Source organism: Bacillus sp. NPDC094077, assembly GCF_050279465.1.
Lineage (GTDB): Bacteria > Bacillota > Bacilli > Bacillales > Bacillaceae_G > Bacillus_A.
In genome coordinates, this window is record NZ_JBNNUF010000003.1 from 61,571 (window position 1) to 119,241 (window position 57,671).

Here is a 57,671-nt window from a genome sequence, read left to right on the forward strand (position 1 = left end):
TTTAGAGAGAGGTAATGTTCATATTGCAGATGCTGGTTTAAGTACAGCGCTTGGCGGGCTAAAAAATGGCGTTTCAACATTGGACCTTGTGAAAATGTATCGTGCATTTTTAGCAAATGGTAATATTATTGAGCCGCACGTTATTGATAAAGTGTTAAATAGACACGGCGCAGTCATGGGGGAATCGCCAAAAGTAGAAACGAATATTTTCTCAAAACAAACGGCATGGTATATGACGAAAATGTTAGAAGGAGTTGTGAAGGAAGGAACGGCGAAAGCGGGTGTGTACAATGGAGCACTAGCCGGAAAAACGGGTACCACTTCAATTCCTAATGATGAGAACGGTGCAAGAGATATGTGGTTCGTCGGGTATACACCGAATTTAGTAGGTGCTGTTTGGATTGGTTATGACCGCACAGATAAAGAACATCAGTTACAAGGAGAAAGTGCGTCTGCGACGAAATTATTTAAGAAAATTTTAACGAAGGCAAATGTAGAACATAAAGAGAAGTTTCTGAAGCCAGAAGGTGTGGAAACAATCGGTGCTCCAATTCGGCTGCGCAAGATTGAAGATGTAAAAATGAAACTATCGTTTAGTCCTTTCGGTTTATTTAAAGCAAAATTAAGCTGGACACCATTGCCAGATGAAAGAATTATGTATCGAATCTATAGAGTGGAGAACGGGATTCATACGCATGTAGGCACTGTAACAGGTGCTGGAGAATATGAGGAAAAGTTTATTAACATATTTTCAAAACCGAGCTTTTACGTTGTGCCATATAACACACAAACGAATCGTGAAGGAGAAAAGTCAAAAGTAGCTAAACCATAGTTTTTCTCTGTGCTATAATAAGAATGTTGCGAAAATGGTAAGCGGTTTTACAAATCTTTGTGTCAATTTCATGAACAACGTACATAATATTATGCATTTTGTTTTTACAAGCTGTATAGTAAAAAAAGATAAATATCGAACGTATTCGAAGCATTGGTAAGGAAGGGAGCAAGGGTCTTGGTAAGAAATATAAATGAGACATTTTTAAAAGCATGTAGGGGGGAACGTACAGAGTATGTACCAGCATGGTATATGCGTCAAGCAGGTCGTTCGCAGCCGGAATATAGAAAGATAAAAGAAAAGTATTCTTTATTTGAAATTACACACAATCCAGAGTTATGTGCTTACGTTACAAAGTTGCCAGTTGATCAATATAACGTAGACGCAGCAATTCTTTATAAAGATATTATGTCACCACTACCTGCAATTGGTGTGGATGTAGAAATTAAATCAGGCATTGGCCCAGTTATTGATAATCCAATCCGTTCTTTACAAGACGTAGAAAAACTAGGGGAAATCAATCCAGAAGATGACGTACCGTACATACTAGATACGATTCGTTTATTAACGACAGAAATGTTAGATGTACCGTTAATCGGTTTTTCAGGAGCTCCATTTACGTTAGCGAGCTATATGATTGAAGGCGGTCCATCTCGCAACTACCATAATACGAAAGCATTCATGTACGCAGAGCCGAAAGCTTGGTTCGCTTTAATGGATAAGCTAGCAGATATGGTTATTACATATTTAAAAGCGCAAATTAACGCAGGAGCAAAAGCAGTTCAAATTTTCGATTCTTGGGTTGGAACAGTAAATGTAGCAGATTATCGCGTATTTATTAAACCAGCGATGGAGCGTATTTTCGCAGAAGTTCGCACGATGGGTGTGCCGATGATTATGCATGGTGTAGGTGCAGGACACTTAGTGAATGAATGGCATGACTTACCTCTTGATGTTGTAGGTTTAGACTGGCGTTTACCGATCGAAGAAGCGCGTGCACGCGGTGTTCATAAGGCGGTACAAGGAAATATGGACCCTTCGTTCTTATTAGCGCCTTGGTCTGTAATTGAAGAACATGTAAAAGGTATTTTAGATCAAGGGATGAAACAACCAGGTTACGTATTTAACTTAGGTCACGGTGTATTCCCAGAAGTAAATCCAGATACATTAAAACAATTAACTACATTTATTCATGAATACTCTAAAGGGCAGTTAGCGAAGTAAAGGAGAATTGCTGTATGAAAAAGAAAATTGGTTTGCTTGTAATGGCATACGGAACGCCATATAAAGAAGAAGATATTGAACGTTACTATACACATATTCGCAGAGGAAGAAAGCCAAGTCCTGAAATGCTAGAAGATTTAACAGAGCGTTACCGTGCAATTGGTGGTATTTCTCCTTTAGCTACTATTACATTAGAGCAAGCTAAGAAGTTAGAGACGCGTTTAAATGAAGTGCAAGATGAAATAGAGTACCATATGTATCTTGGTTTAAAACATATTGAGCCGTTTATTGAAGATGCAGTGAAAGATATGCATAACGACGGAATACAAGATGCAATTGCACTTGTTCTTGCGCCTCATTATTCCACATTTAGCGTGAAGTCGTATGTAGGACGAGCACAAGAAGAAGCTGAGAAACTTGGAAACTTAACAATTCATGGCATCGATAGCTGGTATAAAGAACCGAAATTCATTCAGTACTGGGTCGATGCAGTGAAAGGTATATATAACGGTATGTCAGAAGCTGAACGTGAAAAAGCAGTATTAATCGTATCTGCTCACAGTTTACCTGAGAAAATTATCGCACTGGGCGATCCATATCCAGAACAATTAAATGAAACAGCTGATTATATTGCACGAGGTGCGGAAGTAGCAAACTATGCAGTTGGTTGGCAAAGTGCTGGAAACACGCCAGACCCTTGGATTGGGCCGGACGTACAAGATTTAACGAGAGAATTAAATGAAAAGTACGGCTATACTTCATTCGTATATGCACCAGTTGGATTTGTTGCTGAACATTTAGAGGTTTTATATGACAACGACTTTGAGTGTAAAGTTGTAACGGATGAAATTGGCGCGAAATATTATCGTCCAGAAATGCCAAACGCGTCTGACGCATTTATTGATTGCTTAACCGATGTTGTATTAAAGAAAAAAGAATCTGTATTGTAAGAAGAAAGGGGGAGCCTATTTGAGGAAAAAAGTTGTGATCGTCGGCGGTGGCATCACTGGATTAACAGCAATGTATAACTTGCAAAAAGAAATTCATGAAAAGAACTTGCCGATAGATACATTACTTATAGAAGCGTCGGGTAAACTTGGCGGGAAAATTCAAACCGTTCGAAAAGATGGATTTACAATTGAACGCGGACCGGATTCTTTCTTAGCAAGAAAAGAAAGCGCATCTAGATTAGTGAGAGAATTAGGCCTTGGCGATGAAATTGTAGAGAATACGACCGGTCAATCATTCGTCCTTGTAAATAATCGGTTACATAAAATGCCGAGCGGATCAATGATGGGAATTCCAACGCAGATTACTCCGTTTCTATTTTCCGGATTGTTCTCCCCAATTGGTAAATTAAGAGCTGGTTTTGACCTGTTAATGCCTAGATCAAAGCCAGTATCTGACCAATCACTCGGGCAGTTTTTCAGACATCGCCTTGGAAACGAAGTGGTTGAAAATTTAATAGAACCATTATTATCTGGTATTTATGCTGGTGATATTGATGAAATGAGCTTAATGTCTACATTTCCGCAAATATATCAAATTGAGCAAAAGCATCGTAGTATCTCGCTTGGCATGCGTACGCTCGCTCCGAAAGAAGAGAAGGCTGAACCGAAAAAGGGAATCTTCCAAACAGTGAAAACAGGTTTAGAATCTATAGTAGAATCTCTCGAAGTGAAGATGCATGAAGGTACGATAATGAAGGGAACCCGCATTGAAAAAGTTGTAAAATGTGATGATGGCTATGTGATTACTCTTAGTAACGGAAAAGAAATAGAAGCAGATGCAATCGTAGTGGCAACCTCGCATAAAGCGTTGCCATCTATGTTTGCTCAGTACAAGCAATTTCGTTTCTTCCGTAACATTCCGTCCACATCAGTTGCGAATGTGGCACTTGCTTTCCCGAAATCGGCCATTCAGCGCGATATTGATGGTACAGGATTTGTCGTATCAAGAAATAGCGATTACACGATTACAGCCTGTACGTGGACACATAAAAAATGGCCACATACAACGCCAGAAGGAAAAACACTTCTTCGTTGTTACGTTGGACGATCTGGTGATGAAGCGGTTGTAGAACAAACAGAAGAAGAACTCGTTCAGCTCGTACTAGAAGACTTACAAAAGACGATGGATATTACAGAGGATCCAGAGTTTACAATCGTAAGCCGCTGGAAAGAAGCGATGCCTCAATATACGGTAGGCCATAAAGAGCGAATGAAGAAACTCATAACATTTATGGAAAAAGAGTTGCCAGGTGTATACTTGGCAGGTAGTTCTTACGCTGGTTCTGGTCTTCCGGACTGTATCGATCAAGGGGATTTGGCGGCGAAGCGTGTGTTATCACATATTGAAAAAATAGTAGAATATGAACGAGAGGCTCTGAATGTATAAAAACCTACCATTTCCTAAAGAAGTGGTAGGTTTTTTATTGGGAAATGGGTGTTTGTACCTTCCATATTCCATCTGCTTTTAACATAAGTAATTTTTTGTTTTAAACATATAGCTGAGATTAATTTTTTGTAAAACTTGTCGAAATATCATTCTATATAACGAATCATTTGTTATGATAGACATGCTGAGAAAATATGAAATAGGGAGAGGAAATGGCTGTGAAGAAATTGTTAAGTGTCGTTTTATCATTGATGCTATTGCTTTCATTTACTGGAACTTTAGCGCAAGCAGAAGAAAATACTTCTATGTCAGTAGAAAAAGCAATTCAAGTATTCAAACAGCAAGGGAAAATAAAGGGGATAGTGGAAGGATATATTGTCGGATATACGCAAAGTCCTTCTAAATACACGAAGGATCCATCTAAGTTTGATGACACAAATGTGGCAATTGCTGATTCGCCAAACGAAACGAATCCAGACAAAATCATGCCTGTTCAGTTGCCAAAAGGCGATGTGAGATCGGCAGTAAATGTGAAAGATCACCCTGAAAATATCGGGAAGAAAATTCAATTAACTGGGACTCTTGAATTATATTTTAGTAGCCCAGGTTTAAAATCAGTAACAGCTTATAAGTTTCAAGGGGAAGAACAAAACCGTGTGAGCGATGTAGTAGCTTCACCAAACGGCGGAGAAGTCGCTAAAGGAACAGCGGTAACATTAACGACGAAGACAGAAGGAGCAACAATCTACTATACGTTAGACGGCTCTAATCCTACAAATAAAAGCGTTCGTTATAACGGACGAATTATAGTGAATGAAAATAGTGTAGTGAAAGCAATCGCAGAAAAAGAAGGCCTTACTTCTTCAGCGGTTTCGACATTTTCATTTATTATCGTAAACAATGAACCAGTTCGTATTCATGATATTCAAGGGAAATCACATATTTCTCCTTACAACGGGAAGAAAGTAAACAATGTGGAAGGCGTTGTAACAGCGCTTGATAAAAATGGTTTTTATATAGAAGATAATCAGCCGGATAAGGATCCAGCTACTTCAGAAGGTATTTACGTATACAAAAAAGATGCGAATGTAGCGGTAGGAGATCTTATTCAAGTTGATGGAGTAGTAGAAGAATATGTTGGACCTGGATATGCAGAGCGATTTGAAACAGACTTAACGACGACGGAAATTAAGGCGAGTCGCATTGCTGTAATCGCAAAAGATCAAGCTTTACCAGCACCGATTGTACTTGGAGAAAACGGTGTGAAAATCCCTGACCAAATTATCGATAATGATGCATTCGGTTTATTTGATCCGAATGAAGATGCAATCGATTTTTATGAAAGTATAGAAGGTATGCGCGTTACGATGCCAACGCCAAAAATTATTGCACCACAGAAAAACGGGAATTTATATGTAACAGTAAAAAATGGCGGAGATAAATTAGTAACGAAATATGGCACACCTCTTTTAGATGAAAATCAATTAAATCCTGAGCGTCTTTCTGTGAAGGTACCTCGTGATTATGTAGCAAAAGTAGGAGATGCTTTCACTGGAGATATAACAGGGGTAGTAGGATATGATTACGGTTCTTACCGCATTTCACCAGTAACTGAATTACCAACTGTAGTGGACGGTGGGTTTAAGCAAGTAGGGGCAAACATTCAACCGCGTCTTGATAAGTTAACAGTTGCTACATATAACATTGAAAACTTCTCAGCGAATAAAAAAGAAACAACGGATGAAAAAGTAAAAGCGTTAGCGTATTCTATTAAATACAATTTGAAAATGCCAGATATTATCGGTGTAGAGGAAATGCAAGATAATAACGGAACGATTAATGACGGTACAACAGATGCTTCTTTAAGCGCACAACGTATCATTGATGCGGTTTTAGAAATTCGCGGACCGAAGTATGAGTATGTAGAAATTGCTCCGAATAACAATCAAGACGGCGGAGCACCAGGAGCTAATATTCGTGTCGGTTTCTTCTATAACCCATCACGTGTGAAATTAGCGGCAGTGCCAAAGTTACTGGATAAAAAGGTAGTTCGCATTGGGGACGAAAATCCATTATTTGAAAGCACACGTAAACCGTTAGCAGCAGAATTTACGTTCCAAGGACAAAACGTTGCTGTCATCGCAAATCACTTAAACTCAAAACTAGGAGATGCAACGCCATTTGGAAAAGTACAGCCGCTCGTATTAAAGAGTGAAGAAAAACGAATTCAATTAGCACAAGAAGTAAATCATTTCGTACAAGGAATTCAAGAAAAGAATGCGAATGCACCAGTTGTTGTCTTAGGGGATATGAACGATTTCGAATTCTCTAAACCACTAGAAGCACTGCAAGGAACAATCTTAAAAGATATGTTAAACACAGTGCCAAAAGAGAACCGCTATACGTATATTCATGAAGGGAATGCACAAGTGTTAGATCATATTTTAGTAACAAACAACATCGCACCGCACACAATTGTAGACCCTGTACATTTAAACTCAAACATTATGAAAGAGCACGGACGTGTCAGTGACCACGACCCAGTACTTGCTCAAATCGATTTGAAAAAGGCTTCTTAAAGTAGGGGGAACGCTTAGGTAACTAAGCGTTCTTTTATTTTATGAAAAGAGATTGCAAGATAAATGAATAGTATATAACCGATTTCTTAGGGATTATAGGTAATATTTTTTAGTTTTATGATAGAATTAATTGAATATTTAGTTTTATTTGACAAGGAGGTCAAATATGCAAGCATTTATAAATGGAAAATTAATGAATCAGCTCGCAATTTTTTTTAGTACGATCGTCATGCTTCAATTTGTAGCTGATATAACAGGGCTCACGCAAAATTTAGACATTACGTATAACTTAATAAATACAGCAGCGTCCTATATAACGTTTAGCTTGGCAGTTATTTTTACTTTAATAGGTGCAGGAAGAGAGTTAAGTAAATATGCAATTATTTCGTTATGTTTAGTAATAGCTGTTAAAGCGATTTATTTTGCAACAGTTGTTATTTTATGGGGATTGGCTGGTACGCCGTAAATGAATAGAAAAGCCCAATTTCCAAGATGACATGAGGAAATTAGGCTTTTTTTATGCTTGAAACGCTTTTCTACATCGATCTCTTCTTTGCAGTCTTCTTTTGTACCGTTTTTTATCTCGCTCCACTCCTTTTATATACATAACTAAGCTAACGAGGAAGAAGAATGCACATTGCATCGTTAAAATGTAGGGTGACATGCCATGCAACGGTTGCTTTGGATCATATAAATGAATAGGTGCTCCACCTATTGTAGGGAATATCGTATTTAGCAGGACGTAAGGAATGGAGGTAACGGCAAATGGAAACAGAATCGCCATGTAGTCCTTTTGTGACCATGCAGATACAGCAAGTCCTAAAAGAGCCATTAAACCTGCAAATAAAAAATTAATTCCAATATATACAGAAATATAAGTGATGGGAGAATCGTAATATAAGTTTGCGAACATCCCGTTTTCATTTATAACGCCTGAACCCACTGCGGGTGCGCCATTTGGAATGGTTAATTTGCAAAATAATAACGATAAAATGAATGGGAACGTATAAAGAAGTCCTCCGCAAAAAAATGTAACGATATATTTCGTTACTGAATAAGGAAATAAAGAAATTTCTTTACTTATAAATTGCTTAAAACCATCTGACTTATCCGAGTTGTAACTTGTACTAAAGGGGAGACTCGCAATAACTGGCATTAATAATAAATAAACATCCATTTCGTTACCCCGAAATCCAATCCATTTAAAAGCTGTTGTTATAAATTCATTCGTTCCGTCTCCAATATAACGAATTACATAATAATAATGATAGATAGAGATAAGAGCTAATCCACTAAACATAATAATTAAAGAAACACGATTACAAAAAGCTTGCTTTATACTTAAACGAAGCGCACGCATCATGACTGAAAAAGCCTCCACTATTTTGATAAACTTGTCTATTTTCTATATTACTATTAATTGTAAAGATTTTCTTGTTTTTTTATTTGATTATTAGAAAAAGAGAAATTTTGTTGTTGTTAAGTAAGGTTTATCGATGAGGTGAAAAAAGGTCTATTTCTAAAATATGGTTGACAATTAAGTATTACATTTGTAATCTTAATTATAGATTACAAATGTAATCCGAAGGAGTGAAATATACTATGACAAATCAATTACCTAAAATATCTGAAGCTGAATTAGAAATTATGAAAGTACTTTGGTCTAACTCTCCACAAACAGCGAATGAAATTATAGAAGAACTCGAAGATGCAATGGACTGGAAACCGAAAACAATCCGTACATTAATTAACCGGTTAGTACAAAAGGAAGCTGTTTCTTACCATCAAGATAAAGGGCGTATGTATGCTTATTATCCGTTAGTATCACAAGATAATTATTTACAAGTTGAAACAAAATCTTTGCTAAAGCGTTTTTGCGGTGCTGCGTTTAAGCCATTACTTGTTAATTTTTTAAAAGAGGAAAAATTGTCTTCAGAAGATATTAATGAACTAAAACGTATTTTAGATGAAAAGACAGAGGAGAATAAGAGGAAGGATAGATAACAATGATAGACATGATTATAAAGGTATACCTTCCTCATTTTTTTGATTGGCTTATAGAAACGTCACTTATGGCCAGTATATTAGTTGGATTTATTTTATGTATAAAAGTGCTATTTAGAAATAAGTTAACGCCCCGGTGGCAATATATGCTGTGGATCGTACTAATGATAAGACTCCTTTTACCATGGTCACCGGATAGTTCTTATAGCATTTATTCACTACTTTCCTATAGTTCTAGTGTATCGGAAGTTATTCAAAAAAATACATCTTCGCCTGAGAATACAGTGAATAACGAGATGAAACAGACAGTGGAATTAGAATCAAATTCTGAAACTGTGACAAAAAATAGCGAACAGAAAGTAAGTACGAGTGCGGAACAACAGACTACATTTTCTTTATACAAAATTGCTCTATATGTTTGGCTAGCTGGGGTAATCGTATTAGCAGTCATAACGTTTATTACAAATAGACGTTTATATTCTTACATAAAGAAACAACCGGATATTATGGATGAACAGGTCGTTACAGTGTTTAATCGCTGTAAGCAGTCTATGAAAATGAAGAAGGCAGTTTCATTACGTCTAGCGGGAAAGATTGCGAGCCCAACTGTTTTCAGTTTCTTTCGCCCGAAAGTATTACTATCAAAAAAACATATGAAAGTATTAAATGAGCAACAATTACAATATGTTTTTTACCATGAGTTAGCTCATATTAAGAGAAACGATGTAGCTGTAAATTGGATTATGTACAGCTTACTCCTATTAAATTGGTTCAATCCGATTCTTTGGTACGCCTATTTCTGTATGCGAGAAGATCAAGAATTAGCCTGTGATGCATATGCGCTTACTTTTATAGATAAAGAGGAGCAAATTGCATACGGTCATACAATTATTACCCTTTTAGAACATTATTCCTATCAAGCACCAAGCCTAGCAAATTTAAGTAGAAATAAACGAACATTAAAAAGGAGAATCGTTATGATTAAAAAGTTCCAAAAGAAATCGTATCGTCTTTCTTTACTTGGAGTTATTGTTATAGTTGCTATTGCATCTCTCTCTTTATTCAATGCACGTGCAACGGAAGGAAAAGAAAAACAAAAGGATAAGGTAGAGCAGTCAAATGATGCTTTTCAAAATGCTGTAGATATGCTGTTTGGTACAGAAGAAAATGCGAAAAAAGAATATCGTTATTCAGCAAGAGTGTATGAACAAAAGACAGATTATTTATATTTAGCTGAAAAGGCTTTAACAAAAGATGAGTTCCAACAGTACATAAAATTATATAAAGAAATTATTAATATACAGAAAAAAGGTGCTCCGAGAGATTCTGACTACGAGTCAATATTTTTTAGAGAAGAACGTTTAACAAAAGCTGATCGTGAAAAATTATATGCACTTTATGATCAGTCAAAACCATTTGATGACAAAGTATACGAATCTTTAAATTACACGGCAAAGGAAGCGCAGCAACATGTTGATTTTCAAATTAAGAAGCCAACTTACACAATTGAAGGATACAATCTGAAGGATGAAAAGGTAAGTTTTTTTATTAAGAGAAGGCCTGAATTAATTATTGAATTAGAATATACAAACGGAAAAGGAAACTATACAACTTATCAATCACAAGTGTTTGGAGAAAGTAAAGATCCGTTCCATGCTTTGTTTGTTGTAGAAGAAAACATTGAACAGTACGAATTAGAAGGTAACCAAATATTCTATGCGACTCATAACTCGGATAGTAATTTACAAGGTATGAAGATGATCGTTCCTGCAAAAGGAAAAAATAGTGCATACCAAATCGTTATTATTAATCATAGTTTAGAGAAGCCAGGAGAAGCGGTATTCGATAAGAATGTAAATAAAGAAGAGTTAGAGAAAATTATGCTTTCTATGTTGAAATAATAAAAAGGTGTCCTTGAGATGTATATCTTAAGAACACCTTTTCTTTTTCTCTTTCCTTCTGATACACTATGACAGTAGTATATGAATTGACTGGAATTTTTTTCAACTGGGAATAACTAAAAAAGAGAACTTGTATAGAATGTAAGCGTGTGGTAATATCAAAGATGTACCGATTGACTATTTTATTCAATCGGTCATTTTTGGAGGTGATGATGTGGCGATAGATCGAAAGCGTTCTATTATTGAGGCTGCAACAAAGTCTTTTTCAGCGTTCGGTTATAAAGCAACAACGATGGATCAAGTAGCGAAGTTAGCGAATGTAGGAAAAGGAACGATTTATACTTTTTTCAAAAATAAAGAAGAGCTATTTGGCGAAATTATTTCTAATTTAATTACAGAAATGAAGCAGGTTGCAGAAAATGCAATTTGTTCAGATGTTTCATTTTTTGAAAATGTACATAGAGCATTATATAGCATCTTAGAGTTTAGAAAAGAACATCAGCTTATGATTAAATTAATTCAAGAAGAGCGCGATATGGGAACGAAAGAAGTACAAGAAGTAATGCAACAAGTAGATGTGGAAATTGTTTCTTTTATTCAATCGTATTTAGAAATTGCGATTGAAAAAGGTGAAATTGGCAAATGTGATCCAGAAATTACAGCATTTATTATGCTTCGCCTATACGTATCGCTTATTTTTGATTGGGAAAAAAATCATGAACCGCTAGAAAAAGAAAAAATTGCAGAATTATTCGAACTGTATTTACTAAAAGGATTGTCAAATTAAGATAATCCTTTTAATTTCATAAAAAAATGACTGTATGAACGAATTAGTCATATGTTTAATTTAGGGGGTGATAATAGAAAATGTAAGTTCATATTGAGAAAAAGTTGCATAGTAATAAATTCGGGGATAAGGCATATGTATGAACAGGTATAGCCTTTTTATTTGGGTAAAAATGACCAGAATTTAATTTTAGTCATTTTACAAAGGGGGAAATATTATGAGAGGGTATAAGTTATTTCGTAAAGAATTTGCTGAGATTATAAAAAGTAAAAAAATATTAATTCCAATTATTGCGGTTTTGTTTGTACCGATTTTATATGCGGGGATGTTCTTATGGGCCTTTTGGGATCCGTATAAACAGTTAGATGATTTGCCAGTTGCGGTAGTCAACTTAGATAAAGGGGCAGTATTTGATGGAAAACCGATTGAGGTTGGGAAAGGGCTCGTTGATAACTTAAAAGATAATAAAAGTTTTAAATGGGAATTTGTAAGTGAAAAAGAAGCGGAAAAAGGAATGGAAAACAGAAAGTATTATATGTTAGTACGTATTCCAGATGACTTCTCAAGTAACGCTACAACGTTATTAAAAGACGACCCGAAACCATTAAACTTAGAATACATTCCAAATGAAAGTTTAAACTTCTTATCTTCACAAATTGGCGGAACAGCGATTGAAAAAATGAAAGGTGAAGTAGCAAGCACGTTAACGAAAACATATGCAGAGAAAATGTTTGATTCTATTAAAGACGTCTCAAAAGGATTAGCGGATGGAGCAGACGGGGCAAGTAAATTACATGACGGATCTAGTGAATTGCATGACGGTTCAAGTAAAGTGACGGATGGACTTCATACGCTGCAAGGGAAGTCTGGGGAGATGAAGGATGAAGTTGGAAAGTTAGTAGATGGATCTAATAAATTAATAGATGGGTCTGGAAAAGTAACAGCCGGTTTAAATACGTTAAATAGCAAAACAGGTGAAATGCAGACTGGTATAGGGAAATTACAAGATGGATCTGGAAAAGTAACAGATGGTTTAAATACGTTAAATAGCAAAACAGGTGAAATGCAGACTGGTATAGGAAAATTACAAGATGGATCCCAGAAAGTAACAGCGGGTTTGAATACATTAGTAAGTAAAACAGGCGAATTAAAAACAGGAACGAATGAATTATCAACTGGTATGGAAAAACTTGTTGGAGGACAAAGTGACTTAGAGAAAGGTTCTCAAAAAATTGAAAAGGGTTTGCAAGAGTTAAATAGTAAAGTGAAAAATTCTGTTGCAGGCTTAGAGGAAATGCAGTCGAAAGTTCCTACTATATTAAATACGGTAAATCAGAAAATAGATGGAGCTGGAGAAAATGTAAGTCAGTTAAATGAATTTACTCAATCAACAGCAGGAGATGCAAAAAATGCAGCACAAGATGTAGCTAATTTGCAAAAGCAAATCGAGAGTTTACCGAAAGAATATCAAGAGCAGTTACAACCATATATAACAAATGCAGCAAAAAGTACAGCGACAGTTCATCAGAAAGCCATTGGATTAGCAGGTGGAACAAACAAGTTAAATGAAGAAGTTAAACAATTAAAAGGTGAAATAAATCAAACGACAAGTGGAATGCAAAACAAACTACCAAATTCAGAAGGGCTTATAACTTTAACGAGTGGTATTGAGAAACTAACGAACGCACAAAATGAATTTGTTAGTAAGTTTCATGGATTTGGTGAAGGTTTAGGTAATGCAAAAATAGGTGCTGATAAATTAAAAGAAGGATCCGTTCAATTAATTGATGGAGTAACTCAATTACAAAGTGGATCAGGAAAAGTGACAGCAGGATTAGGTCAATTATCGGTAGGAGCGAGCCAAATGTCAGGTGGCATAACACAATTAGCAGACGGTTCAAGCAAAGTAACAGGTGGTTTAGGTACATTATCTGTAGGCGCAAGCCAAATGACCGGTGGAATAAATCAATTAGCAGATGGCTCAAGCCAAGTAACAACTGGATTAGGTACTCTAAATGGTGGCCTAAATAAAATGTCAACTGGCTCAACACAACTAATCGATGGAGTAAATAAACTAGCTGACGGATCCGGAAAAGTAACGAATGGACTCGTAAAAGTAAATGATGGATCAGGTGAACTTGCTGAGAAACTTGGTGAAGGGGCAGAAAAAACAGGTGAAGTAAAAGGAACGGATAAAACGTATGATATGTTTGCAAGTCCTGTAAAAGTGAAGACGGAGAAAATGGCGGAAGTTCCAAACTACGGAACTGGATTTACACCGTACTTTTTATCACTTGGTTTATTCGTTGGGGCACTACTATTATCGATCGTATACCCATTACGTGATACAGTTGGTGTTCCAAAATCAGGGTTTAGCTGGTTTATTAGTAAGTTTGGCGTGTTACTATCAGTCGGCATTATTCAAGCAATAGTAGCCGATGTCATATTACTATTCGGATTAGGAGTAGAAGTACAAAGTATTCCATATTTCATACTCTTTAGCATCGTTACAAGTCTAGCGTTTATCGCATTAATTCAGTGCTTAGTAACAGCATTCGGTGATGCGGGCCGTTTCATTGCAATCTTAACATTAATTATGCAGCTGACAACAAGTGCTGGAACATTCCCGCTAGAGTTGATTCCGAAGTTTTTACAACACTTTAACGCTTGGTTACCGATGACATACTCTGTATCAGGATTGAAAGCAGTCGTATCAAGCGGTGATTTTAACTTCATGTGGCAAAACATAGGAATACTCATGATTTTTATCGTTGTATTATCACTTGGAACAATCGCTTCATTAACTTGGATGCACAAACGACAATTTAAAAATATTGCTGAAAATCCATCGGTTGAAGCTTAAATAAGGAACATAAAAAAAGCACCGAAATGGTGCCTTTTTTATTGGTCTTGTTGTATTGGTTGAGAAATTTCATGTTTTTTTCTATTTTTACGGAACAAGTATATAACAATACTTATAAGAATAAATGTAGCTACAATCCAAACAAATGGACCATATTTTTCAGCAAAAGTATATAGTTTCATGTTGCTGGCAATGTCTTCTTTTGTTTTTCCTATTAGAATTTCAGAGCCGCTATAACCTTCAAGTGTATCACCTTTTTTTATACCAAAAATAAGAACGGCGGATTTGTTTTCTATTCCTGTGTATCGGTATCCTTTTCCTTTAATTGTTAATTGAGTATCATCCTTTTTTAGTGTGTAGTCTTCGGCGGAAATATCTTTGCCTGACAGTGTAATTGGTTCCATTGAGAAGCGGATTTCTTTTAATGCAGGAAGAGCCTCATTGTTTAGTAAGAGCTGCTTTGCAATATGCTGCTCAGTATCAATGTTTTTCCAATTTGCTTTTCGTCGTTTATATGTATTAATTTCAAGAAGTGCAAATTCTTTATTTTGAAGTTTTTCCTCTGTAATTGGTTGTGTAGTAGTTAACGTTCCTTTTAATAAAATCACACCGTCTTTTGCAGATTGAAAGGAAGAGACTTCCTTCGTTTCCTTTAATGTATTGATAGCACCTTTATAATCCTCTTTTCCTAAAAGAACAGCTCCTGTATGTACGGTTAAAATAAGATATAGGATGCTTAATACTATAATAGCTTTTTTCACTATTTCCCCTCCAAAGTATGTATAAGTAAATTATAACATAATTTCCCATAAGTAATTTTAAAATTCGAATAATGGGTTTTAAAAATGAAAGTGATAAGTAAATTAAGAGAAGTGTGGATAGGATTTTTTATATTCAAATTCCGCAATCAATGCATTTTTAGGATATTTGAATGATTGTTCATAAAAAAACCACCTATTAGTGGCAATTAATAATCCGGAACGAGGTACATTATGCGTAATCATATAGCCAGTAAGTAAACATTTTAAAGTAGATACAATAACTTAGCCTTTAGGTAATAGTTGTTTTGCAGTTGTTAAAATTGAATTGATTGTATACATTCCTTTTATGTAGAGGAAGGAATATTGCATCAAAATTGAAAAGACCCCCAGTATTGCATATTGGGAGTCTTTTTTAGTAGAAGTGTTTACACTTAGCAAACCTTAAGTTCCAATCTTTCTTTCTGACGAAGATGATGCGCAAAATGCATAGAAATGAGCTGGAACCATTCTGCCGCGTTTAAGTAACCAAGCCCGGGGTGCTCTACTTTACAATCATTTGGAATAGAAGTAAGTGTTGGCTCAATATCTTTAACAACTGTAATTAATTCCAAAAGACGCTCTTGTACTTCCTCTTTGTTAGTTGGATTTTCGGGTGTATATCTCGGGTGATTTGGCACTTTTATTTGTATGTCAGGGAAAGCCCCCAGTATATATACTTTTTCACCCATATCCGTTTTTTTGTTAGTTACAGAAGGCATTTCAGTTCTACATTTCGCGATTGCACCTAACTGCATATATGTGGAGGCAATTAAATGATTATACATTTGACCGAGGGACCATTCCTTACTAGAAGGCTTCGTCCTAAATTGTTCTATAGAGTACTTTTCTAATTCCTCTATGTAATATGTTACTAAATCCTCAAATTTCTTCATATTGTTATCTCCTTTTTATGAAAATGTATTTGTTAATACCTACTATAAAGGAGGGCTACTGACAACATTATGTCAGTAGTGGAAAATTAAAGTTGTAACATTTTTTTTGCTTCATCACGGATTTTTTCAGAAAGAATTTTTGGCTCAAGTACTTGCACTTGGCTCCCCCAGCTCAATATCCATTGAAATACTTCGTCTATGTTTCTTGATTTCAAAAAGACATGAAACTCAGTGTCTTTATGCTCGTATGAATCTATAAAAAAGTAGCGTGATTCAATAATTTTATGTGCAATATGGGATGGGAATAATAAATGGATTCTCATAGTACGATTGCTTTCAGGTTGATAGTCTTGCAAAGAAAAGGCTTTCGGTTTTGTGAAAAATACTTGTTCTTGCTGTAATGTATCCATACGGTCTAAACGAAAATTACGTATTTTTTTTCGAAGTAAGCAATGAGCAACGATGTACCAAATTCCTGAAATATTGACTAAACCGTAAGGATGAACGGTCCGTTTTGTTTTTGTAGTTTCCCTTGGTTTACGATAGGAGAACGATATAGCTTGCTCTTTTTGAATCGCTTCTTGCAATAAGAAAAGTTGGCTTTCTAGTTTTTCTTGCTCGGCTTGCTGGTTTGAAAATATAGGAGAAAGGAAACGGAAAGTTCCTCGTAACCCCTCAACCTTCTTTTGTTGATCAGTAGGGAGAACAACCTCAAGTTTCTCTTTTGCTGATCGCGCATGTACAGAAAAAGAAGAGGTGAAAGTTTTCTCAATATAATCACCGCCTAATAAAAGAGTAACGGCCTCTTCTGGCGTAAGCTGAATGGGTGGTAAGAAATAACCATCCATTAATGAATAACCATAACCGGGCATTGAAAAAATAGGAACACCAGATTCGCTAAGTGCATCCATATCTCGATAAATAGTTCTTATACTTGTCTCAAATTTTTCAGCTAAGCTTTGTGCTGTAACCGTTTGTCTTCTTTGTAATTCAATTAATATAGCTAATAAACGATCCGTTCGATTCATGAAGTATCACCCTCTATTTTTATAAATATGCCTACTGTAAACTTCTAAAAGTATTATGTTTTCCCCTCCCATTAACAGACTTTTCCCTATGTATAATATTAATATAGTAAAATCATAAGAACCTGTATTGCAGTTTCCAATAATATACTATATAATCAGGATAAGAAAACGTTTTCATGCAAAGGGGGAGAATTTCGTGTCGACTATCGAGGACGTGGCGAAATTAGCGGGGTTATCAAGAACAACGGTTTCTAGGGTGATTAATAATCATCCATATGTTTCAGATGAGAAGAAAAAAAGGGTTCAATTAGCGATGAAGCATTTAGGCTTCGTTCCTAATTCTGCGGCGAGAAGGCTTCGTAAACAAAAAACAGAAACAATTGCGGTGCTTGTTCCAAGGATTACAAATCCTTTCTTCAGTCGATTTATTGAAGCAATCGAGATTGCTGCTTCTGAACATAAATATAAACTGATTATTTGTCAAACAAGATATTTACCGGAAAAAGAGATGGAGTATTTACAATTATTATCTACGAAACAAGTAGATGGGATTATTCTATGTTCACTAGAAAATCCGTGGGAGGATGTAGAGCCATACTTACAACATGGTCCAATCGTGTTATGTAATGAATATATTGAGGAAGCAAATATTCCAACAGTGAAATTTGATCATGCGCAAGGAGCGTACATAGCTGCTAAGCACGTGTTAGAACAAGGATATCGTAATCTTATTTTTTGCCGTGGTAACGAAACGAAAGTAGTGAGCCAACAGCGGAAAATGGGCTTTTTACGTGCTATTACTGAAAAGAGTAGAGAAGTGGAAGCAATTGATTTTCTTGAAAACGCTTTCTCTTGGGATGATGGAAAAAGAATATTCCATGAAGTATTAAAGGACAAAAAAAATCCTACCGCGATTTTGGCAGGAGGCGACGAGGTTGCAGCTGGAATTATATCAGAGGCGAAACGCCATGATTGGAGTATTCCAGAGGATCTCGCTGTTATCGGTTTTGATAATCAAATTTTATCACAGATTACAGAACCAGGTATTACGACAATTGAACAGCCAATTGATGAAATGGCTCGAAAAGTTGTCGACTTAATGATGGATAAAATCCATACGAAAAATTATCGAAAAAAAGAATTGTATGAGTTTGAACTGGAGCTCTTGGTGAAAGGTTCAACGATGAAGGAAAAGATGTTATTAGCCTAGTAGACTATGTCTGCTAGGTTTTTTTATGTTCACAAACTACTATTCTTCATGAACGCAATCGTCACATTTGTTATGGTATGCTTCGTGCTGCTCATCAATTTCTTTCCCGCAGTGTGCACAAGTTTTCGTCGGTAAATTTCTGAAAAACTCCATTGGTTGATCGATCATGTCAATCCCTCCATTTCCATTTCTTACTATCATTGTATTAGTACAAAAAATAAAAGTCAACAACTGTTTTATAACAAAATTGAAAATTAATGAAAAAGTTTAGGAAATGGATTATAGTTAACAATGTAGGATGTAAGTAAAAAACTTTCTCAAGTACGGAGAAAAACTACATTGCTACTCGGTTTTAGAAAGGAAGGATACATATGAAAATGACTGTTGTCGGCTTTTGGGGCGGCTTTCCAGAAGTGGGAGAAGCAACGTCGGGGTATTTGTTTGAACACGATGGTTTTCGTTTACTTGTAGACTGTGGTAGTGGTGTACTAGCACAGATTCAAAAATATATAACACCATCTGATATAGATGCAGTTGTACTGTCGCACTATCATCATGATCATGTTGCAGACATTGGGGTACTGCAATATGCGAGATTAATTACGAGTGCAACAAAGGGACAACTACCGGAATTACCGATTTATGGTCATTCGTTTGATGAGAATGGATTCCATTCTTTAACGCATGAACCGCATACGAGAGGAATCGCGTACAATCCAGAAGAAACGCTTCAAATTGGACCGTTTTCGATTTCATTCTTAAAAACTGTCCATCCTGTTACATGCTTTGCGATGCGTATTACAGCTGGTGATGATGTTATTGTATACAGCGCTGATTCAAGTTATATTCCTGAATTTATTCCATTCACAAAAGATGCTGATCTTTTCATTTGTGAGTGTAATATGTATGCACATCAAGAGGCTGCAAAAGCAGGACATATGAATAGTACAGAAGTAGCAAGTATAGCGAAAGATGCGAATGTAAAAGAACTTTTATTAACGCACTTACCGCATACAGGCAATCCATCTGATTTAGTAACAGAAGCAAAACAAATTTTCAGTGGCCATATTACGCTAGCACATAGTGGTTACGTTTGGAATTCATGAGGTGATACGATGTTATTTATTGATAATAAAGGGATTACAGATCCTACGATAAACTTAGCAATTGAAGAATATTGCGTAAAAAACTTAGATATTAACGAAACATACTTACTATTCTACATCAACGAACCGTCGATTATCATTGGTAAAAACCAAAACACAGTAGAAGAAATTAATGCAGATTACGTAAAAGAAAAAGGAATTCACGTCGTTCGTCGTCTATCAGGCGGAGGCGCAGTATATCATGATTTAGGAAACTTAAATTTCAGCTTTATTACGAAAGATGATGGAGACAGTTTCAGCAACTTTAAAAAATTCACAGAGCCTGTAACGAAAGCGCTTGGTAAATTAGGCGTAAATGCAGAGCTAAGTGGTCGTAACGATATTTTGGCTGAAGGTAGAAAAATTTCAGGTAACGCACAGTTCTCAACGAAAGGTCGTATGTTTAGTCACGGTACGTTACTATTTGACTCTGAAATCGATCACGTCGTATCAGCGTTAAAAGTAAAAATGGATAAGATTCAATCAAAAGGAATTAAATCAATCCGTAGCCGCGTTGCGAACATTACAGAGTTCTTAAACGAAAAAATGACGACAGAAGAGTTTAGACAACTTCTTCTAGAAACAATTTTCGAAGGTGAAACAGAAATTCCAACGTACGAATTAACAGAAGATGATTGGAAAGAAATCTATAAACTTTCTGAAGAGCGCTACCGCAATTGGGACTGGAACTACGGAAAATCACCGAAGTTCAACTTACAACATTCACACCGCTTCCCAGTCGGACAAGTTGACGTTCGTCTTGAAGTGAAAAAAGGAACAGTAACAGAATGTAAAATTTACGGCGATTTCTTTGGCTCACTAGATGTTCATGATATTGAAGAACGTTTAACAGGCGTACAATTTGATAAAGATGCATTCGCCGCAGCTTTAGAAGGTGTAGATATCGCACGCTACTTCGGTAATATTACAATAGAAGATTTCTTGCATTTATTCTTCTAAAAATGAGGGAGGCTTTCAGAAAAGACAGCCTCCCTCATTTTTATATAGTTCGTCACTTTTTGTCGGTAAGTCGATATTCCTTGTCGAATCGCCGATAAAATTTCACCTAGCATAAAAAGGGGCATGTTATCCTAAAATGATATCTGTACGAGTTTAATAATTTTCTGGTGAACAGAATTCCCCTATATTTCTAAAGTGAATCGAGAGAAAGTGATCCGTGTATATGCAGTTAATAGAATATCACTTGCCACTTTAATTTTCTTTTAATATAATTAATTTAGAATTTTTAAATATTCTAAATTTTATAAAGGTGGGGTTTGTGTGAATCTCGTTCAATCTTTGGCTGGAACGGCAAAAAAGAAGGGGGATAAACCGGCTTATATATTTATGGATCAGTCGGTCTCGTATGACCAATTAAACAAAATGGTCACAAGGTTTTCTAGCAATTTAGCAAACATGGGCATTGGAAAAGGGGACAATGTCGCATTAGTTGTTGGGAATTCACCACATTTTTTGGTCGGTTTATACGGAACAATGAAAGCCGGAGCAACTGTCATTCCAGTTAATCCAATTTATACAGCAGACGAAATGCATTACATTTTACAAAATGGAGATGTAAAAACAATCATCGTACTCGACGTCCTTCTACCTGTTATACAATCTCTTACAACAAGACTTCCTTCACTTGAACACATCATCATATGCGAAACTTCATCAGATTTTAACCATACAGAAACCAAAAAAATGAAAACGTTTACTAGTTTTGTAGGAACTGGAGATTTAAATTACGAAGGTCCGGAACTAGATGAAGAAGATGTAGCGGTTATCTTATACACTTCAGGCACAACTGGAAAACCAAAAGGCGCTATGTTAACACATAAAAATTTATATAGTAACGCGAACGATGTGGCGTCGTATTTACAATATACTGCTGATGATCGCGTCGTTGCGGCACTACCGATGTTCCACGTATTCTGCTTAACAGTTGCGGTAAATGCGCCGATTATAAATGGTGCGACAATTTTAATGTTACCGAAGTTTAGTCCGAAAGAAGTATTCCGTATTTGTCGTACGTATGAACCAACGATTTTTGCTGGTGTACCAACGATGTACAATTATTTATATTTATTTGAAGAAGCAAGCGCAGAAGATGTGAAGACGCTTCGTCTCTGTATTTCAGGCGGTGCGTCAATGCCTGTTGCTCTTCTGCAAAACTTTGAGAAACGTTTTGACGTCATTGTTTCAGAAGGATACGGTTTATCAGAAGCATCACCAGTTACTTGTTTTAACCCGTTAGATCGCCCTCGTAAACCAGGATCAATCGGCACAAATATTTGGCATGTCGAGAATAAAATCGTGGATGAACTTGGGGAAGAAGTACCTGTCGGTGCAGTCGGCGAATTAATTGTTCGCGGACCTAACGTTATGAAAGGATACTATAATGCGCCGGAAGATACAGCAGCGACATTAAAAGACGGCTGGCTATATACAGGTGACTTAGCGAAAATGGATGAAGAAGGTTACTTCTATATCGTTGACCGTAAAAAAGATATCGTCCTAGTTGGCGGTTATAACGTATACCCTCGTGAAGTAGAGGAAATATTGTATACGCACGAGTCAGTAGCTGAAGTTGTCGTAATCGGCGTTCCTGATGAAAACTTAGGAGAAGCAGTGCGAGCTTACGTCGTCCTGAAACAAACGAACGTAACAGAAGAAGAACTGATGCATTACTGCACGTTACATTTAGCAAAATATAAAGTGCCAAAGAGCATCGAGTTTTTAACAGAGCTGCCGAAGAATACAACGGGTAAGTTATTAAGAAGAGCTTTGAAAGAGAAAGCGATGCAAGTGTAAAAATAAAGGTATCCTCCTAAAGGGGGATATCTCTTTGTTTTTTTAGAATTGACTAAGCTAGAACCCCATATATTTAAACCGTAATATAACTAATACGGAGGGATATATACATGGAGCAAAAGGAATTACGCTTACGGAACGTACAATATTTGATTTGTGACATTATGGATGAAATGAATGTGGAGAGTGAAAAGAAGAACTTAGAAACGTTGCAACAAGTCATTGATCATCTTTCAGGGGCGATTGGGGATTTAGTAGATCCATCCGGTACGTATTCAATCGATTATTTAGAGAGAAAAGTTCATACAGCGCATTATTTATTGTTTAAAAATGACCGGAAAGCGTACTTATGTAGAAAATAAAAATAGATAGTTTTTTTATTTTCTTATACATTGATAATAGTTATCATTTGAGGGGTATGAATATATTCATTCGCTGCGGTAGTAGAAGTGGTTTTACCATGCGAATGATGAAGTAACGGGTAGAGGATATTTGTATAAAGCTCCGAAGGAATAAAAACAAATTCCAAGTTGACACATGTGAATTACGGAATTAAAATGAAAAGAAATCAAACAGAATACAATAGAAGCTAATCAGAGAAACTGAAGGCGCACAACGTTCACTTTTGTGAATGAATTGTGTGCCTTTTTCTATTGTACAAACTAGGGGGGCTTTATATATGAAACAGTGGGGTAAGACAGCATTAATGAAAAGTACAGGTGTGTTATTATCAGCAGTTATCCTTTTATCGGGGTGCGGATCGGCAACCTCAACTAACGATTCTGAAGGAAGTGCAGATAAGAAGACAGTCGAACTTTTAAATGTTTCATATGATCCAACACGTGAGTTATATCAAGATTTTAATAAAGATTTTGCGAAGTACTGGAAAGAGAAACATGGTCAAACAGTGAACGTAAAGCAATCACATGGGGGATCTGGAAGCCAGGCGCGCTCTGTTATTGATGGGTTAGAAGCAGACGTTGTAACGCTCGCACTCGCTTATGATATTGACGCGATCAGTAAGAAAAAACAGTTAGCAGAAGATTGGCAGAAGCGGCTTGCGGATAACTCCACTCCATACACATCAACAATTGTATTCCTTGTGCGAAAAGGCAATCCAAAAGGAATTAAAGATTGGGATGATTTAACGAAAAAAGGTGTGTCTGTCATTACACCAAATCCGAAAACATCAGGCGGAGCACGTTGGAACTATTTAGCGGCGTGGGGATTCGCATTGAAAAAATATAATAATAGTGAAGATAAGGCGAAAGAGTTTGTATCACAAATTTATAAAAATGTAGAAGTGCTAGATTCTGGAGCGCGCGGCGCAACGACAACTTTCGTTGAAAAAGGAATCGGTGATGTATTAATCGCTTGGGAAAATGAAGCGTTATTATCTCAAAAAGAGCTTGGAAAAGATAAGTTTGAAATTGTAACACCTTCTATTAGTGTACTTGCGGAACCACCGGTAGCTGTTGTAGATAAAGTAGTTGATAAAAAAGGAACGAGAAAAGTGGCAGAAGGGTATCTTGAATACTTGTATTCGGAAAAAGGGCAAGAAATTGCTGCGAAAAACTTTTATCGTCCTCGCAACGAAAAAGTAGCGGAAAAGTACGCAGCACAATTTCCAAAAGTTCAATTATTTACAGTAGATGAACTATTTGGTGGCTGGAAAAAAGCGCAGGAAAAACATTTTAATGATGGCGGCGTATTCGATCAAATTTATAAAAAATAAGGGGGGATGAGGTGAAAGAAGATGAGGAAGAAACGTGTTTTACCAGGGTTTGGATTATCTCTTGGATTTACAATGTTATATATGAGTTTATTCGTACTTATACCACTTTCTATCGTATTTATTCAAACTTCGCAGCTAGGTTGGAAGAAGTTTGCGCAAGTTGTAACGAGTGAGCGTGTGTTGCATTCCTATCAAGTGAGTTTAACGACTTCACTTGCAGCAGCAATTGTAAATGCCATTTTCGGCTTATTAATTGCTTGGGTACTCGTTCGTTACACATTTCCAGGGAAACGATTGTTAGATGGATTAATTGATTTACCATTCGCTCTTCCGACTGCTGTAGCTGGTATCACACTTACGACGCTATATGCGGAAAATGGCTGGATTGGAAAAATATTTAGTGTGTTTCATATAAAAATAGCTTTTACGCCGCTTGGAATTATTGTTGCACTTACGTTTATTGGTTTACCGTTTGTCGTTCGAATGGTGCAACCGGTACTGCAAAATATTGATAAAGAAGTAGAAGAAGCCGCTTCTAGTTTAGGAGCGTCTCGCTTTCAAATATTCGTAAAAATCATTTTACCAGAAATATTCCCGGCTTTACTTGCTGGTTTTTCACTCGCATTTGCAAGGGCATTAGGGGAATATGGATCTGTCGTTTTTATAGCGGGTAATATGCCGATGAAAACAGAAATCGCACCGCTAATGATTATGACGAAACTAGAACAATATGATTACGCAGGAGCAACGGCGGTAGCGGCTGTTATGCTGATTATTTCGCTCCTTTTCCTTCTTCTTATTAACATGATTCAAACCTGGAGTAGAAGGCATGAACTAAGAAATGAATAGGAGGAGAGAAAATGGAGCCAACATTATTAGAAAAGAAAATAGTAAAAAGCGTGGCAGCTAAAAAAGAATCTAAACTTGTACCGAGTGTATTAATTACAATAACAGTTTTATTTTTATCTCTCTTTCTATTACTTCCGCTCGTAACAATTTTTTTGAAAGCTTTTGAGAAAGGGTTTGATGTATACCTTGCCGCCATCACAGATCAAGAAGCATTTTCAGCAATCAGGTTAACGCTTCTCGTTGCATTAATCGTTGTGCCGCTTAATACGATATTCGGAATAGCGGCCGCATGGCTTATTACAAAGTTTCAGTTTAAAGGAAAGCAATTATTATTATCTCTTATTGAACTGCCATTTGCTGTGTCACCAGTTATCGCGGGATTAGTATTCGTTTTACTTTTTACACCGAGAGCGGCTTTTGGCGGCTGGTTATTGGAACATGGAGTGAAACTCATTTTCTCTGTCCCAGGTATTATTATCGCAACGATTTTTGTGACGTTTCCGTTTGTTGCACGTGAATTAATTCCAATTATGCAAGCACAAGGGAAAAGTGAAGAAGAGGCAGCTTTGTCACTTGGCGCAGGCGGATGGAAAATGTTTTGGCACGTTACGCTTCCAAATATAAAATGGGGTCTTTTATACGGCATGATTTTATGTAATGCCCGCGCAATTGGTGAGTTCGGAGCAGTTTCCGTTGTGTCTGGTCACGTACGTGGTGTGACGAATACGATGCCGCTCCATATTGAAATTTTGTACAATGAATATCAATTTTCAGCAGCGTTTGCTGTCGCGACTTTAATGTCATTAATCGCAGTTCTCACGCTCGCTATAAAAAACTGGATTGAATGGCGAATGGAAAAACGACAATAAGGAGGGAATGTGATGAGTATTCAAATTCAAGATGTATCAAAACAATATGGCACATTTCAAGCGTTAAAAGATATTCATTTGGATATTCCAAAAGGTGAGCTTGTCGCCTTACTAGGCCCGTCAGGTTCTGGGAAAACGACGTTATTACGAATTATTGCAGGATTAGAAGAAGCGGATGGAGGTTCTATTTCATTTGATGGGGAAGATTTAACAGACATTCACGTGAAAAATCGGCAAGTCGGTTTCGTTTTCCAGCACTATGCGCTTTTTAAACATATGAATGTGTTTGAAAATGTTGCTTTCGGTTTAAAAGTAAGAAAGAAAAGTGTAAGGCCATCAGCAGAAGCAATAGAAGAAAAAGTAACAGAATTATTAAAGCTTGTAAAAATGGACGGTTTTGCGAAACGATATCCAGCTCAATTATCTGGTGGGCAGCGCCAACGTATCGCACTTGCTCGGGCACTTGCAGTCGAACCGAAAATTTTATTACTTGATGAACCGTTCGGTGCACTTGATGCGAAAGTACGAAAAGAATTACGAAGATGGCTCCGAAAATTACATGACGAATTTCAAATTACGAGTGTATTCGTAACGCATGACCAAGAAGAAGCATTAGACGTTGCGGACCGCATCGTTGTAATGAATGAAGGGCACATTGAACAAATGGGAACGCCGGAAGAAGTATATGAAAATCCAGCGAGTCCGTTCGTGTATGACTTTTTAGGAAACGTAAACTTATTTCACGGTCGTGTTCATAAAGGAAAACTAGACTTAGGCTCTGTAGAACTAGAAGCACCAGAACATACACACGTTTCTAACGTAGACGGAGTAGCCTATGTAAGGCCGCATCACTTATCAATCTCTCGTACAAAACAAAGTGTAGATGCAATCCCGGCGAAAGTATCATATTCCCACGCAGTTGGTCCTGTCGTATACGTAGAATTAAAACGAGACGGGACAGAAGAATATTTAGAAGCAGAAATTAGTAAAGAGCAGTTTAGACAGCTGAACATTCAAATGGGTGAGTCTGTATATGTTCATCCGAAAGAAGTGAAGGTGTTTATTCCGGAGGATTTTGTGATTTAAAGAAAAACGAACCGTTTTCTAAGTGGCGGTTCGTTTTTCTTTATTTTTCTCTGTTAATTCTTTATTCTGCCAATCTTGTACGAACGATTTATTAAATGTTTTTTGATCAACTCAAAAGTAAATATAAAGAAGGTAGCTTTTCACATTCAAAATCAAACAGTTGAAAAATTAACAAGTTTCTATAACAAAAATCTATAAAGAATATTGATTTAAATTGCACCTCTAATTGCTAGGTTTGCATCTAGCAATTAGAGATTTTTACTATGATGGACAAAGTGCTTAATATTTACGTTATAAGTGCATAACAAGTTATAATATAAGAAACTAATAAGGAGGCTAGTTGTGAAGAATCTTCGCTATCTCAATATATTTACTATTTTAATTGTATACACACTACTTATGTTTTACATTGGCTGGAACGGCTGGGTTTGGCTTAGTACAGTATTCGGCTGGGAGTCTTGGGGATATTACGCTTTCGTAGTCGGATTTATTTCTTATGCGTATATTCTCGTACAAGTGTTTAAGTTTCTTCCATTCCTAAGAACGATTGGTTCCATTTGGTTTGCGGTAATACAATATGCGCTTATGTTATTGCCGTTAGCTGATATTGCCGTCTTATTATTACAGTTTTCAGTGGAGAAAGAAACAGCAATTATTTGGACAGGAATGGTCGTTTTACTCGTGTTCGTCTTGATCTTCGCATACGGGGTATTTAATGCATATAGCCCGGTTGTCAGAAAGTATGATGTACACATACCGAAAAAAGTAGAAGGGCGCAAAAGTTTACGCATTGCGATGGCTTCAGATATGCATTTCGGTAAACTGTCTGGTGTTGCTCATTTAAAAAGACTCGTTCGACATGTAAATGAAATGGAGCCCGATATTATTTTACTGCCCGGTGATATCATTGATGACCACCCAGGTGTGTTCATCAAAAAAAACATGGGGCATATTATGAAACAAATGAAAGCTCCATTAGGCGTATATGGTGTGTTAGGAAATCACGAATATTACGGTAGAGCGGTTCCGGAATTTTTGCAAGAAATGGATAAGATTGATATTCGTATTCTTTTAGATGAAGTCATTACAATTGAAGATCAGTTTTATCTCGTCGGAAGAAGAGATAAAACAGAGCGAGATCGTCAAAGCTTTGAAAGTCTTATGAGTACAGTGGATAAATCCATGCCTGTTATCGCAATGGATCATCAGCCGTTTGAATTGAAGCAGGCAGCGGATGCCGGCATTGATATACTATTATCTGGTCACACGCACCGCGGACAAATGGCGCCAAATCATATTGTAACGAGAAGAATGTACGAACTAGACTGGGGATATGCACAAAAAGGTGCGTTCCACGCCATTGTTTCTTCTGGTTTCGGATTTTGGGGACCGCCGCTTAGACTTGGAAGTAGGTCGGAGATTGTACAGGTGGAAGTTACGTTTGAATAAGTGTATTTAATAGAGAGCTAATGGCTCTCTATTTTTAAAAAATAAAAAAGGCTCCACATAAGGAGCGCTCAATAAAAATATAATAAATGAATTAAAACAAATAATCGACATTTATATATCTATAATTAAAACAGAACGTTCGTATTTGGATTGCAAAATAGTATATTTACTCTCCCTGGAAAAAGAGATACTATAAGAAGACTCTGCTTGAAAAAGGGGGATTATAAGTGTTCATATCAGATGTACTATACGGAGAATTTGAAGTAGATAAAGTGCTAGAAGAATTAATTTTAAGTAAACCAGTGCAAAGGCTGAAAGGAATCCATCAAGCCGGAGCAAGTTACTTAATGAACGAGAAATGGAATGTAACGCGCTTTGATCATTCAGTTGGTGTGATGTTGTTAATTAAAAAACTTGGTGGTTCAGTGGAAGAACAAATTGCGGGTTTACTGCATGACGTATCGCATACTGCTTTTTCTCATGTGATTGATTACGTTTTTGATAATATAAATGAAAGCTATCATGAAGAGATATTTAGTTCTGTTGTGAAAAACTCAGAAATCCCAGCGATTCTTTCAAAGTATGATTATAAATATGAAGATATTGTATTAGATGACTCGAGGTGGACGTTACTGGAAAGATCCGCACCCGAATTATGCGCAGACCGAGTTGATTACACATTACGGGATATGTATACATATGGATATATTTCTTTCGAAGAAGTGGAAAGTTTTTTAGAGGATGTAATCGAAGTAGATGGAAAAATGGTCCTTCAAAATATCGAAGTGGCAGAGTGGTTTACAGAAACGTATTACAAAGAAGTAATCGATTTCTTTATGAAGCCAATTAACATTTATGGAAATGATATGTTAGCTAAAACGTTAAAGTTAGCTCTTCATAAACAGGTTATTCATGCAGATGATTTTCTTCTTGAAGATCATGAGCTTATTTCAAAATTGCAGCTATGTAATGATCCCGAAATAGAAGCTTTATTAAGCAAAGTCCATCCAAATGTAAAAGTAAAAGAAGATAGAAACGATTATGATTTACACCAGAAAAATAAAGTACGTCTTATTGATCCGCCGTTACTTCGTGAAGGTGAAGTTGTTCAATCTTCTGTTGTGTCAGAAAATATAGGACAGATGAGTGATATCGCTTATGAAAAAGCGGTGAGAGGGATGTATGTGAAAGTGATTTCGAATTAATATGTTTTTAAAAACTAGAAGGTGTCATCAAGTATGATGATACCTTCTTTGTTTTAATCTAATATTTTCCACTCATTTCCCCAATCCTTCATTGCATCGAAAATAGGGCGAAGTGTTTCTCCTTTTCTTGTTAGTGAATATTCCACGTGGGGTGGCATAGTTGAATAGATTGTTCTCTTTATAATATTTTCTTGTTCAAGCTCTTTTAAGCGAAGAGACAGAGTGCGTGGGCTTATACTATTCAGAGATCTTTCAAGCTGTGCGAAACGTTTAGGACTATAGAACAAATCTCTTAAAATTAAGAAGGTCCACTTTCCACCTATTACAGACATTGTTTTTTCAATGGGGCATTTTAATAAAATTTCTTCATTTTTATTTTCCATATAAACACTCCTTACTATATAAAAGTATAGGTACTATATAAAAAATCAGTACTTTTATAAATGAAGTACTTTATTTATTATAGTTCTAAAGGAATATATAGGTAAATTACTAATTTTCGAAAGGGGATTAAGCAAGTGAGTGGGCTAGCTAATAGTAATATGGATGTTCAAACAAAAGAGAAATCAGGTATTATCATTCTAGTAGCTTTGGCAATGGGGTTTATTATGGCAACGTTAGATGTGACAGTGGTAAATGTTGCAGTGGTGAATATTCAAGAAACGTTAGGACTGACATTATATAGTTCGACATGGATTGTCGACGGATACATCTTATCTTTTGCGGCATTATTATTGGCTGGAGGGGCATTGGCCAACCGATTTGGGGCAAAAAATATGTATATGGTTGGTTTAATTATTTTTGTGTTCGCATCTTTTTTATGTGCGATTGCTATAACTGGGGGCGCTCTTGTTATTGGCCGAGTACTTCAAGGTGTCGGAGCGGCTTTATTTATGCCAAGTTCACTTAGCTTATTAGTAGTATCATTTCCAGACGAAAAAAAGAGAGCTAAAATGTTTGGTATATGGTCGGCAATTGTCTCTATTGCATCTGGTACGGGTCCTTTTATTGGTGGCCTTTTAGTAAATACATTTGGCTGGAGGAGCATTTTTATTATAAACCTTCCAATTGGGATTATCGGTATTTTAATGGCTTTTGTAATGATTCCAAACGTTTTACCGAAAAAGGAGAAAATAAATGTAGCGAATCATTTAATAGGTATAGTTGCAGTAACATTGTTATCGTTTACTCTAATTGAAGGGCCAAGTTATGGATGGTCCTCGCCTCAAATTATAGGAGGAGTAGTGGGGACGATATTGACCGCTATTCTCTTTGTTTATGCGGAACGAAAATCAAAAAACTCAGTTGTACCAAGAGTGTTATTTCGGAACGAGACGTTTTCCACAGCAAATATAGTTGGATTTCTATTAAACTTTGCTTTATTTGGCGGCATATTTATGTTCGGACTATTTTTACAAAAAGCATATGGAGTAAGTCCGTTTGTAGCGGGGCTACAATTATTACCAATAATGAGTGTATTTGTTATTGGGAATCTATTATTTGCAAAAATGGTGACTAAATTTGGCCCAAAGTTGCTATTATTCATAGCGTTACTTATAGCTAGTATAGGATCTGTATTATTAATGTTCCTAGTAAAAAATGTGAGTTATATAGGAGTTGCAATTATATACAGTGTTGTTAATCTCGGGATAGGTATAGCAGTACCTGCGATGACTACAATTGTAATGAAATCTGCCGGTCGTGAAAATGGAAATATGGCTGGAGCAACTTTAAATGTAAATCGTCAAATCGGTGCATTAGTCGGTGTAGCAATTATGGGAATAATTCTAAATGAATCATCGAATTGGTACAGCGGGGCAAGCTATAGTTTTTTAGCTATGGGGCTTTCCTATTTATGTGCAGCATTTTTAGTTTGGAAGTTTGTGGAGAGGGAATAAAAAGAAGCAGAGCACCACTTCTGGATGCTCTGCTTCTTTTTATTAATTATCAAACCAATTCCAAATCTCAATATCTCCAAGAGTCGCATAACGTACGTGAGGTGAGTTTTGTAATTTTAATAACTCTTTCGACGGACCAGTAATGACAATGCCGTATACTTTTACGCCGTTATCTTTTACATATTTATAACGTTGATCTAATTTTAGTTCTTTTTCAGGAAGCGCAGCTATTTTGCTTACCGTTTTTTCATGTGTAGAAAGAATATGCATCATTTCGATTACTTTATCTTCTGATGTTTTCTGCCTGTCTGTGTCATTATCTAGGAATCTTACATGCTCTGGAAAACCTATAGCTTCCCCGCCATGTAGGATGTAATCTTCTACATTTGTCTTTTCTTGTCCCGTATCTAAAGCGTACCATACAGGATTTGGAGGGAGTTCTTGTGCTTCAAATATGCTATATAAAAGTGGTTCTAATTCTTTTAAAGTGTAAGATTTGTCAAAGGAAACTGCTATTTCTGCAACAGTTCCATCATGTACTTTTGCAAGTGTATCCCATACTTTTTTTGAAGATCCCTTTAAATAATCACCTTGTTCTGTTTTGGGATGAACAAAGAAGAGCTTTGGTTGATAGAATGGATTCATCCAAGTTTGGTTCGTGACATCTACAGATGATAAGAAGCTTTTTGTTTCTACTGTACCGAGTGGCATTTCTTTTTTACCGACGGTTCTCACTAAATCAAATTGGCTGTTCGTACGGAAAAAAGCTTCTACACTTGTTCCACCGCCCATAACACGGCTATTTGGGATAGTTGCTTCAAGTGCAAGAGAAGGAACACTTCTTATTTCTTCTAGCCTTTTATCATTATCAGCTTGAAAATAAAAGGCCGATAATATCCCGCCAATTATATATATAACGATGCAAATGGATAGTATGAAGCCAAACGTCTGTAAACGATGTTTCCACTTAATTCTCCAAAAAGGGACTTTAAGGTCTTTTGGCGGTAACTTTTTCTTTACAGGTTCACTCTTCGCAAGTAACTCATCCAAATACGCTTCACATTCTTCACAAGTTTCTATATGACTTTCTAACTGTTCTTGTTCATCATGTGTGAGTGTTCCTTTTTCGTACTTCTCCCATAGTCTTTTAAACTCTGTACATCCCATCTGTATCACTCCTTTATGTTTCTCGTGTCTTTTCGTCCGCGGTGTAATTCAATTTTCACTTTCGCTAATGAGAGACCGGCCATTTCTGCTATTTCCTTATAGGAGAATCCGTAGTAATCTCGTAGTAGTAACACATTTCGTCTTTCGAGTGGAAGAGACGATAAACTTTCTAACCAACTAGCAATCTCATGTTTTACAAAATATGCATGTTCTGTACTTGGTACGTTTGGTAAATGGAATTCTTCAATTTTCGTTGTTTTATATTTTTTCTCTTTTCGGTACCAATCGATAAAGGCGTTGTAGGCAATTGTAAATAACCACGGTCTAATTTCTTCTCCTTTATAGTAGTCAATATGGACGAGCATTCGGTAAAAGGTTTCTTGCATGAGATCTTCAGCATAGTGAGAATCTCCGGTTAGGGAGAGAAGATAGCGAAATAAATCATGCATATGCTCTGTGTAAATTTCTTCTAATGTTTGACTTTGTTTCACTACATTTCCCTCCCTTCATACATAACAACGAAATACATATAAAAAAGTTACAATTTTTTATGGAATTATAGTAAAAAACGTCAAGAATTGGATTGCGTTCTCTTTTATCATAATACATATAAGGCGGGTGAACAGAGATGGAAAGCTATGAAACACAAATTCAAAGGTCGATTGATTATATTGAAGAAGATGTAATGGAAAAACAAACGCTGCGTAATTTAGCTCGCATTGCAGGTTTTTCTGAATCGCATTTTCATCGTGTATTCCAGGCGTTAGTAGGTGATACAGTAATGGAGTATGTTCGAAAGAGAAGGTTAGCCCGGGCAGCATATCAACTTTCTCACACGGATGAAAAAGTTATTGATATCGCATTTGAGCATGGCTTTCAATCTCACGAAACGTTCACGAGAGCCTTTAAAAAATTATTTCAAATGACACCTAGTGAATATCGAAAACAAGAAATCGAAACACCGATGTATTACAGAGTGAATGTAAAGCAAAGAAAATTAAATCCGTATTTAGGAGGCATACAAATGGAATATCGTATTGTAAATAAACCAGAATTTTTAGTGGCGGGTTATGAAATGAAGACGACAAGTAAAGAAGGGAAGAACCATCAAGACATACCAGTATTTTGGCAAGAATATTTACAAAAAGATCTCGGAACAACGATTCCGAATCGTAAAGATACGAGCCAATGGGTAGAGCTTGGATTATGTACTGATTTTAATTTAGAAACAGGAGACTTCACTTATATAATTGGAATGGAAGTTACAGGCTTTGAAAATGTACCAAATGAAGTTGCAAAGCGTACTTTCCCAGCAGCAACATATGCCGTATTTACAACGCCGAAAGTTCCTCATGAAGAAATGGTATCGTCTATTCATCAAACTTGGAATGCCGTATTCTCCGAATGGTTCCCGCATTCAGGATATGAACATTGCGGAGTTACAGAGTTTGAACTATACGACGAGCGTTGCCACGAAGATAAGAGTGAGTTCGCTCAAGTAGAGCTTTGGATACCGGTGAAGAAGAAATAATAGAAAAAGAGACCGTCCCAAAAGGTATTTTGGGACGGTCTCTTTTGTTAATAAGTTGCTACTATTGTCGTATTTTATAGTTAGGTCGATATAATTTTATGTGCTGTTAGGATCTTACTCAATAAAAAGATAACTCCAAAATTACCATATTCGTACATTTTGGAGTTGCTTAACGTTTACAACGGAAACACAAGAATAATCGTCGTTCCTTTTCCAAGTTCGCTATCAATAGAAATTGTCCCGTTATGAGCATGAACGAGCTGCTTCGTAATGGCGAGGCCAAGTCCAGTTCCGATGTTGCTTTCTTCTGTGTTTGTTCCTCGGTAATACCGTTCAAATAAAAGTTCTTTCGTTTTTTCATCCATTCCTTTGCCATCATCAGAAATAGATAGTGTAAATGAATTAGCGTTTTGTGAAAGTTTTACGATTACAGTAGTCGTTTCATTATTATGTTTTACAGCGTTTGCGAGCAAGTTTTCGATGATACGCTGGAACCATTTTTCTTCAATGAAATATTGAATTTTATTTGAGCTCGGTACGAATTCAATATTTTGATTTTGAAGCGTCGGGTTATTAATAAATTGCAATAATACTTTTTGGATGAACTGGTTAATTTCAACGTTTACGTGTTGCGCAGGAAGGCTGTTATTTTTTAATTGATACGTTAAGCTTAAATCGTCAATTAGTGTAGTCATATATTGAGATTTCTCCTTCATAACGCTGCCGAATTGCTGAATGTCACGATCAGTCCAGTTGTATTGATTTGATTCTAGTAGTAATGCATAGCCATATATAGAGCTAAGTGGTGTTTTTAAATCGTGTGTGAGACCGGTAATCCATTCTTCTCGTGTTTGCTGAAGTACTTTCCTCATCGCATCATTTTTTTTGAGTGTAATAGAAAGGTGCTCTAGTGAACTGGTAACATCTCTAAATAAGCGGAATGACCATTTTTCTTTACCAGATCGCCGGAATCGAACAGGTTTCCCTTTTTTGCTAATGGGTTCTTCATACTTTCCACCAGCGATATTTTTGAGCCAACGCATCGCATGTAATAACGGTTTCCCAAATTTATTACCGTACCAAATAGACAGAATGACTAAATAAACAAAGACGATAAGAAGGATTAATCCGCATCCGATGAGAAATTTTTTGGCAAATATATCGTCTATTTCATCCTCTGGATAGTAGTGCTCATTTTTTGTAGTTACAACAAGAAGATGATTGCTATTTGCGTCGTAAAAGCTAGACATGTTTTCTTTATGATTCCACGGTTCTTTTTCGTTAAGAGCAGTTTGTATTGCGGAAAACGTTTTTTTCTTTCCGTTTGGATAGGAGAATACTTCTTCGCCACCATTATTAAATATTTGAAGCGTTGCTTTTTCTTTAGAAAGTAACTGTTTTTCTTGATTTGTTAATGCGAACGAATCCAATGTTAAAGAAGGGTGCTCCTTTTGAATAGTTTTCAGTAACGCATTGCTTTTTAACATACCACCGTAAATAACAAGTACTTTCTTTTCTTCTAATTCAATTTCCCAATATGTAAATTTATAATTGCTCTCGACATGATGTTGTATATATGCGAGTAAAGATGTTTTCGTATAAGAATTCGGAACATCATTTGGTGTATTAAAGTTGTAGAGGATTTTTCCGTTTTCATCTACAACTTGGAGCCAATCGTTTTTCTCTTTCACTAAATCTTGTACTTCAGATTGTAACGAAATATGACCATCTTCTGAAGAGATATATCTTGAAATTGTAAAACTATCAGAATCCGGAATGTTAGGTTCGTATGAAATACTAGTAACAAGAAAAATTAAATAAGTGAAAGCAGCTACTACAGCAATAAGTAATGTAACTAAAACAAAAACGTGTTGCAAAATAAATTGGATGATAAGTCGTTTATTTAAATTCATAGTATTAACCTACTTTGTAACGAATTTATAGCCAAGTCCGCGAACAGTTTTTATATATTCTGGTTTACTTGGATCTTGTTCAATTTTTTCGCGTAGTTTTCGAATGTGGACCATAACGGTATTGTCATCCCCATTATAGGCTGGCGCTCCCCAAACTTTTTCGTATATTTCTTCTTTTGAAAATACGTAATTCGGATTCTCACAAAAGAAGAGTAGTAGTTGAAAGAGTTGGGCGGAACATTCGACAACGTGTCCATTTACTGTAAGTTCTGCGGAATGTTGATCAACTTCAAATCTTCCAAATGAAATGGCGTGTGCTTTAGGTTCATTTGGCACTGTTTGCTTCATATGTCTTCGAAGTTGTGCTTTTATACGAGCTACTACTTCTAATGGATTAAATGGCTTCGTAATATAGTCATCTGCACCGTATGAAAAACCGGATATTTTATCTAAATCAGATGCTTTCGCTGATAGGAAGAAAATCGGACAATCTGTTTGTTGGCGAATGATTGGACAAATATCAAAACCGGATTGTCCAGGAAGCATTACATCTAAAATGATTAAATCGTAATTGTTTTGCTTGGTGAGAGATAAAGCTATTTCAGCTGATGTTGCAGTTGTAATATGAGAAAAACCTTCCTTTTCAAGAATGGTAGTTAATAGTTGTAAAATTGCTGTTTCATCATCAACGAGTAAAATATTTGCTTGATACATAAAAATCCCTCCTAATTTTCTCGAATATCATATCATCATTTTGTAACTTATGGAATTTTTAAGGAAATTTTAAGGTTTTCTTTCTCAAAAAATTAAGAATCAAATGATATGATAAAAGTAACATAGGGGAGGAGATGAGTGTGAATCCGTTTCAAATGATGCGAGCTAGATATTTTTTAATTGTATTTGTACTATTAATATTAGTAGCAAGAAGTAGTGATAAGTTGCTAGAAAGTACATTTCATATACAAAATTCTTCTTTTATAAATATTCTTATATTTTATATCCTTCCGATTGCATGGATTTTTTATGAGTATAGAAAACACCGTGTTTCATTTTCATTATTTGTTAATAAAAATGAATCATTTAACTTGGTGCAAGTTTTATACATTACGATCATGTTATGCGTGTTTAGTTACGGGTATCTTATTTTGTATATGTACAGTTTTGCATGGATTACACCAGATTTTATTATGAATGCTTTGCAGGAACCAATTGTAGATAGTGCTGGGGGATATGTATATCAATGTATTATGGTTGTATTTATCGCGCCTATTATTGGGGAATTTGTTTTTCGTGGATTTTTACTTCAGCGCTTTGCTGCAAAATGGGGAACAAGTATAGCGATGATTGCAGTAGCACTTTTATTTGCGCTTTTACACGTCGATTTCCTAGGTGCCGCCGTATTCAGCATCGTATTATCGATCGTATATATTCGTACGAAAAGCTTACTCATGCCAATTGTGATACATATGTTAAACAATGCATTTGTAATGGGTGCGTCTTTCCTAGTAAGTAGAGAAAAAATCATAAGTTTTGCAGATTTCTCAAATTATACGACATTCTTTCCAGGACTTATTATTTTTATAACAGGATTAAACTTAGTACTCATCTTTTTATTTGTTAACCGCAAATATTGGAGTAAAGAAGTGCCAGTTATATATGCAGAGCGGGTAAAGAGCTTTTCAGATGTAGTGTGAGATAAATGAGATGAAGAAGACGTTTGAGAAAATATTGAAAGATATTATAGATGCTACGTCTATTACTGATATGTGTGATAAAAGTTTTTGTAATTGGATTCAACCTGTAGTAGATACAATTGTGTTTCCAGAGTATTACTTGTTTTCTAGCAATCATTTAAAAGAAAATATTATTTCTCTTCTTATTATGTTAGGGAGTTTAATCATATTTGGCCTTATTGTAGAAGCAATGATGAAGCTCATCTTCAGAAAAAATGAAGAGACGTATGTGTGGGTTCATAAAGTATTCACGAAAGTAATGGGGGCTTTCGTTTTGTTTTATGGTCTAAAAGCAATCATTTACTTTATAGCTTTGAAACATCATTCATTCGAAACTTGAAAGGGGTGTATAAAATTATATGAATGAAACGATATCATCAAATAAGTTTTTTTATTTGATTTTACTTAGTATAGTGCTAATAACGACAGTAAATGTTATTCTTCGCTGGGAGGAAGCTTACTTCTTTATCTATTTAGCACTCCATTTGTTAGGGATTTTATGTATAAGTGGCGGAATAGTTACTGAAAAAAAGAGTGAAGAAAGTATTAACTATATGTGTGTGGCCGGTCTTATTTTACTTTTAGCTGTACAAGGTATTATGAAATATAGTTCTTTTTCTTTACAAGATTTTAGTTTGTTAATAGATGTACTTCCTTAAGGAGGCTCTTTATGTTATCTAAAAAGCAAGTAGGGTACGTACTAGCTTTAATCGGATTTTTTACGATTATTATAACGACGCTATTTTTTCAAGACTATGAATATATACGATATGTAAAAGGCGCTGGTTTAATGTGTTGGTTTGTAAGTGTGTTTCTTATTCCGGATTATGAACCGAAGAAAGTGTCTAAAGGTAGGTGAAACTCTTCTTAATGTAGAAGAGTTTTTTTATGTAAATAGAAGGTTCTCGGGCAATTCACATAATTAGCTTGTTCTAATTTAGCATGTACGAACTTACAATAATAATAGACAGGCAGCATAGAGGAGGGAATAGCGTGAAGAAAGTTATTGGGTGGTCGCTTTTTTTGTACGTTGGATTTGCGTTATTTATATATTGGTATTTATTTGGATGGCATCATGAACTCATTCCGGATATGTATAAAGGAACGAGTGCAGATCCAGAAACTTTTATGAATGCGAGAGAGCTTACGCTAAGCCAAGATTATTCGCGCGTAAAAAATTTACTGTATTTTTTAGCGACGCCTCTTGAATGGATTATTTTACTGTTTGTACTCGTGCTCGGTATTTCAAGACGATTTGAGAAATGGTCGAAGGAAACGACTAAAATAAGTGTCCTGCAAGTCGCGATTTATTTCTTTTATTTATCGTTACTTACAACAGCACTATCATTACCAGTGCAATGGATCGGGCGTAAAGTATCTGTTGATTACGGTATTTCAACACAAAGCACACAAAGCTGGATTAAAGATCATGTCATCGATTTTTGGGTGAACTATGCGACTATGTTACTCATTGTTACGGTTTTATTATGGCTCATCCGTAAATTCCCGAAGAGATGGTGGCTAGCGGGATGGGCACTCTCTGTTCCGTTTACGATTTTCTTAACGTTTGTGCAACCTGTTATGATTGATCCACTTTACAACGATTTCTCAACGCTGAAAAATAAAGAATTAGAAACGAAAATTTTAACGATGGCAGATAAAGCTGATATTCCATCTGAACACGTATATGAAGTAAATATGTCGGAAAAAACGAACGCTCTAAATGCATACGTAACAGGAATTGGAAAAAATCTTCGCATTGTAATGTGGGATACAACACTTCAGCAATTAAAGGATAAAGAGATTTTATTTATAATGGCTCATGAAATGGGGCATTACGTAATGAAGCATATATATTGGGGCGTTGCAAGTTATGTTTTGTTATCGTTTATAGGTATGTATTTGATTAGTCGTATTTTAAATATGTGTATTCGAAAATGGGGAGATACATTGCAAATTTCAAAAACGGCATGTTTCTCAATTTTACCTTTATTTTTCTTAATTTCCTCTGTATTATCTTTTGCATCACAACCAGCAACAAACTATGTTTCACGTATAGAAGAACGAGCGGCAGATCAATACGCTTTAGATATGACGAAAGATGGGAAATCAGGCGTGAAAACATTTCAATATTTATCAAAAACAAGTTTAAGCCAAGTCAATCCGCCTGCGTTAGTGAAATTTTTCTTATACACACATCCACCAATTTTCGAAAGAATTCATACGTTTGAACAATATGAAAAACAAAAAAACAAGAAGTAGCGATTATGCTACTTTTTGTTTTTAGAAATATAAGTTTGATATTGGGAATATTTATCATTGCTTTTTATTGTGATTTTGTAAATAATAAGCTATAAAATTCTAAAAATCTATATATAAAGGAATAAAGGTGGAAATATGTATTTTTTACAAAATTTAAAAGTGAAATATAAATTATTCTCGCTTATCTCATTAGCAGTTTTGGGCATGGTAATTATGAGTTGTATAGCAATTAATTCTATTAATAAGATTAAGCACGATACAGAGGCTGTAGTAGATGATTATCAATATTCTGCAATTTTATTAGAAGGAATGCTTCGTACACAAAATTCTTTAGAATATAACTTGCTAGAATTAATTACAACGTCACAAAATGAGGGGACAAATAAAGAAGAAATTATTGGCCACATTGAGAAGGATCTTAAAAAATATGATTCTTTATTAAAAGAATATGATGATGGCATCGATTTAAGTAAGCAAGAGGATGAGCTGTTTCAGAAGATGAAGAAATCTTTGCCAAGTTATATGGAGACATATAAGAAGTTGTTTGACAAAACGAAGGTAACAAATGAATCTCAAATGCTAAACGAATTTCAAAAGGACTTAAAACCGAAAGGAGTAGAGTTAGCTGGTTATGCAGTAGATCTGGAATCGTATGTTTCAAATTTAGCTGACCAAGTATTTAAAGATTCTCAAAAAATGATAGATCGGTCCGTTATTACTTTTATCATTCTTGTAGTAGTTACTACAATCATTATATGTATAGTAAGTTATATTATTAGCAAGCTTATAGTTGCTCCTTTACAAACGGTTAGTCGTATGATGGAAAGAGCAAAAGAAGGGGATTTAACTGTACATGGTGATTATAATGCTAAGGATGAATTAGGTGTATTAGTAAGTGATTTTAACGAGATGATTGCAGGGCTAAGAACAAATATGCAAGAATTAGAGAATAATATTCAGCTTGTATTCCAACATGCAGACGGAGTAGTATCTGCATCAGAAGTATCTAGCAGTGCGGCAAAGAAAATCACTATAGATATTGAAGAAGTTGCAAATGGTGCAGAGAGCCAAATGCAAGCAATGGAACAAACTGCGGGTGCGATGGAAGAGTTGACCCAAGGAATGCAGAGCATAGTGGATACATCATCCTCTGTAAATGAATTGTCTGCTCAATCAGCATTAGATGCAGAGAGTGGCAATAAGTTAATGAAACAAATGATTCAACAGATGGACACAATCCAAAACTCAGTACATAGCGGTGTTAAACAAGTAGAGACTATGAAAGAACAATCAGAAGAAATTGTTAAAATCATTGATGTTATGCAAGGTATTACCTCTCAGATTAACTTATTAGCATTAAACGCCGCAATTGAGGCTGCACGTGCTGGGGAAAGTGGTAGAGGATTTGCAATTGTGGCAGATGAAGTACGAAAATTAGCAGAACAATCTAGTGATTCTGCAAAACAAATTGAGAAGCTGATTACTCAAGTTATGGGAACAACGAATCATACGGTAGATATGATGGGGAAAGTAGATAATGAAGTACAGGCAGGTACACAAGTAGTAATGCATACAGAAAAAGTATTTGGAAAAATTACAGAAAAAGTGCAGCAAGTATCTGAGCAAATTCAAACGGTATCTATGTCTACAGATGAAATTGCAGCGAGTAGTGAGGAGATTTCTGCTTCTGCAGAAGACATGGCTCAAATTTCTCAAAGATCATCTGACCGAACTGATAGGGTAAAAGAGTCTATTCAACAGCAAGAAAAATCTGTTCAAGAGATCTCGGTTTCAATTGAACATCTGCACAGCGTAGCAGGAGGATTAAAACAGATCGTTTCCCAATTTACTCTTCAAAAATAGTAGTGTATGTAAGTCTGTATATAGAGAAATTCCTCTCGATAAATAAAAAAATCATCCCTTACAAGAAAAAGGGATGATTTTTTTATGAAAGTTTCGTGTGGATGTCACTCATTGTATTCTAAATTTTTACATTTTTCGAATTGTAATATATAATGATATGTAATATTTTTAGAATTTTCAGTGTGCAAGAGAGTAATTGTAGGAGGAGAGAACGGGTGTTTAATAAAAAATCAATGCCAGCTATCAAAATGATCCTGTCGATGTCTATTTTCGGATCGATTGGATTTTTTTCTGTCCAAACGGGCTTACCGTCTTTTGAATTAGTATTTGTTCGTTGTATTTGTGCGACTATATTTTTAACGTTATGTTGGTTAGCGACAGGACAATATAAAAGTGAGAAATGGAATAAAAAAGAAATCATGCAAATATTAGCGTGCGGCGTATTTCTCGTTTTTAACTGGGTATTTCTATTTAAAGCGTTTGAAGTTATGTCAATTACAATAGCGATTTCTGTCTATCACCTCGCTCCAATTATCGTATTAATGATTGGGAGTATCGTATTTAAAGAGAGGTTAACAGCATTTGCGGTTATGTCGATTGTCATTTGTTTCATCGGCACAGTTTTAGTAGCGGGAGTAGATGGAAGTGTGTCGCTCGAGAAACTCATGTCATCTGGAATGGTATGGGCACTTCTTGCAGCGTTATTTTATGCTTTTACCACTTTACTAGGAAAAGGAATCAAGCATACAAGTGCATATGCAATGACATTTGTACAAACGTTTTTAGGTATATTTTTATTGTTACCATTTGTAGATTTCGGACAGTTTCAAGGGTTAACACAGACGAACTGGATGATGATAACAGCGACAGGGCTTATACATACTGGGTTTGTATATTACTTATTTTTTGACAGTTTAAGAGATTTATCGACGAGACTTATTTCTGTATTAGTGTTTTTAGATCCTGCTGTTGCAATTTTGTTAGATACAGTCTTTACCGGATTTAGACCGACTAGTATGCAAATTGTAGGGATTGTCCTTATCTTTGTAGGGATGGCACTAACTTTTCGTAAGGGGAGAGAAAAGGAACTATCAGTGAAGGGAAGTGCTACCTCTGAAATATAAAGTTGTGTTCATATAATTTCATTTACTATTACAATCTTAATTTTAGAAAATCATACGAAAAGGTCATTGTTGTATAACAGTGTCCTTTTTTTGTATGAAATAAAGCGCGAAAGAACGGTGTTTTAAAAAAAGAAATGAATTTTCAAAAAAAACTTCCTTTTCTGAAGATTTGTTATATAATATAAAACATAAAATCAAATCTGTTATAAAACAGTTTAAGAAGGGGATGCTAATATGTCGACGCAAACTTCACGGGTTACACTCGTCGGAGAAATATTACCAGCGTACAACGAAATATTGACACCTGAGGCGCTTAGTTTTTTAAAGGAACTACATGAAAATTTCAATGAGCGCCGCATAGAACTTTTACAAAAACGTGTGGAGAAACAAAAACGAATTGATGCAGGAAAGTTTCCGAAGTTTTTAGAAGAAACAAAACACATACGTGAAGCGGATTGGACAATCGCCAAGCTTCCGAAAGATTTAGAGGATCGCCGCGTAGAGATTACTGGGCCGGTAGATAGAAAGATGGTTATTAACGCTTTAAATTCAGGAGCGCATCTTTTTATGGCGGATTTTGAAGATTCCAATTCACCAACTTGGGAAAATGCGGTTGAAGGTCAAATAAACTTACGAGATGCAGTAAAGGAAACGATCTCATATAAAAATGATAAAGGAAAAGAATATAAATTAAATGATAAAACAGCTGTACTCATTGTGCGTCCAAGAGGATGGCATTTAGAAGAAAAATATATGCAAGTTGACGGAAAGAATATGTCCGGCAGCTTAGTGGATTTTGGTCTGTACTTTTTCCATAATGCGAGGGCACTTTTAGAAAAAGGAAGTGGACCATACTTTTACTTACCGAAAATGGAGAGTCATTTGGAAGCGAGATTATGGAATGACGTATTCGTATTTGCTCAAAAATACATCGGTATTCCAAACGGAACAATTAAAGCAACGGTGTTACTGGAAACGATTCACGCTTCGTTTGAAATGGATGAAATTTTGTATGAGCTAAAAGATCACTCTGCGGGCTTAAACTGCGGGAGATGGGATTATATTTTCAGTTTTTTAAAGAGCTTCCGTAATCATAATGAATTTTTACTTCCAGATAGAGCACAGGTCACGATGACGGCGCCGTTTATGCGCGCGTATTCTTTAAAAGTAATTCAAACGTGTCATCGCCGTAATGCACCAGCAATCGGAGGGATGGCAGCACAAATTCCGATTAAAAATAATCCAGAAGCGAATGAAGCAGCTTTCGAAAAGGTGCGTGCTGATAAGGAGCGCGAAGCTTTAGATGGCCATGATGGGACTTGGGTTGCCCATCCGGGACTTGTACCGGTCGCGATGGAAGTATTTAATCACATTATGAAAACGCCAAATCAAATTTTTAGAAAACGTGAAGAAATACGTGTCACAGAAAAAGATTTATTAGAAGTACCAGTGGGAACGATTACAGAAGAAGGCCTTCGCATGAATATTAGCGTAGGTATTCAATATATTGCATCTTGGTTAAGTGGACGGGGAGCGGCTCCAATTTATAACTTAATGGAAGATGCGGCAACAGCGGAAATCTCGAGAGCGCAAGTATGGCAATGGATTCGTCATGAAGGCGGAAAGCTACATGATGGCCGCAATATTACATTTGAATTAATGGAAGAATGGAAAGAAGAAGAATTAGCAAAAATAGAAAGCGAGATTGGTAAGGAAGCCTTTAAGAAAGGGAGATTCCAAGAGGCGACAACATTGTTTACAAATCTCGTTCGGAATGATGAGTTCGTACCGTTTTTAACATTACCAGGTTATGAAATTTTATAAAAACGAAAAGGGGATGGAACATATGACAAACGAAAGAATTGATAAATTACAAGAGAGCTGGGAATTAGATACGCGATGGAAAGGGATAACACGTCCATATTCAGCAGAAGATGTGATTCGTTTGCGCGGCTCGATTGATATTGAACATACGTTAGCACGCCGCGGTGCTGAGAAGCTTTGGAAGTCGCTTCATACGGAAGATTATATTAATGCACTTGGCGCATTAACAGGAAACCAAGCGATGCAACAAGTAAAAGCGGGGCTAAAAGCAATTTACTTAAGCGGTTGGCAAGTAGCGGCCGATGCGAATCTTTCTGGGCATATGTATCCAGACCAAAGCTTATATCCAGCGAACAGCGTACCAGCTGTAGTAAAACGAATTAACCAAACGCTTCAACGTGCAGATCAAATTCAGCACATGGAAGGAAGTGGTGATACAGATTATTTCGTACCGATTGTAGCAGATGCAGAAGCTGGATTTGGTGGACAATTAAACGTATTTGAACTTATGAAAGGTATGATTGAAGCGGGCGCATCAGGTGTACACTTTGAAGATCAATTATCTTCAGAGAAAAAATGTGGCCATCTAGGCGGAAAAGTATTACTGCCAACGCAAACAGCGGTGCGCAATTTAATTTCTGCACGTCTTGCTGCGGACGTAATGGGAGTGCCGACAATTATCGTTGCAAGAACAGATGCAGATGCAGCAGATTTAATTACGAGCGATATCGATCCAGTCGATAAAGCGTTTATTACAGGTGAAAGAACACCAGAAGGATTTTACCGTACGAAAGCAGGACTTGATCAAGCAATTGCGCGTGGTTTAGCGTATGCACCGTATGCAGACCTCGTTTGGTGTGAAACATCTGAACCAAACTTAGAAGATGCAAAGCGATTTGCGGACGCAATTCATAAAGAGCATCCAGGGAAGCTACTTGCATATAACTGTTCACCTTCATTTAACTGGAAACAAAAACTAGATGAAGAAACAATTGCGAGCTTCCAAAAAGAAATCGCATCTTACGGTTACAAGTTCCAGTTCGTAACACTCGCTGGATTCCACTCGTTAAACTACGGCATGTTTGAATTAGCGCGTGGCTATAAAGAGCGCGGCATGGCTGCATACTCTGAACTACAACAAGCAGAATTCGCAGCAGAAAAACATGGTTACTCTGCAACTCGTCATCAACGCGAAGTAGGAACAGGTTACTTTGATGAAGTAGCACAAGTCATTACAGGCGGTACTTCATCAACGACAGCATTAAAAGGATCTACGGAAGAAGCTCAGTTTACGAAATAAAAGGAAGGGGCACCTTTTTGACTAGGTGCCCCTTGCTATTTTGTGAACGATGCGAGAGTAAATGAAATGATAGCAACGATTTTTTCGATATATCTATCGTAACTTAAAATATATCGGCGATTCGACGAAGGATATCAACTGACCGACAAAAATGACAATATCGTCATTCTCTTTTTATGTTATTAAATCCACTCTGCTCCATGCACACGAATAAACTTCATATCTTTTTCATAATGATCTAGATGTCCTTCATCTATCATTCTTTGGAAATTTACGTCGCCTTCTTGTGCTTTTCGTTTCATATATGTACATAAACCTTCTAACCGTAGTAACACCATTTCTAAATAATCTTCGTCCATGCTTTTACCGTAGGACTGAGCAAACAACTTCACCCTTTGTTTAATACGGTTGGCATGTTGTGACGAGTCATAATGAACCGCTTCTCCCGATTCTGTATAATAAACTCTACTTAAAGGGACGCAAGTATATAGCGTATAGGCTATATCCCAAAGTCTTGGACCAGGAGCAGCAACATCAAAATCAATAATGCCTACGGGCTTCTCATCATTAAAAATAATGTTATATATGGCAAAATCATTGTGGCATAAAACCTCAATGTTATTTGGGGTATGATCCATCGGTCTCCAATCATCTAATAACGGAAAGTCACTTACAGCATCATGGTACAGGCGGAGCATCTTTGCTATTTCTTTTAACACATCATTAGACCACATGTATTCTTTTAAAGGATAATTGCCAGCGTCTCCTTCTATAAATGATAAAATTTCTCTACCTTTTTCATCTATTCCCAAAAACTTTGGCGCATGATGGAACCCTTTGTTTTCTAGATGATGTAATAGACTATGAATTTTTGCACTGTCTGGCTTTAATTCTCGCCGAACAGTATTTGCAGAACGATATACGTTTGAGACGTTTCCCCCTGTTAGTATCTCTTCTTGTTCGTAGTTTGACATGTGAAAATTCCCCCTATGATTAAAAAATCCAATCCCAAATAGTGAATAGACCAACAATGGCAGAAAAAAGAAGGAAAGCAAGGAATACTAGACAGCTAAGAGGGACTAACTTATCTTGCCATGTTTCCTTATACTCATAAACTAATTCCTCTGTTACTTTTTTGTACAGGAGATAAAGGCTGTTCTTTATACAATCTCTTTATATGGCTAGAATCGCCTTTAAACTTTAAAGCGCGTGCGATATGATAAGGATTATTTCCCATTGATTTTTCAAATAATAAACATGATTCATGCATAATATCTGTTTTATGCTCCTCTAGATACTAGTAACGATCAGCCATTTCTGGATATTGTAATTTATAATAAATGTCTCCGAGTTGTTTTCGAAGATATAATTCATTTGGGTATGTAGAGATGAGACCATGTAATCTTTCTCTTGCTTTTCCAAGATTATTATTTTCAATATCCTCTTCAATTCTTCTTCATGTTTTTCTAGAAATGTTGGTGGTCATGAATCCCTCCTTATTTGGAATAGAGATGATTATATTTTATATGAAATACTAAAAATTAGAAATTCTATTTTCGAAAAAGATTGTACATTTTATTTTAATGTGCTATGATGGTGTCAGTTGAATAGTTAAATTAAGCAATCCATATATTATCAAGTGCTGAAAACGAACGAGAAAAAGTATGTGAGAACTAGTTTATGTTTCGTATTTGATAATGTGTGGATTCTTTTTTTATACAGGAAAACTAAAAAATTAAAAATTTGTATTTTCTTAGGAGGAAATAATCATGGCAGTAACAGGACAAGTAAAATGGTTTAACAACGAAAAAGGCTTCGGTTTCATCGAGGTTCCAGGCGAAAACGACGTATTCGTACACTTCTCTGCAATCGAAACTGAAGGTTTCAAATCTCTAGAAGAAGGCCAAAAAGTTAGCTTCGAAATCGAAGAAGGTAACCGTGGACCTCAAGCTAAAAACGTAATCAAACTATAATTTTATAGTTGATGATGGAAAAAAGGATGGCTGATGCCATCCTTTTTTTATTGTTCTTTTCCCGCTTTTTTCTTCTCACGTTTCTTACATTCTGGACATTTCGATTTACGAAAAGGTTTCACAAAGAACAGGAGAATGAAAAACAAACCGAATATAATACTAGCTGAATTTTTCACGATCACAATGCTACTATTTTTCATGTGAATGGTTGGTTGGATCTCTTTTTCTTCCATAACGGACCTCCATATATTGGATTTATATTTTAATTATAGCAAAGTTAATTGTTTTAACGATGTGAAAAGAGGAAGCAATTATAAATATTTATAGATAGTATAAATGCTTTTTGTGCAGGTTATTATTAATTTATCTTCATATTAATTTTTTATAATTTGACGGATGTTTGATTCATGATAAAAGATTGTAAAAAAGCGTAATGTGTAAAGCATTTCCTTTTCATAGGTGCTAAAATTATATATGCAGCTGCTAATATAAATGAAAAATAAAAAGGAGATAATAGAGTATGGAAAGTAAAGTGGAACGCTATGTCGAAAATTATGTTGTAAATAAAAATACAATGGCCTTACTTCCTGTTATTCTAAGTGAAAAGAAAATTGTTACGCGAGTAGTTGAAATGGAAGATTCTTTTTTTGTATTTCAAAAGCCTCTAGATATTATAGAAAGAAGTTGCCGTAAGCATGGTTCTAGTTTCTTAGGTAGAAAAGAAGGAACGAAAGAGTTAACCCATATTACACATAAAGCACCGATTGCGATTAGTCCGACAGATCAACTTTATTTTTTCCCTACCTATTCTTATTCTAGAAAAGAGTGCGCGTGGTTGTCGCATTTTTATATTGAAAGTAATAAAGAATTAAAAGATGGAAACCTTATTATTAGATTTATAAATGGCTTTGCTGTGAAATTAGAAATATCAAAAACTAGTTTTGAAAATCAGCAAAATCGTACAGCGAAATTGCGAACAGAGTATGAAGATCGAAAGAAGAAACAAGGAAATCCTTGTTTTAAAGAGATTGATAAAAGTGAAGAATCTAAATTAAGACCAGCATATGAGAAAGTGTATTTTGTGAAAGAAGGCGAAGTTTGAGAGGATGGGGGAAACCCCATTCTTTTTGTTTGTCAGTTTTTATCGGTAAGTCGATATAAAATAAGATTACAGAAGAGATTACCAATAAAACCACAAAAAATATTGTTCCTCAAATAGTCGAACGTACAACACATCCTGTCGAATATTGATAGATTATCATAGCTAAATAATGAAGGAATTCTAATGAAAGATATGGAAACTTAATAATTACGTCTCCATATGTCGTATCTACCATTTCCTCTTTCCTATAAGCAATGATAAAGTAGAGGTAGTAATTAGAGTAAAGGGGTAAAGTGTAGAATGGATTTTCAGGCAATCAAAGAGTATTTTTCACCAGAAAATATGGATCATATTGTTGAAAGTTATAAGGCGTTCGGACCGCTTCTTGGCATAGGCTTGCCGATGATAGAGGCGCTTATTCCAGCATTACCACTTATTGTGTTTGTACTAGCGAATGCTGTTGCATTTGGTTTTTGGCTGGGCTTTCTTTATTCGTGGCTTGGATCGGTAATCGGTGCTATGCTTGTCTTTTTCATTATCCGCCATTTTGGACGAAGCCGTTTCTTTTCTTTTGTAAATAAGCATGAGAAAGTGCGCAAGGCAATGGGGTGGATTGAAAGAAAAGGATTCGCGCCAGTGTTTGTTATATTTTGTTTTCCGTTTACACCGTCTGCGCTTATAAACGTTGTAGCTGGTTTATCTCGTATTAGCGTAAAACAGTTTGGACTTGCATTAGCATTCGGAAAGCTTGTGATGATTTTTATTTTAACGTATATCGGTCATGATTTAATGTCGTTTATTCATAAGCCGGTGAAATCAGTTATTGTTGGTATTGTTATTTTTATTCTATGGTATGTCGGTAAGAAAATCGAAGTAAAGTTAGAACTACATTAAGAATAGTCTTCTTTGTAAAGGAAAGCTTCATTATTAAAGGGTAAGGGGAGAAGCGGATGAAGAAAACTTTGAAAAAAGAAGGCCTAGAGTGGATAAGAACAATTTTAATTGGTGTACTATTAGCTGTATTTTTTCGAACGTTTTTCTTTTCAACGTACGTTGTAGAGGGGAAGTCAATGATGCCGACATTGCAAGATGGGAATATGCTCGTTGTAAATAAGGTGAGTTATCAAGTAGGGGACTTGAACAGATTTGATGTTGTTGTGTTTCATGCGAATAAAAAAGAGGACTATGTAAAGCGAATTATCGGTTTACCTGGAGACCATATTGAATATAAGCATGATAAGTTGTATATAAACGGTCAATTTATTGATGAGCCTTATCTAGAAAAGTATAAGAAAGAGACAAATGGAAGGCAACTAACAGGTGATTTTACATTAGAAGAGTTAACGAAAGAAAAGTTTGTACCACCTGGTTATATTTTTGTAATAGGCGATAACCGCCTCGGTAGCTGGGATAGTAGGCACTTTGGTTTTGTGAAGGCTGATACAGTTGTCGGTAAAGTTGATTTACGATATTGGCCAATTCAAGAGGTGCAGACGAATTTTTCAAAAGGTTGATATAATTAAGTAGAAGTATAGAAAAGACAAACAACTCAGTTTGTCTTTTTTCGTGTCCTATAATACAATTATAGTAGCAAACTAACGTTCGTTATGTAAGTGAAAGGTGGGGTTACATGTCACTTCGATTTGTAATTGGTAGAGCGGGAAGTGGAAAAAGTACACTTTGTTTACGCGAAGTGCAAGAAGAGCTAAAACAGCATCCAAGAGGGAAAACAATATTATATCTTGTGCCAGAACAGATGACATTCCAGACGCAGCAGGCGTTAATTGGAAGTGAGGATGTAAGAGGTTCTATTCGGGCACAAGTTTTTAGTTTTTCACGATTAGCGTGGAAAGTGTTGCAAGAAGTTGGCGGAGCGAGTCGTCTTCATATAGATGAAGCGGGTGTGCATATGTTACTTCGTAAAATTGTAGAATCTCGTAAAGATGGTCTATCGGTGTTTCAAAAAGCAGCGGAGCAAAACGGTTTCTTTGAACATCTTGGCAGTATGATTGCGGAGTTTAAACGTTATAACGTGACGCCATCTAACGTATATGAAATGTGGCAACAATTAGATACGCATAGTAGCAGCGCAGAGCAAAAGCTGCTAGCGAATAAAGTATATGATTTACAACTATTATATGATGATTTTGAGCGTGCTTTAATCGGAAAATATTTAGATTCAGAAGACTATTTACAATTGCTAGTGGAAAAGCTTCCGCAGTCTGAATATGTAAATGGTGCCGAAATTTATATAGATGGATTTCATTCGTTCTCTCCTCAAGAGCTAGAAATTTTAAGGCAGCTCATGATTTGCGGAGCGAGAGTCACAATTACGTTAACGATAGATGAAAAAACGTTAGCACAGCCAGTGAGTGAACTGGATTTATTTTATGAGACGACGTTAACATATGAAAAAATCAAACAAATAGCGCGTGAAGAGAAAATAGAAATTGAAAAAACAATGCCACTTATGGAACAACTGCGTTTTCATTCTCCGGCATTAGCGCATTTAGAAACGCATTATGAAGCACGACCAAATGAAAAGTTTCACGGTGAAGCAAGTGTAACAATTAGTACAGCAGCGAATTTACGAGCTGAAGTAGAAGGTGTTGCTCGTGAAATTCGTAGACTTGTCGCGGATGAAACGTATCGTTACCGCGATATTGCAGTCCTTCTTCGTAACGGGGAAAGTTATTACGATGTGATGCGAACATTATTTACAGATTATAATATCCCGCACTTCATCGATGAAAAACGCCCGATGTCACATCATCCATTAGTAGAATGTATTCGTTCTGCCTTAGAAATTATTAGCGGGAACTGGCGTTATGACGCAGTGTTCCGCTGCGTGAAAACAGAGCTTTTATATCCATTAGACGTAAGAAAAGAAGTTATGCGCGAAGAGATGGATGAGTTTGAAAACTACTGTTTAGCGTACGGTGTACAAGGGAAGAGATGGACTTCTGAGGAGCCATGGATGTATCGCCGTTACCGTTCGCTTGACGATACAAACGGAATGATAACAGACAGTGAACGTGAAATGGAAGAGAAAATAAATCGACTGCGTGACATTGTAAGAACGCCAGTTATTCGTATGCAAAAAAGGTTAAAGCGTGCGGGAACTGTTATGCAAATGTGCGAAGTGGTTTACTTATTTTTAGAAGAACTGGACGTTCCGAAGAAGTTAGAAGAATTACGTATTCGTGCAGAAGAGAGCGGAGATTTCTTATTTGCGACAGACCACGAACAAGTATGGGAAGAAGTGATGAGTCTTCTTGATACGTTTGTAGAGATGCTTGGTGAAGAGAAAATGTCACTTTCTATGTTTACGGATGTTATGTCGACAGGTCTTGAAGCACTTCAATTTGCTAACATTCCGCCTTCATTAGACCAAGTATTAATTGCCAATATTGATCGCACTAGATTATCAGACGTGAAAGCGACATTTATTATCGGAGTAAATGAAGGAGTCATTCCAGCAGCACCGATGGATGAGGGGATGCTTTCTGATGAAGAAAGAGAGGTTCTTGGCGCAGCAGGTATCGAATTAGCGCCAACGACGAGACAAACATTATTAGAAGAACAGTTTGTTATGTACCAAATGGTAACGAGAGCATCTGAGAAGTTATACATTTCATGCCCGCTTGCAGATGAAGAAGGAAAGACGTTACTTGCGTCTAGTTTTATTAAGAAAATAAAAAGAATGTTCCCTGATGTAAAAGACGCGTTTATTACGAATGATGTAAACGACTTATCACGTTCGGAACAAATCTCATACGTAGCAACGCCAGAAGTAACGTTATCTTATGTTATGCAGCAACTACAAACGTGGAAGCGATACGGATTTGAAGGGAATTTAGACTTTTGGTGGGACGTATATAACTTCTACGTGACTTCAGATGAGTGGAAACAAAAAAGTAGCCGCGTGTTATCAAGTTTATTCTACCGAAATCGTGCGCAGAAACTAAGTACAGCTGTAAGTAGAGATTTATACGGAGATAAAATAAAAGGAAGCGTCTCTCGTATGGAGTTATTCAATCGTTGTGCGTACGCTCATTTTGCGCAGCACGGTTTATCATTAAGAGAGCGTGATATTTTTAAACTAGATGCACCAGATATCGGTGAACTATTCCATGCAGCGTTGAAGAGAATTGCAGATAGGCTATTACGTGAAAACCGCACTTGGGCGGATTTATCAATAAAAGAGTGTGAGCATCTTTCTGTTTTAGTAATAGAAGAAATCGCGCCGTTATTACAACGACAAATTTTATTAAGTTCAAACCGTCATTTCTATTTAAAACAAAAACTACAACAAATCATTTTCCGTACATCAATCATTCTTCGTGAACACGCGAAGTCGAGCGGTTTCGTACCAGTTGATTTAGAAGTGCCGTTCGGTATGGGTGGTACAGGATCACTTCCGCCGATGGAATTCTCATTACCAAATGGTGTGAAGATGGAAGTTGTCGGCCGTATTGACCGTGTTGATAAGGCGGAAGATGAAAATGGGACGTTCCTTCGTATTATTGACTATAAATCAAGTTCAAAAGCGTTAGATTTAACGGAAGTGTATTACGGATTGGCACTTCAAATGTTAACGTATTTAGATGTTGTTACTTCAAATGCACAAACGTGGATGAAAAAAGGCGGCACAGCATCACCTGCTGGTGTACTGTACTTCCATATTCATAACCCGATCGTTGAGATGAAAGGTGACGCATCTGAAGCAGAAATTGAAAAAGAAATTTTAAAGAAATTTAAAATGAAAGGGCTCGTGCTAGGAGATGCAGATGTTGTTCGTTTAATGGATAACAAACTGACAACAGGAAGCTCTGACATTATTTCTGCTGGCCTGAAAAAAGACGGTAGTTTTAGTGCGCGTTCTAGCATTGCAAGTGAACAAGAATTTAACGTACTTCAAAAATATGTACACCATACGTTTGAAAATATCGGAAAAGACATTACAGAAGGTGTTATCGATATTGCTCCTTACAAAAAGGGGAATAAAGCGGCATGTACGTTCTGTAACTTCAAATCTGTTTGTCAGTTTGATGAATCCCTTGAAGATAATCAATTCCGTACGTTAAAAGATATGAAAGATAGCGAAGCAATGGAGAAAATTAGAGAGGAGGTTGGCGGAGAATGATAGAAAATTGGCCTAAAAAACCAGAAGGTAGTCAATGGACCGATGATCAGTGGAAAGCCGTTGTAGCAAATGGGCGTGATATTTTAGTTGCAGCAGCAGCTGGATCAGGAAAAACAGCAGTATTAGTTGAACGTATTATTAAAAAGATTGTAAATGAAGAAAACCCAGTCGATGTCGACCGCCTGCTCGTTGTAACATTTACGAATGCAGCGGCGCAAGAGATGAAAAACCGAATTGGGGAAGCGTTAGAAAAGGTCTTAATTGATGAGCCAGGATCTCAGCACATCAGAAAGCAGCTGAGTCTATTAAATAAAGCATCTATTTCAACGATCCATTCATTTTGTTTACAAGTAATTAGAGGATACTACTACATGCTTGATGTTGATCCTCGTTTCCGTATTGCAAATCAAACAGAAAATGAGTTGTTAAAAGAAGAAGTGCTAGATGACATATTAGAAGAAGAGTATGGGATCGAAGATAATAGTATTTTCTTTGAATTAGTTGATCGTTATACGAGTGACCGTAGTGATGATGACTTACAACGAATGATTTTAGCGCTTCATACAGAATCAAGAGCGCATCCAAACCCGGAGAAGTGGCTTGATAAATTAGTAGAAGCATACGACGTAGAAGGAAAGACGATCGAAGATTTAGTATACGCTTCTTACTTATTAGAAGATGTGAAATTCCAGCTTGAAACGGCGGAAGAGCACATTCGTAAAGCGACAGAACTAGCAATGCTTCCTGACGGTCCAGCACCTCGCGTTGAAACGTTACAAGCAGATTTAGTTTTACTTGGAACGTTATCGGCAGCAGCTCGTGAATCGTGGACAAGCTTGTATGAAGCGATGCAAAACGTATCGTGGCAAACGTTAAAGCGTATTAAGAAAAGTGATTATAACGAAGATATTGTAAAACAAGTAGACTCTCTTCGTAATAAAGCGAAAGATGAAGTGAAAAAATTACAAGAAGAGCTATTTAGCCGCAAGCCGGAAAGTTTCTTGCGAGATTTTCAAGATATGCATCCAGTATTAGAGAAACTTGTTCAGCTTGTAAAGGTGTTTACAGAGCGTTTCCAAGCGATGAAGCGAGATAAAGGAATGGTCGACTTCACAGATTTAGAGCATTTCTGTTTACAAATTTTAAGTGAGCAAAGTGAAGAAGGTGAAATGAAACCGTCAGCAGTAGCTCTGCAATATCGTAATAAATTTGCTGAAGTACTAGTCGATGAATATCAAGATACGAACTTTGTACAGGAATCGATTATTAAATTCGTAACGAAAGATTCTGAGAGTGAAGGAAACTTATTCATGGTTGGTGACGTGAAGCAGTCGATTTATCGTTTCCGACTAGCAGAACCAGGCCTATTTTTAGGAAAGTATAAACGTTTCACACAAGAAGGATTAGACGGCGGAATGAAGATTGATTTAGCGAAGAACTTCCGTAGCCGTCATGAAGTGTTAGCAGGTACGAACTTTATCTTCAAACAAATTATGGGCGAAGAAGTTGGGGAAATCGATTACGATGCTGACGCTGAATTAAAGCTAGGTGCTAGCTATCCAGAAGGTGAAGATGTAGCGGCTGAACTGTTATGCATTCAGCAAACGGAAGAAGAAGTGTTAGACGGAGAAGAAGGTACAGAGGTAGAAAAAGCGCAGCTTGAAGCTCGTCTTATGGCGCAGCGCATTAAAGCGATGGTCGATTCGGGTTATGAAGTGTATGACCGTAAAAATGATAGTATGCGCCCGGTACAATATCGTGATTTCGTTATTTTACTTCGCTCCATGCCGTGGGCGCCACAAATTATGGAAGAGTTAAAGCTACAAGGAATTCCAGTATATGCAGACCTTGCGACTGGCTACTTTGAAGCGACAGAAGTAAATATTATGATGAACGTATTCCGCGTTATTGATAATCCGATGCAAGATATTCCGCTTGCAGCAGTCCTTCGTTCGCCGATCGTTGGATTAAATGATGAAGATCTTGCGACGCTTCGTGCTCACGGAAAGAAAGGCTCGTTTTATGAAGTAATGAGTTCCTTCTTAAAAGGAGCACCGCTTGAAGAAGAGAAAGAGCTTCATGACAAATTAGAGTGGTTTTATAACTTACTGCAAGGATGGCGTGAATTTGCACGCCAACAATCACTTTCCGATTTAATTTGGAAAGTGTACGGTGAGACAGGTTATTACGATTTCGTTGGAGGTTTACCAGCTGGAAAGCAAAGACAGGCGAACTTACGCGTATTATATGACCGCGCAAGACAATATGAAGCAACATCGTTTAGAGGGTTATTCCGTTTCTTGCGTTTTATTGAGCGTATTTTAGAACGCGGTGATGATATGGGAACGGCAAGGGCTCTCGGTGAGCAAGAAGACGTCGTTCGCATTATGACAATTCATAAAAGTAAGGGGCTCGAGTTCCCAGTCGTATTTGTAGCTGGGCTTGGTCGCCGTTTTAATACACAAGACTTAATGAAACGTTTCTTATTGCATAAAGATTTCGGTTTCGGTTCACAATTCATCGATCCTCGTAAACGAATTAAATATACGACGTTATCGCAACTAGCAATTAAACGTAAAATGAAAATGGAATTAATCGCGGAAGAAATGCGTGTATTATACGTAGCCTTAACGCGTGCGAAAGAGAAGTTAATTTTAGTCGGAACAGTTAAGGATGCAAATAAGGAAATGGAAAAATGGCTTGATGCAAGGGAGCATAGTGAATGGTTATTACCAGACCATATACGTGCCGGAGCGTCTTGTTATTTAGACTGGATCGCACCTTCATTATATAGACATCGTGATAGTGAAATGCTTCTTGAATTAGGGCAAGGAGGTATCCCAGGTGAGATTTATGAGTATGATACGAACTGGAAAGTAGAAGTAGTTGACGGTAAAACGTTACTTGCGCCAGAGCCAGTTCAAGAAGAGAAACAAGAGTTGTTAGAAGCGCTTCGTGAGAAAAAGGCCGTTCCGTTAGAAAGTGAACGAAAAGAAGAAGTGTACGACAGATTAATGTGGAAGTACGGATATGAGGATGCAACATCTCACCGTGCGAAGCAATCCGTTACAGAAATAAAGAGAAATTATCAATCAGAAGATGGTAGCGATAATGCCTTTATTAAAAAACTGCGTGTACCAATTAAAACACGTCCTCGTTTTATGG

General features: G+C 36.4%; 50 protein-coding genes and 3 pseudogenes (2 of these 53 running past the window's edge). 39 read left to right on the forward strand and 14 right to left on the reverse strand.

The window, feature by feature from the left end; genetic code table 11:
* The 6 genes from ACQKNR_RS08990 to ACQKNR_RS09015 all read left to right on the forward strand — a co-directional run.
* Positions 1–832 carry the 3' portion of a transglycosylase domain-containing protein gene (locus tag ACQKNR_RS08990; RefSeq protein ID WP_427317146.1) on the forward strand. It extends 1,286 nt beyond the left edge of the window, so the window shows 832 of its 2,118 coding nt (coding positions 1,287–2,118); the start codon falls outside the window, past its left edge; the stop codon is at positions 830–832.
* A 177-nt stretch (positions 833–1,009) separates the two neighbouring features.
* Entirely contained in the window at positions 1,010–2,056 is a 1,047-nt protein-coding gene (gene hemE / locus ACQKNR_RS08995) for a uroporphyrinogen decarboxylase (protein ID WP_193411727.1), read from the forward strand.
* Positions 2,057–2,070: 14 nt separating this feature from the next.
* Positions 2,071–3,006, forward strand: coding sequence for a ferrochelatase (gene hemH / locus ACQKNR_RS09000; RefSeq protein WP_427317148.1), 936 nt, complete (start codon positions 2,071–2,073; stop codon positions 3,004–3,006).
* Between the two features lie 19 nt (positions 3,007–3,025).
* Positions 3,026–4,453 carry a protoporphyrinogen oxidase gene (gene hemY / locus ACQKNR_RS09005; RefSeq protein ID WP_427317150.1) on the forward strand — a complete coding sequence of 476 codons (1,428 nt, stop codon included), beginning with the start codon at positions 3,026–3,028 and terminating at the stop codon, positions 4,451–4,453.
* A 212-nt stretch (positions 4,454–4,665) separates the two neighbouring features.
* Complete coding sequence (locus ACQKNR_RS09010; RefSeq protein ID WP_427317151.1) at positions 4,666–7,032, forward strand: DUF6359 domain-containing protein; 2,367 nt, start codon at positions 4,666–4,668, stop codon at positions 7,030–7,032.
* Positions 7,033–7,198: 166 nt separating this feature from the next.
* Complete coding sequence (locus tag ACQKNR_RS09015) at positions 7,199–7,498, forward strand: hypothetical protein (protein WP_427317153.1); 300 nt, start codon at positions 7,199–7,201, stop codon at positions 7,496–7,498.
* A gap of 51 nt (positions 7,499–7,549) precedes the next feature.
* Here the strand turns inward: ACQKNR_RS09015 and ACQKNR_RS09020 are convergent, their stop codons facing one another.
* Complete coding sequence (locus tag ACQKNR_RS09020; RefSeq protein WP_427317155.1) at positions 7,550–8,395, reverse strand: hypothetical protein; 846 nt, start codon at positions 8,393–8,395, stop codon at positions 7,550–7,552.
* Positions 8,396–8,634: 239 nt separating this feature from the next.
* Here ACQKNR_RS09020 and ACQKNR_RS09025 point away from each other — a divergent pair, with 239 nt between their 5' ends.
* From ACQKNR_RS09025 to ACQKNR_RS09040, 4 genes are all read left to right on the forward strand, one after another.
* Entirely contained in the window at positions 8,635–9,036 is a 402-nt protein-coding gene (locus tag ACQKNR_RS09025; RefSeq protein WP_000184503.1) for a BlaI/MecI/CopY family transcriptional regulator, read from the forward strand.
* Positions 9,037–9,038: 2 nt separating this feature from the next.
* Positions 9,039–10,937 carry a M56 family metallopeptidase gene (locus tag ACQKNR_RS09030; protein ID WP_427317157.1) on the forward strand — a complete coding sequence of 633 codons (1,899 nt, stop codon included), beginning with the start codon at positions 9,039–9,041 and terminating at the stop codon, positions 10,935–10,937.
* Positions 10,938–11,151: 214 nt separating this feature from the next.
* Positions 11,152–11,724, forward strand: coding sequence for a TetR/AcrR family transcriptional regulator (locus tag ACQKNR_RS09035; protein WP_427317159.1), 573 nt, complete (start codon positions 11,152–11,154; stop codon positions 11,722–11,724).
* 217 nt (positions 11,725–11,941) lie between these two features.
* Positions 11,942–14,587, forward strand: coding sequence for a YhgE/Pip family protein (locus ACQKNR_RS09040; protein WP_427317161.1), 2,646 nt, complete (start codon positions 11,942–11,944; stop codon positions 14,585–14,587).
* A gap of 38 nt (positions 14,588–14,625) precedes the next feature.
* Here ACQKNR_RS09040 and ACQKNR_RS09045 read toward each other — a convergent pair whose 3' ends face one another.
* From ACQKNR_RS09045 to ACQKNR_RS09060, 4 genes and pseudogenes are all read right to left on the reverse strand, one after another.
* A complete protein-coding gene (locus tag ACQKNR_RS09045) occupies positions 14,626–15,348 on the reverse strand; it encodes a hypothetical protein (RefSeq protein ID WP_427317163.1) in 723 nt (240 codons plus the stop codon).
* Between the two features lie 123 nt (positions 15,349–15,471).
* Positions 15,472–15,627: pseudogene (locus ACQKNR_RS09050) on the reverse strand (PH domain-containing protein); the annotation flags it as partial.
* A 152-nt stretch (positions 15,628–15,779) separates the two neighbouring features.
* Positions 15,780–16,280, reverse strand: a complete 501-nt coding sequence (locus tag ACQKNR_RS09055) for a DinB family protein (protein WP_427317165.1) — start codon at positions 16,278–16,280, stop codon at positions 15,780–15,782.
* 86 nt (positions 16,281–16,366) lie between these two features.
* Positions 16,367–17,308 carry a helix-turn-helix transcriptional regulator gene (locus ACQKNR_RS09060; protein WP_427317167.1) on the reverse strand — a complete coding sequence of 314 codons (942 nt, stop codon included), beginning with the start codon at positions 17,306–17,308 and terminating at the stop codon, positions 16,367–16,369.
* Positions 17,309–17,504: 196 nt separating this feature from the next.
* On the opposite strand from ACQKNR_RS09060, the gene ACQKNR_RS09065 reads away from it, so the two are divergent.
* The gene (locus ACQKNR_RS09065) at positions 17,505–18,518 is read left to right on the forward strand and encodes a LacI family DNA-binding transcriptional regulator (protein ID WP_427317169.1); all 1,014 of its coding nucleotides are present in this window, start codon (positions 17,505–17,507) and stop codon (positions 18,516–18,518) included.
* A gap of 39 nt (positions 18,519–18,557) precedes the next feature.
* On the opposite strand, the gene yhfH is transcribed toward ACQKNR_RS09065, so the two are convergent.
* Complete coding sequence (gene yhfH, locus ACQKNR_RS09070) at positions 18,558–18,686, reverse strand: protein YhfH (RefSeq protein WP_000567010.1); 129 nt, start codon at positions 18,684–18,686, stop codon at positions 18,558–18,560.
* Between the two features lie 203 nt (positions 18,687–18,889).
* Here yhfH and ACQKNR_RS09075 point away from each other — a divergent pair, with 203 nt between their 5' ends.
* The 10 genes from ACQKNR_RS09075 (at position 18,890) to ACQKNR_RS09120 (ending at position 29,670) form a co-directional block, all read left to right on the forward strand.
* A complete protein-coding gene (locus ACQKNR_RS09075; RefSeq protein WP_427317171.1) occupies positions 18,890–19,624 on the forward strand; it encodes an MBL fold metallo-hydrolase in 735 nt (244 codons plus the stop codon).
* Between the two features lie 9 nt (positions 19,625–19,633).
* Positions 19,634–20,623, forward strand: a complete 990-nt coding sequence (locus ACQKNR_RS09080; RefSeq protein WP_427317173.1) for a lipoate--protein ligase — start codon at positions 19,634–19,636, stop codon at positions 20,621–20,623.
* A gap of 321 nt (positions 20,624–20,944) precedes the next feature.
* Positions 20,945–22,477, forward strand: a complete 1,533-nt coding sequence (locus ACQKNR_RS09085; protein WP_427317175.1) for a fatty acid--CoA ligase family protein — start codon at positions 20,945–20,947, stop codon at positions 22,475–22,477.
* A gap of 110 nt (positions 22,478–22,587) precedes the next feature.
* The gene (locus tag ACQKNR_RS09090; RefSeq protein WP_427317177.1) at positions 22,588–22,839 is read left to right on the forward strand and encodes a hypothetical protein; all 252 of its coding nucleotides are present in this window, start codon (positions 22,588–22,590) and stop codon (positions 22,837–22,839) included.
* A gap of 317 nt (positions 22,840–23,156) precedes the next feature.
* A complete protein-coding gene (locus ACQKNR_RS09095; RefSeq protein WP_427317179.1) occupies positions 23,157–24,212 on the forward strand; it encodes a sulfate ABC transporter substrate-binding protein in 1,056 nt (351 codons plus the stop codon).
* Between the two features lie 21 nt (positions 24,213–24,233).
* Positions 24,234–25,061: a sulfate ABC transporter permease subunit CysT gene (gene cysT, locus ACQKNR_RS09100; protein WP_427317181.1), complete on the forward strand. Its 828-nt coding sequence runs from the start codon at positions 24,234–24,236 to the stop codon at positions 25,059–25,061.
* A gap of 11 nt (positions 25,062–25,072) precedes the next feature.
* Complete coding sequence (gene cysW, locus ACQKNR_RS09105; RefSeq protein WP_427317183.1) at positions 25,073–25,930, forward strand: sulfate ABC transporter permease subunit CysW; 858 nt, start codon at positions 25,073–25,075, stop codon at positions 25,928–25,930.
* A 12-nt stretch (positions 25,931–25,942) separates the two neighbouring features.
* Positions 25,943–27,016, forward strand: coding sequence for a sulfate/molybdate ABC transporter ATP-binding protein (locus ACQKNR_RS09110; RefSeq protein ID WP_427317185.1), 1,074 nt, complete (start codon positions 25,943–25,945; stop codon positions 27,014–27,016).
* Positions 27,017–27,358: 342 nt separating this feature from the next.
* The gene (locus tag ACQKNR_RS09115) at positions 27,359–28,465 is read left to right on the forward strand and encodes a metallophosphoesterase (RefSeq protein WP_427317187.1); all 1,107 of its coding nucleotides are present in this window, start codon (positions 27,359–27,361) and stop codon (positions 28,463–28,465) included.
* Positions 28,466–28,692: 227 nt separating this feature from the next.
* Positions 28,693–29,670: an HD domain-containing protein gene (locus tag ACQKNR_RS09120; RefSeq protein ID WP_427317189.1), complete on the forward strand. Its 978-nt coding sequence runs from the start codon at positions 28,693–28,695 to the stop codon at positions 29,668–29,670.
* Between the two features lie 53 nt (positions 29,671–29,723).
* Here ACQKNR_RS09120 and ACQKNR_RS09125 read toward each other — a convergent pair whose 3' ends face one another.
* The gene (locus ACQKNR_RS09125) at positions 29,724–30,053 is read right to left on the reverse strand and encodes a winged helix-turn-helix transcriptional regulator (protein WP_193411698.1); all 330 of its coding nucleotides are present in this window, start codon (positions 30,051–30,053) and stop codon (positions 29,724–29,726) included.
* Positions 30,054–30,212: 159 nt separating this feature from the next.
* On the opposite strand from ACQKNR_RS09125, the gene ACQKNR_RS09130 reads away from it, so the two are divergent.
* On the forward strand, positions 30,213–31,568 hold the full coding sequence (locus ACQKNR_RS09130) for an MFS transporter (RefSeq protein WP_427317989.1): 1,356 nt from the start codon (positions 30,213–30,215) through the stop codon (positions 31,566–31,568).
* A gap of 42 nt (positions 31,569–31,610) precedes the next feature.
* Here ACQKNR_RS09130 and ACQKNR_RS09135 read toward each other — a convergent pair whose 3' ends face one another.
* Entirely contained in the window at positions 31,611–32,735 is a 1,125-nt protein-coding gene (locus tag ACQKNR_RS09135; protein ID WP_427317192.1) for an anti-sigma factor, read from the reverse strand.
* Positions 32,736–32,740: 5 nt separating this feature from the next.
* A complete protein-coding gene (locus tag ACQKNR_RS09140) occupies positions 32,741–33,226 on the reverse strand; it encodes an RNA polymerase sigma factor (RefSeq protein ID WP_427317194.1) in 486 nt (161 codons plus the stop codon).
* 137 nt (positions 33,227–33,363) lie between these two features.
* On the opposite strand from ACQKNR_RS09140, the gene ACQKNR_RS09145 reads away from it, so the two are divergent.
* The gene (locus ACQKNR_RS09145; protein WP_427317196.1) at positions 33,364–34,266 is read left to right on the forward strand and encodes an AraC family transcriptional regulator; all 903 of its coding nucleotides are present in this window, start codon (positions 33,364–33,366) and stop codon (positions 34,264–34,266) included.
* Positions 34,267–34,442: 176 nt separating this feature from the next.
* On the opposite strand, the gene ACQKNR_RS09150 is transcribed toward ACQKNR_RS09145, so the two are convergent.
* Positions 34,443–36,179 carry a sensor histidine kinase gene (locus ACQKNR_RS09150; protein WP_427317198.1) on the reverse strand — a complete coding sequence of 579 codons (1,737 nt, stop codon included), beginning with the start codon at positions 36,177–36,179 and terminating at the stop codon, positions 34,443–34,445.
* Positions 36,180–36,188: 9 nt separating this feature from the next.
* Complete coding sequence (locus tag ACQKNR_RS09155; RefSeq protein ID WP_427317200.1) at positions 36,189–36,893, reverse strand: response regulator transcription factor; 705 nt, start codon at positions 36,891–36,893, stop codon at positions 36,189–36,191.
* 140 nt (positions 36,894–37,033) lie between these two features.
* Between ACQKNR_RS09155 and ACQKNR_RS09160 the strand changes: the two genes are divergently transcribed.
* The 10 genes and pseudogenes from ACQKNR_RS09160 (at position 37,034) to aceA (ending at position 46,285) form a co-directional block, all read left to right on the forward strand.
* Positions 37,034–37,873: a CPBP family intramembrane glutamic endopeptidase gene (locus ACQKNR_RS09160; RefSeq protein ID WP_427317202.1), complete on the forward strand. Its 840-nt coding sequence runs from the start codon at positions 37,034–37,036 to the stop codon at positions 37,871–37,873.
* 10 nt (positions 37,874–37,883) lie between these two features.
* Positions 37,884–38,252: a hypothetical protein gene (locus tag ACQKNR_RS09165; protein ID WP_427317204.1), complete on the forward strand. Its 369-nt coding sequence runs from the start codon at positions 37,884–37,886 to the stop codon at positions 38,250–38,252.
* A 19-nt stretch (positions 38,253–38,271) separates the two neighbouring features.
* Positions 38,272–38,571, forward strand: a complete 300-nt coding sequence (locus tag ACQKNR_RS09170; RefSeq protein ID WP_427317206.1) for a hypothetical protein — start codon at positions 38,272–38,274, stop codon at positions 38,569–38,571.
* An 11-nt stretch (positions 38,572–38,582) separates the two neighbouring features.
* Entirely contained in the window at positions 38,583–38,771 is a 189-nt protein-coding gene (locus ACQKNR_RS09175; RefSeq protein WP_427317208.1) for a hypothetical protein, read from the forward strand.
* Positions 38,772–38,905: 134 nt separating this feature from the next.
* Positions 38,906–40,174: a M48 family metallopeptidase gene (locus ACQKNR_RS09180; protein ID WP_427317209.1), complete on the forward strand. Its 1,269-nt coding sequence runs from the start codon at positions 38,906–38,908 to the stop codon at positions 40,172–40,174.
* A gap of 135 nt (positions 40,175–40,309) precedes the next feature.
* Positions 40,310–41,089: pseudogene (locus ACQKNR_RS09185) on the forward strand (MCP four helix bundle domain-containing protein); the annotation flags it as partial.
* A 156-nt stretch (positions 41,090–41,245) separates the two neighbouring features.
* Positions 41,246–42,037, forward strand: a complete 792-nt coding sequence (locus ACQKNR_RS09190; RefSeq protein WP_427317990.1) for a methyl-accepting chemotaxis protein — start codon at positions 41,246–41,248, stop codon at positions 42,035–42,037.
* Between the two features lie 215 nt (positions 42,038–42,252).
* Positions 42,253–43,161 (forward strand): DMT family transporter, encoded by a 909-nt coding sequence (locus ACQKNR_RS09195; RefSeq protein ID WP_427317210.1) that lies wholly within the window; start codon positions 42,253–42,255, stop codon positions 43,159–43,161.
* A gap of 234 nt (positions 43,162–43,395) precedes the next feature.
* A complete protein-coding gene (aceB, locus tag ACQKNR_RS09200) occupies positions 43,396–44,985 on the forward strand; it encodes a malate synthase A (protein ID WP_427317212.1) in 1,590 nt (529 codons plus the stop codon).
* 22 nt (positions 44,986–45,007) lie between these two features.
* Entirely contained in the window at positions 45,008–46,285 is a 1,278-nt protein-coding gene (gene aceA, locus ACQKNR_RS09205) for an isocitrate lyase (protein WP_427317214.1), read from the forward strand.
* A 182-nt stretch (positions 46,286–46,467) separates the two neighbouring features.
* Here aceA and ACQKNR_RS09210 read toward each other — a convergent pair whose 3' ends face one another.
* Complete coding sequence (locus ACQKNR_RS09210; protein ID WP_427317216.1) at positions 46,468–47,259, reverse strand: phosphotransferase; 792 nt, start codon at positions 47,257–47,259, stop codon at positions 46,468–46,470.
* Positions 47,260–47,278: 19 nt separating this feature from the next.
* Positions 47,279–47,735 (reverse strand): annotated as a pseudogene (locus tag ACQKNR_RS09215) (DUF6584 family protein).
* 319 nt (positions 47,736–48,054) lie between these two features.
* Between ACQKNR_RS09215 and cspA the strand changes: the two are divergent.
* On the forward strand, positions 48,055–48,258 hold the full coding sequence (cspA, locus tag ACQKNR_RS09220; protein WP_000301522.1) for an RNA chaperone/antiterminator CspA: 204 nt from the start codon (positions 48,055–48,057) through the stop codon (positions 48,256–48,258).
* A 47-nt stretch (positions 48,259–48,305) separates the two neighbouring features.
* Here the strand turns inward: cspA and ACQKNR_RS09225 are convergent, their stop codons facing one another.
* Positions 48,306–48,491 carry a hypothetical protein gene (locus ACQKNR_RS09225; protein ID WP_427317218.1) on the reverse strand — a complete coding sequence of 62 codons (186 nt, stop codon included), beginning with the start codon at positions 48,489–48,491 and terminating at the stop codon, positions 48,306–48,308.
* Positions 48,492–48,778: 287 nt separating this feature from the next.
* On the opposite strand from ACQKNR_RS09225, the gene ACQKNR_RS09230 reads away from it, so the two are divergent.
* The 5 genes from ACQKNR_RS09230 to addA all read left to right on the forward strand — a co-directional run.
* Positions 48,779–49,360 carry a competence protein ComK gene (locus ACQKNR_RS09230; protein ID WP_427317220.1) on the forward strand — a complete coding sequence of 194 codons (582 nt, stop codon included), beginning with the start codon at positions 48,779–48,781 and terminating at the stop codon, positions 49,358–49,360.
* Between the two features lie 300 nt (positions 49,361–49,660).
* On the forward strand, positions 49,661–50,254 hold the full coding sequence (locus ACQKNR_RS09235; protein WP_427317221.1) for a TVP38/TMEM64 family protein: 594 nt from the start codon (positions 49,661–49,663) through the stop codon (positions 50,252–50,254).
* A 56-nt stretch (positions 50,255–50,310) separates the two neighbouring features.
* Entirely contained in the window at positions 50,311–50,874 is a 564-nt protein-coding gene (gene lepB, locus ACQKNR_RS09240) for a signal peptidase I (protein ID WP_427317223.1), read from the forward strand.
* A gap of 116 nt (positions 50,875–50,990) precedes the next feature.
* Complete coding sequence (gene addB / locus ACQKNR_RS09245) at positions 50,991–54,506, forward strand: helicase-exonuclease AddAB subunit AddB (RefSeq protein ID WP_427317224.1); 3,516 nt, start codon at positions 50,991–50,993, stop codon at positions 54,504–54,506.
* Positions 54,503–57,671: the 5' portion of a helicase-exonuclease AddAB subunit AddA gene (gene addA, locus ACQKNR_RS09250; RefSeq protein ID WP_427317226.1), read on the forward strand. Its footprint extends 557 nt past the window's final position; only the first 3,169 of its 3,726 coding nucleotides appear in the window; it begins with the start codon at positions 54,503–54,505; its stop codon lies off the right edge, out of view. Before addB ends, addA begins: the two co-directional genes overlap by 4 nt.

Excerpts from the sequence above, each read along its gene's own strand:
- hemH (WP_427317148.1), top strand. The coding sequence starts at position 2,071 with ATGAAAAAGAAAATTGGTTTGCTTGTAATGGCATACGGAACGCCATAT.
- ACQKNR_RS09010 (WP_427317151.1), top strand. The coding sequence starts at position 4,666 with ATGGCTGTGAAGAAATTGTTAAGTGTCGTTTTATCATTGATGCTATTG.
- ACQKNR_RS09015 (WP_427317153.1), top strand. The coding sequence starts at position 7,199 with ATGCAAGCATTTATAAATGGAAAATTAATGAATCAGCTCGCAATTTTT.
- ACQKNR_RS09020 (WP_427317155.1), bottom strand. The coding sequence starts at position 8,395 with ATGATGCGTGCGCTTCGTTTAAGTATAAAGCAAGCTTTTTGTAATCGT.
- ACQKNR_RS09025 (WP_000184503.1), top strand. The coding sequence starts at position 8,635 with ATGACAAATCAATTACCTAAAATATCTGAAGCTGAATTAGAAATTATG.
- ACQKNR_RS09030 (WP_427317157.1), top strand. The coding sequence starts at position 9,039 with ATGATAGACATGATTATAAAGGTATACCTTCCTCATTTTTTTGATTGG.
- ACQKNR_RS09040 (WP_427317161.1), top strand. The coding sequence starts at position 11,942 with ATGAGAGGGTATAAGTTATTTCGTAAAGAATTTGCTGAGATTATAAAA.
- ACQKNR_RS09055 (WP_427317165.1), bottom strand. The coding sequence starts at position 16,280 with ATGAAGAAATTTGAGGATTTAGTAACATATTACATAGAGGAATTAGAA.
- ACQKNR_RS09060 (WP_427317167.1), bottom strand. The coding sequence starts at position 17,308 with ATGAATCGAACGGATCGTTTATTAGCTATATTAATTGAATTACAAAGA.
- yhfH (WP_000567010.1), bottom strand. The coding sequence starts at position 18,686 with ATGATCGATCAACCAATGGAGTTTTTCAGAAATTTACCGACGAAAACT.
- ACQKNR_RS09075 (WP_427317171.1), top strand. The coding sequence starts at position 18,890 with ATGAAAATGACTGTTGTCGGCTTTTGGGGCGGCTTTCCAGAAGTGGGA.
- ACQKNR_RS09080 (WP_427317173.1), top strand. The coding sequence starts at position 19,634 with ATGTTATTTATTGATAATAAAGGGATTACAGATCCTACGATAAACTTA.
- ACQKNR_RS09090 (WP_427317177.1), top strand. The coding sequence starts at position 22,588 with ATGGAGCAAAAGGAATTACGCTTACGGAACGTACAATATTTGATTTGT.
- ACQKNR_RS09095 (WP_427317179.1), top strand. The coding sequence starts at position 23,157 with ATGAAACAGTGGGGTAAGACAGCATTAATGAAAAGTACAGGTGTGTTA.
- cysT (WP_427317181.1), top strand. The coding sequence starts at position 24,234 with ATGAGGAAGAAACGTGTTTTACCAGGGTTTGGATTATCTCTTGGATTT.
- cysW (WP_427317183.1), top strand. The coding sequence starts at position 25,073 with ATGGAGCCAACATTATTAGAAAAGAAAATAGTAAAAAGCGTGGCAGCT.
- ACQKNR_RS09110 (WP_427317185.1), top strand. The coding sequence starts at position 25,943 with ATGAGTATTCAAATTCAAGATGTATCAAAACAATATGGCACATTTCAA.
- ACQKNR_RS09125 (WP_193411698.1), bottom strand. The coding sequence starts at position 30,053 with ATGGAAAATAAAAATGAAGAAATTTTATTAAAATGCCCCATTGAAAAA.
- ACQKNR_RS09130 (WP_427317989.1), top strand. The coding sequence starts at position 30,213 with ATGGATGTTCAAACAAAAGAGAAATCAGGTATTATCATTCTAGTAGCT.
- ACQKNR_RS09135 (WP_427317192.1), bottom strand. The coding sequence starts at position 32,735 with ATGGGATGTACAGAGTTTAAAAGACTATGGGAGAAGTACGAAAAAGGA.
- ACQKNR_RS09145 (WP_427317196.1), top strand. The coding sequence starts at position 33,364 with ATGGAAAGCTATGAAACACAAATTCAAAGGTCGATTGATTATATTGAA.
- ACQKNR_RS09150 (WP_427317198.1), bottom strand. The coding sequence starts at position 36,179 with ATGAATTTAAATAAACGACTTATCATCCAATTTATTTTGCAACACGTT.
- ACQKNR_RS09155 (WP_427317200.1), bottom strand. The coding sequence starts at position 36,893 with ATGTATCAAGCAAATATTTTACTCGTTGATGATGAAACAGCAATTTTA.
- ACQKNR_RS09165 (WP_427317204.1), top strand. The coding sequence starts at position 37,884 with ATGAAGAAGACGTTTGAGAAAATATTGAAAGATATTATAGATGCTACG.
- ACQKNR_RS09170 (WP_427317206.1), top strand. The coding sequence starts at position 38,272 with ATGAATGAAACGATATCATCAAATAAGTTTTTTTATTTGATTTTACTT.
- ACQKNR_RS09175 (WP_427317208.1), top strand. The coding sequence starts at position 38,583 with ATGTTATCTAAAAAGCAAGTAGGGTACGTACTAGCTTTAATCGGATTT.
- ACQKNR_RS09190 (WP_427317990.1), top strand. The coding sequence starts at position 41,246 with ATGCAAGCAATGGAACAAACTGCGGGTGCGATGGAAGAGTTGACCCAA.
- aceB (WP_427317212.1), top strand. The coding sequence starts at position 43,396 with ATGTCGACGCAAACTTCACGGGTTACACTCGTCGGAGAAATATTACCA.
- aceA (WP_427317214.1), top strand. The coding sequence starts at position 45,008 with ATGACAAACGAAAGAATTGATAAATTACAAGAGAGCTGGGAATTAGAT.
- ACQKNR_RS09210 (WP_427317216.1), bottom strand. The coding sequence starts at position 47,259 with ATGTCAAACTACGAACAAGAAGAGATACTAACAGGGGGAAACGTCTCA.
- cspA (WP_000301522.1), top strand. The coding sequence starts at position 48,055 with ATGGCAGTAACAGGACAAGTAAAATGGTTTAACAACGAAAAAGGCTTC.
- ACQKNR_RS09225 (WP_427317218.1), bottom strand. The coding sequence starts at position 48,491 with ATGGAAGAAAAAGAGATCCAACCAACCATTCACATGAAAAATAGTAGC.
- ACQKNR_RS09230 (WP_427317220.1), top strand. The coding sequence starts at position 48,779 with ATGGAAAGTAAAGTGGAACGCTATGTCGAAAATTATGTTGTAAATAAA.
- ACQKNR_RS09235 (WP_427317221.1), top strand. The coding sequence starts at position 49,661 with ATGGATTTTCAGGCAATCAAAGAGTATTTTTCACCAGAAAATATGGAT.
- lepB (WP_427317223.1), top strand. The coding sequence starts at position 50,311 with ATGAAGAAAACTTTGAAAAAAGAAGGCCTAGAGTGGATAAGAACAATT.
- addB (WP_427317224.1), top strand. The coding sequence starts at position 50,991 with ATGTCACTTCGATTTGTAATTGGTAGAGCGGGAAGTGGAAAAAGTACA.